The following is a 57,671-nucleotide window of genomic DNA, read 5'->3' as shown; positions in this document are numbered from 1 at the left end:
GGGATCAGAATTGTTACAGCTGTATAATGATTCCTGTAGCGACATAATATCTTTGCAACAAAGTAATATTCAAAAATCTTTGGGGCAGAAAGCAAATGATTTTTGGTCTGAAGCATGGGATACTATATCAGATAGATTGAAAAAACTTCATCATGATCCGTTAGCCGTATTTGAAGAAGATCAGCTTGTACCAATTTATAGAGGTAGCCATCTGGAACATGTTTACTGGACGTTTAGCTACAGTAACTTGATGGATAGTAAAGGAAATAATGCAGGAATTTTGATTATTTTTAAGGAAACTTCAAAATCTAATACAGAATTAAGACATAAGAGAGAGGAAGAAAATTTTCTTTTAAGCCTTACAGATAAATTAACCGGCGTTCGTGAGGTAGAGGATATTTATACTATTTCTTTAAAATCAATTCATAAGCATTTTTGTTTTTATGATACCGGATATATAAAAATTAATAGAAAAGCAGACAACTCAAAAATTTTAAAAAATTTTTCTACCTTGGAGAATGTAATGCCAGCCGTTGATTTTAAAGAAACTTTTTTGAATAAATCTGGTGTTTTAATAAATGAATCCGGTAAAATAAATGAAGGTTATTACATTAAGTTTGAAAAGATTAATACTTCTGAAGAAAATGGTATTGAGACTTATTTCTATGCTATTCTACCTGATGACTTTCAATGGAATCAATTTAAACAAAATACTTTTCGTGATGCCTGCAAACGTGTATCAGATCTGGCAGTAATTGCAGAATCTCAGAATAAACTAATGATCTCAGAATCCCGATACCGTTCCTTATTCGAGAATATTTTGGATGCATTCATGGTTATCGATTTTATCTTTGATAATGCCGGAAATCCCATAAATTATACTTTTGTAACAACTAACCCCGCCTTTGAGATACAAAGCGGATTAAAAAATGTGGTTGGGAAAACAATATTGGAGATCATGCCCGATGTGGAAAATGAATGGATCAAAGCATATGGCTCAGTAGCCATTACGGGAAATCCTATTCAGTTTAACCAGTATAATGAAGGAACCAAAAGATATTACGAGGTATTTGCATCATCTGTAAAAGAACATCCAAGCCAAGTGGTGGTGGTATTTAGAGATGTTACCGAAAAAAAGCGTGAAGATGAGAGAAAGAAAAAATTCCTGAATCTTGCAAGCCATGAATTAAAAACCCCACTGACTTCAATTTATGGTTACCTCCAGATTATTCAGCGGCTTCATAAGGATAAGAAATACGAGATGGCAACATCTATTTTGGAAAAATCTGTAAGCTATGTCAATAGGATGAATACCATGATTAATGGTTTTTTGCATCTTTCCAAAATTGAAGATTCTATCGAGTCTTTTCATCTGGAATTAGTGAATATTACAGAATTAATAAATGAATGTTGTCAGGAGGCTGTTTCCTATCACAATACTCACAAAATTGTTTTTTCACATTCTGACTGTCATTATATAACGGTAGACCGTAAGAGGATAATGATGGTAATTCAAAACTTAATTACTAATGCCGTTCAATATTCACCAAAAGGTTCATGCATTACGATTTCATGTATACAATCAAACGGCCAGGTTACCATCAGCGTCGAAGACGAGGGAATAGGAATTTCTCCTCATGAGATAAAAAATATTTTTAAAAAATTCTACAGAATTGAAGATAATCCTGTTACCGGGGTTTCAGGTTTTGGGCTTGGGCTATATATAAGTTCAGAAATTCTTAAGCAGCACAATAGTGAAATCATTATCAGAAGCAAAACGGGTAAAGGATCAATTTTTCACTTCTCTTTACCTCTTCAGTAAATATAATAGTCATTAAAGCTAACCAGATTTTTAATGACACTATTAAAAGATTTCCCTTAATTAAATTCACTTTTAAATCAATGTCTATTTTATGATTAAAGATGCACTAGATGTTTGCAGCAGTGAGCAGATTCATATTCCAGGATTTATTCAATCTCATGGATATTTAGTAATAATAAATAAAGATAATAATATTATTTACTGCAGCAAGAACTTTATTGAACTCACTGGTAAAGATCAAGATCATTTATTAGGATCATCTGTAACCTCACTAAATTCAATGTTAGGAAAAAATGAGGAAGATAAGTTTATCACTAGTTTAATTTCCTTAGCCTGGCAAGGTCGGGACTTTAAGCCACTCAATCCTTATTTGGTAATTATACATGATAAGAAATACAATATGATCATTTCATTATCTGAGGATTATTACCTCCTAGATTTTGAGCCTGAAGAATCTGACCTTTTTACAGATCCGAGTAATACAGTGGGAGCAAGTCTATCTCAAATGTTGGCCGACAAAAATCTTGAGGCTACATTAGAAAATTCAGTGGCTCAGATCAAGAATATCATCTGTTATGACAGAGTCATGATCTATAAATTTCATAAAGATGGTCATGGAGAAGTCGTTGCTGAAGATAAAAACACTGAGCTGGAACCTTGGCTGGGTCTTCATTATCCAGCTTCTGATATTCCCGAACAAGCTCGTAAGCTTTACATACAAAATTATACCCGGTTGATTAACAATGTCTTTGAAGACACAATTCCCCTTATAAGTAAATTAGATATTCCTGCCGATCTTAGCAATAGTACACTCAGAGCAGTCTCTCCTGTTCATATTCAATATTTGAAAAATATGAATGTTATATCAAGCTTCAGCGTTTCTATAATTGTGGAGGATCAATTGTGGGGCTTGATTGCCTGCCACAATTATTCACCGAGATACATCAACTTTAGACAGCGAGAGACTGCAAAGCTTATAGGTCAGGTTCTTAGCTCTTGTATAGGATTGCGTACTCAAGAAAAGTTACAAAAGGAAAATATGAAAATCCAAAATGCTGTTATGGACATTACCAAAAGCTTAAATGGTGAAAATATTTCAGATTTTATGTTTCATTGTTCTACTGTATTTATGGAGGCATTCAAAGCAAGCGGGATCGCTTTTCTATTTGAAGGAGAAATTAAAACAATCGGAAATGTTCCGTCCTCATCTTCGCTGCTTAAAATTACGGAGCTTATCAACAATAGTTCTGAAGATAAAATTATTTTCTCGGAAAACATACTGAATATTACAACTTATAAAGAAAAAGCTAATTATGCAGGCTTCATGGGGATTCGTCTTACTGAAAATATCAAAGACTGCTTGATTATTTTCCGACCAGAAATTACGCAGACGGTTTTATGGGCAGGAGACCCTACAAAGCTCATACAGTTTGATAATCACGGAAACCCATTTATTTCTCCAAGAAATTCTTTTGAAAAGTGGTCTGAAGAAGTAAAAGGAAAGTCTGAGCCTTGGTCTCCTGCGGAGCAGATGGCTCTTACGGAAATAAGAGATGAAATAAATTTCGCTGTAGGAAGAAAAACAGCCGAACTGAGAATTTTAAATGAAAAGCTCAGAGATGCCTATGCTGAACTTGATTCTTTTGCACACACAATTTCTCACGATCTTAAAATACCTTTAACAACTATTAAGGCATTTGGAGAACTCATTATCAGGAAATCATCTGAGGATGATGTGAAAGCAATGTCGTCAAAAATCGTGGATAATTCTAATCGTCTTCATCTCATGATTAAAACAGTATTAGAGTATTCAAAGGTTGGCCAGAAGGATATCTCAAAAGTTACGATCGATATGACTGCTTTGGTTAATGATATCGCAGAACAGCTTAAATTGAACAGTAAAAACTCTAATTTAGAATTAATCATAAATAATACTCCAGATATTGAAGGAGACCCAATTCTTATTTTTCAGGTATTTCTAAATATCATTGAAAATGCAGTAAAATATTCTCATAAAATAGAGCTTCCTATTGTTTCTGTAGAAGGCATTACTGACAGTAACGAAACCGTTTACATTATTAAAGATAATGGAATAGGAATGGATAAGGATCAGTTGGCAGGAATATTTGGATTATTCAACCGGGTAGGAAAAACAGATGAATATGAAGGGAGTGGAATTGGTCTTGCGACTGTAAAAAAAATTATTACAAGACATGGAGCGCAAATAAAAGTAGACAGCGAAGAAGGCGTAGGAAGCATTTTTACCCTGACATTTCCTAAAACAAAAATAGCGTGAACCTGACCAAAAGCAAACTACTGAAAATTGAAAGAAAATAAAAAGAATCCAAATTAAAAAATATGGATTCTTTTATCGATTAGAATTACCAGATTATTAACTAACGAAAAAAAGCTGTTCAAATTACAGTATTCCAGTATTTTTTGGCTGAAAATTTGTTTTATCTTCTTAAAAGAAAATTATGAAAATACTAAAACTTGCTTTATATGTCATCGCTGCCTTAGCCAGTCTAACTTTAGTTGTGGTGATAATTAGAGAGCTTACTTAAACCTAAATAAGCTGATGGCAAATCTATCCATTATTTTTCACCCATTCCTTTTTCATCTTTGCATATTTCGGATTTTTCTCGGCCTTCCTCCACATTTTATAAAATATATTTGCTGATTCAGCTTTTAAGGGATCCCCCGTACCCTTTTCTAAAGGGTGATAGTTGTCTGAAGCATCATACTTTTTACCCCCTTTATAATTATAATATCTTCTTGAGCGCGTAAATCCCATTTGTAAAAACTTTCTGGCCATGTCTGCTCCTACAAAGTCTTCTTCACTAACGTAATTAAGAAAAAGTTCAAAAATACTGTTTGAACTCTCTTTTGCAATTTCAGGGGTTTTGAATCTCCAAAATTTCCCAATATCAGTTTTGTAAGGCTCGCAAATCAATACACCTTGCTCTCCTTTGCCAACCTTATATAATAGTGGATTTTTTTTATAATCGATATCACTTTTCCAAGCGTAGTCTTTGGAATTAAAATTTAGGTAGCTGGGTAATTTTGAAGACATATGATTTTATTCTAAAATAATATATTTCAGTGATTATTGATACCTTGCCATTCTTAGTTTGTTGAAAATGCAAAAAGATTATTATGTAAGTGATCTTTTTGCATTTTTACAATTATAATATAGGAACTGTAACAAAATCAGAAATTGTTTTTAATAAGTGATCGATATCAAAAGGTTTAAATATAAAACTATTGGCACCCGCCTCAAAAGCTATCTTATCACCATCACGGCTTGCTGAAAGCACCACTACAGGGATATGCTTAATATCCGCATCGTTGCGAATAAGCTTCAATACCTGATCTCCTGATAATAAAGGCATCCAAAGATCCAAAAGAATAAGATCTGGTTTTATTTCTTTAATATGTTTGATAACGTTAACACTATTTATTTCTGTGAAAACTGTAAATCCCTCGTCTTCAAGTAACATTTCTATAGTATACAGAATCCCTGCATCATCATCACAGATTAATATCTTCTTATTTTCCATTTTCAAATTTTAGTATTGGTAATGTAAAGCTGAAGGTTGATCCCTTCCCTATTTCGCTCTCCACCCAAAGGGTTCCTTTATGGTTACTAACGATCTCTTTACTGATATAAAGGCCTATCCCAAGACCTGGAAATTTTTTTTGAATATCACCTACTCTGAAAAAACGATCAAATATCTTAGACTTGTCTTGTGAGCTGATGCCCATTCCATAATCTGTAATGGAAATTTTCACATAATTTCCTACTTTACTTATATATACCTCTATTTTTTCAGAATCGGGAGCATACTTTACAGCATTAGAAATCAAATTATTAATAACCTGTGAAAGTTGAAGCTCATCTCCCATCACAATTGCATCTGTGCTTCCTTCGACACTAATATTATAATGCGGTATGGTGAATACTAAATTATCTATAGTTTCTTTTAAAAAATGATCAACGTTAAAGGGCTCTGTATGCAATTCAATATTTCCTGACTGAATTTTTGAGGTATCCAGCAATTCAGTAATTAAATTATTAAGTTTATCTACGTGTACGGATACCTTCCCAAGAGTATCCAAAAATTTCTCTGTGATTCCTCCCGAGCTCATCCTTTGCAAAAGTTGCACTAAACCTTTTATTGTCGTAAGAGGTGTTTTCAGCTCGTGGCTTGCAATAGATAGAAAATCATCTTTTCTTCTTTCCATTTCCCTCTTTTCACTGATATCTTCAATAGCTAATAAGATTCTGTCTTTATAGCTACCGTCGAATTCGATTCTGTAAGCATTTAACAGCATCAGCCTTTTTCCGATATAGGGGAAAGTATGCTCTACTTCAAAATCGGTTACTGGATTGCTTGTGGGAAGAATTTTAATTAAAAGTTCTTTTAGTGCTGGGATATTCCATTGATTATTTCCCAATTCGTAAAGAATTTTCCCTACTGTTTCTTCTGAAGTAACTTTAAATGTTTTTAGGAAATGATTGTTGGCACTTAAAACTTTAAAATCAGGGCTAAGAACCAGCAGACTTTCTCTGACGGTCTGAATAATACTCGATAGAAATATCTCGCTCTCAACAAGTTCCTTAGTTCTTTGGGCAATTTTACTTTCAACCGACTCTTTCTCTTCTCGAAGGTCATGTTCAATTTTCTTCCGATCTGTAATATCATTCTGCACTCCTATAAAATGAGAGACCTCTCCATTTTCATCTTTTACAGGCGCAATATAAAGTTCGTTCCAAAACAAATCTCCATTTTTACGATAATTTCTTATCTCTACTCTGCATTCTTCTCCTTTCTCGATACTGGTCTTCAGGAGCTGACGCTGCGATTGGGCACGATCTTCTGCCTGAAGAAACCGACAGTTATGCCCGATAATTTCTTCGTGACTATATCCACTTATTTTCTCAAAAGCCTTATTACAATATACTATCGGATTATCCGGCTGTTTATTATCTGTTATAATAATGCCTGAATTGGCTGAATCAAGAGCTTTTAAATATATGTCTAAATTATTCATTTCTTCATTATTTTTAAAGGATTTTATATCAAGTATTTAACCCTTTATTATAATATCAATCTATAAATTTTATCATTCTAATGAGTTTGTAGGTATAGAAAACCAAAAAACACTTCCTTTTTCAGCTTCCGATTCCGCTCCAATCTGTCCACCGTGTTTTTTAATAATTTCAGAGCATATATATAGCCCTAAACCCAATCCTGAATATACCTTTCCTGAGTGATCGGCCCTATAATATCTTTCAAACAAATAAGGTAATATTTCACGATCAATACCTTCTCCGAAGTCTTTTATTTTAACAATAGCGTTATGATTATCCTTCTCTATAATTACATGTAGTTTTCTACTTAAGGGTGCATATTTGATGGCATTATTGATAAGGTTGACAACCACCTGATCTATTCTGCTTTCATCAGCATGCACTATTAATTCTTTATTTCCCAAAAAAATAATTTCATAATCGTCATCTTTTTGAATATTATTGGAACTATTCATTACCATTTGGTAAAGATTAAATTCTGTTTTCTTCAACTCCAGCTGTCCTTCACTTATCCTCGTCACATTAAGTAATTCATCTACCAGAATACTTATTTTCTCCACACTTCGAACCGACTGTTCTATAAGTTTTGTATGTGTAGAAGAATAAGGTTTGTCTTTAATTCGATCCAAAAACTGTATAGATGCTTTCAAGGCAGTAATGGGAGTTTTGAGCTCATGACTTGCAGTACTAAGGAAATCATCTTTTTTTTGTTCAAAAAGTTTCTTCTCAGTAATATCGCCGGCCATCCCAACCATATATTCAGGTTCTCCTGAAGTACTGTATATTGATCTCCCTTGTGCCTGTACCCAATGTAGAGTACCATCTGGCCACCGGATGGGAAATTCCATTTTATACACCGTTTTATTTCGAATAGACTCTTTTACCAAAGTCTTCAAAAGATCAACTTTTTGCGGTAAAACCGTTTTAAAAAGATCGTGATAAGAAAATTCCTGATCAGGTTGGAAACCATAGATCATTTTAAACTGATCATCACTAGACATTTCTCCTGTTTTCAAGTTGATCTGGGTTGCGCCCAAACCTCCCACATCCATTGCTATCTGAAGTCTTGTATTAACTTCATCTACACGACGACGGCCATTTACTTCTTCTGTAACATCATAGGCAACAACCAGTATTGCTTTTTCATTTTCATTTAGTCGATTAATAGGGCGGTAAACCACATTAAAATATCCTTCTGTATTATGAATATTAACTTTTATCTCTTTCCCATAATATGAATCTCCAGAATTCATTACCTTAATAAGAATATCGGAAAATACATTTTCGGTAGAATTATGTAAACTTACTGGTAATGGCAGCCCAATTATCGACCTATCAATTTCCAAAATTCTCAGCAGAGCTTCATTCGCAGCATCAACAATGAGATTATCACCTTTAAAATACCCAATAGCTACAGGTGAATATTCAATCATCGTACGAAAGCGCTCTTCCCTCTCATTAACAATACCAAGAAGTTGTTTCAATTGATTTTGAGATTCAATTAATTCATTATTCGAATATGTCAATTTTTCGTTTATTACCGACAACTCATGAATCATCGCCTTTTCTCTTTCTGCTATCAACGTTTTTTCAGTTACATCATTAGCAATAATTATTATTCTCTTCTGTTTTGTATTATTCTCAGGAAGTAATTTATAGTTTACATCGAAAAAACCTTCCTTAAGCCTCCCTTCTCGGAATACCGGAGCTTTAATAGAATATCCCATGTGTGAGCGCCCTGATCGAAACACTTCTTGTATAATTTTAATATACTCGTGTCCTTCTAATTCAGGCCTTGCCACTAATAATGGTAAGCCCAAGATGGTTTTATCTCTCCCCCATATTTTAAACATCTCATTGTTTGCCTGCTCAATAATCATTTCATCTCCACAATATATTCCAATTGCAATAGGTGCTCTTTCTACTAAAAGTCTAAATCTATTCTCACTTTCTATCAAGGTGGAAATAAGTTCCTTTACTTCTTCCTGCGATTGTTGTAAATTAAGATTGCTTTTAAGAAGATCATTATTGGTATCAGATAATTGCTCATTAATAGCAATATATTCTTCATTCATTGCAGAAAGATCTTCAATAAGCTTTTGCTCTGATATTGATTTTTCGTTGATCGTTTTAACAGCAGCCATCCTATCCGAAACCTCAAAGGCGGTGTGAAGAATGTATCTCATTTTATCATCACTTCCTTTAATAGCCTTGTATTCAAAGTCAAAATAAAACGTCTTGTAGGATCCGTTAACCATAAGATCTGCAGCATAGTTCTTTGCCAGAAAAGTCTGACCGGTTTGCCAAACTTCTTTCAATATTCCCAAAAAGGGTTGCCCATTGAGCCCTGGTAAAGCATCCTGAAAATTTTGCCCGATAATACTACTTGTTTTCCCCCAGAAAGACAACATCACTTCATTAGCATTTAAGATAGTGATATCATCTCCGCAATAGATCGCCGTAGCATTAGGTGAATAGTAAAGAACATTTAACAGTTCATCTGACGTAGATTCTTTGGGTATCTTCATACTTATATAAACTTAGCATATTTATAGCTTATAATAAATGAGTAGAATAACCTCCTGTAATGTAAGTCTATAATTGATTCAAACAGCATCAAAAACACTGCCATAATTTCGTTAATAGAGAACAATAGGTTTATAAATCTATCTATTTATTATAAATTTTGTTAAAGATATAAATCAGATCAAAATTTTTTAATAATTTTTTGCACTTTACATACCACATATATTTACAAAGGAACATAATTTGAATGTTGTGACACAAACAGCTAAATATGCATGATAATGATAAATCCGTAGCTCTCATTGGAGGCGGCCCCTCTTCTTTATTTGTACTCAAACACCTGGTATCTAATAATCTAAAGCTTGATAATATTTACATCTTCGAAAAAACCGAGAAATTGGGTGCAGGAATGCCTTATAGTTTGCTTGGAGCCAATAAAGAACATGTTGCCAACGTTTCAGCCAACGAACTTCCGGAATTGGCCGAAAGTTTTCTCAGCTACATTAAAAGATCAGATACTACCGAATTTTCTGAATTTGTGAAAGATAATACAATAAATGAGTACCAGGTCATTCCTCGGTTATTGTTGGGTAATTATCTCGAAGAGCAGTTTAAACTATATATAAAAGAAGCAATAAAGATGGGTATAAATGTCCATACCCAAAAAAAAACCACGGTTTCTGATATTGAAAAAGATGAGTTCACAGGATCTTACCATATCTTTACCAATGAAGAAATCTGTTATTCTGTTTCTACGGTAATTTTATGTACAGGGCACTCATGGCCGAAGCGGCATGAGGAGATCATTCCCAATTGGTACGATTCTCCCTACCCTCCCTCAAAATTTTGTAAAAAAACAAACTTCCCTGTTGCCATTAGAGGAACTTCGCTTACAGCAATAGATGCAGTAAAATCTATTGCAAGGATGAACGGTGCATTTGTAGAGCAGGATGGGAATATAAGGTATGTATTGAATGAGAGTTCTCCTGACTTTTCTATTGATCTTTTTTCCCTTCGTGGTTTTCTTCCCGCGTTACGTTTCCACAGTGAAGACAATGCGTATTCAAGTGAATGGATTATGTCAACAGAGGAAATTCAGGAATATAAAAAAAACAACCATGGATTTGTTGATCTTGATTATGTATATGACAGAAACTTTAAACAGCCTTTGTCTAAAAAGAACAAAATAGTATATAATCAGATAAAATCTCTTTCTATAGAAGAATTCGTAGAAAAAATGTTAGCCATCAGAAAAGATCTAAATAGTTTTGAATTATTTAAAGCAGAATACACAGAGGCTGAAAAATCGATCAAAAGGCATGAAACCATTGCGTGGAAAGAAACCCTATCTTCCTTTAGCTATGCAATGAATTATCCGGCGAAACATTTTTCAGCAGAAGATATGTTGCGATTAAGAAAGACCCTCCTCCCTTTGATTTCGGTAATTATTGCTGCACTTCCTCAATCATCCTATAAAGAAGTTATTTCCTTATATGAGGCAGGGCTAATCCGTGTTTTAAGTGTTGATGATGAAAGCCGAATCGAACCTCATGAAGATGAAGGTGGTATTTATTATTACAAAGATGAGTATGATAAAAATATTAAAAAACATTACAGAATGTATGTGGATGCAATAGGGCAACAACCTGTAGAATATAACGATATCCCATTTGAGGGATTGAAAAAAAAGAATATGATTAGTTCCGGTTATCTTAAGTTCAAAAGCAAATCTGCAGCGGAGGAGTTGTTAAAAGAAGGAAGAAATGATATTTTAGAATATGATAAAGATCAATATTATCTCAGAGTGAAGGGGCTTAATATAAATGATAACTTTCAGGCATTGGATTACTACGGCCAGGCCATTAAAGATCTTTATATCATGGCAGTTCCTTATATCGCAGGATTAAACCCCGACTACTCTGGCCTGGATTTTTGCGATACTGCTGCTAAAATAATCGCTAACTCCTTGTCTTAAATTATTGAAATTTTAAATCCACAGCAAAAAAATATACCACAATTTACTCTTTTGATACAAGTTGGAATATAGATTGATAATATAAAGATACACAAAAGCGTATTTCATATGCGCTATCACACCACATCAAAATAAAATATTAATGGAAAAGGAAATGAACAGAAGAAATGCTATCGGAAAGATAGCAGCAACCATTGCTATTGCAGCGGTAGCACCTCAAACGTTTGCACAGTCGCAAAAAGTACAAAAAATTAAAAACTCAAGCAGCGAACTTACGGATCCTACTACCAAGTATCCAAGACCTCCCTTCAAAAAACAGTTCCAACCCTTTCCTGGTCTAGCAAGTAAAATGGAGCCTGTTCCTGATCATGGAGAGAAAAGCTATGTAGGTTCTGGCAGGCTCATGGGTAGAAAGGCTTTGATTACGGGTGGAGATTCAGGTATTGGAAGAGCTGCTGCAATTGCCTATGCTCGAGAAGGTGCCGATGTGGCCATTAATTATCTTCCTGAAGAAGAATCCGATGCGCGAGAAGTAATTGAATTGATAAAAAAAGAAGGACGAAATGCTGTAGGCATCCCCGGAGATCTAAGATTCGAAAACTTCTGTAAAGAATTAGTTAAAGAGGCGGTAAAACAATTGGGAGGGCTTGATATTCTTGTAAACAACGCGGGTCACCAGAAGACCCACGAGTCGATCCTAGATATAAGCACAGAGGAATTTGAAAGAACAATGAAAACAAACATTTATGCTCCGTTTTGGATAATTAAGGCTGCACTTCCGCATTTAAAGCCTGGATCTTCTATCATCGGGCTATCTTCTGTGCAGGCTTATGATCCTTCTGAGAATTTGTATGATTACGCACAGACAAAAGCTGCCACTACCAGTTATGTAAAATCATTAGCAAAGCAGCTAGGCCCAAAGGGAATACGTGTAAACGGAGTTGCTCCCGGGCCTGTATGGACAGCTTTAGAAGTAAGCGGAGGACAAACACAAGAAAATATTGTAAAATTCGGAAGTGAAACACCGTTAGGAAGGCCGGGGCAGCCTGCAGAACTAGCTTCAATATTTGTGCAGCTTGCCGCCAATGACGCAAGTTTTGCAACAGGACAAATTTACGGATCCTCTGGAGGAAGTGGTCAACCTTAAAAAAGAATGATGTATGAAGAGCAGCAGCAAAATATGGATATTGTGTACTGCAGGAGTCTTTATTTACTGGAGTCTATCAAATAAAAAAAAGGTAGAAGGTCAGGCTTTCACAGCTCCAGATGGAAATTTTTACAAGAAAGATGAAATTTACCAAACTGCAGATCAAATGCTTTATAAAAATGGCAAACTACTGCGGCAAAAAATTCATCCGAGGTTAACGGTAGATGAAATTAATGAGCAAGAAAATAAACCCAGTGATTCGTTATCTTTTACACCAACAGATCATTTAGATGAACTTGAATTGATGAAATCCTAGTAAACTACTAAAACAGACCATCCTTTGGATGGTCTGTTTATACATTTTATCATTTTTTTAATCAATCAACTATAATGTCTGGTAAAATACTTAATCATCGTTTTGAGAGACGGGAGACTGAATTGATTTTCAGGACTACTGTGAAGCCTTGGTATAACTTAGAATATAATACATTCCCAAATGATACTTTTAAGATAAAGAGCCCTTTGTTCTTCCAATTAATTCAAAGAAATATATATTCCAAAGGATTAATTCATATCCATATACAACATCTTCTAAGGGAATTGTCAGGATACGGAATCCCATAAAATTATCAGGATTATAATTTACAATGGGAGATTCTAGTCCGGTTCCTGTTAAAATACCATTGACCAATAAGAATCCCGGCATTAAAAGCATATAAATAACAGATGCTTTTCCTATTATTCTTGCATTAAGCATAAAATATAGAATAAAAACAGTAACCCCTGTTGTTAAAAATGTCACCATTGTATAAATTTTAGCATGCTGATAAATTCCCAATCCTAAGGATAAAACAATAACAGCAACTGCAAAATATTTCTCCTTTTTATACTGCCAATTAAAATTGAAGAATTTATTAAGGCAGAAATACGTAAAAATACAGGCAAACGGAATACAGAAAAAGAAAAGTATTTCTTCAAATGGTAATCCCAAAATCGTAAGCCCGATAATGTAATCATGATTAAACCACCATACACCTCGAGCTGTGAACCATATGTCCCATATGATAAATGCAAAAGCAACTAAAGCAGCAGATTTAATAAAGGCGCCAAAAAACCGGCTAAATTTAATTTTATGGTGGAAAGAGAATACGAAGCATATGATGATCGTAAAAAAATTAATTAGAAGATAGGTATAATGCTGCATATATTATTTTTTATTCCAATACATTCTAAAATATCTGATGGGTACCCATAAAAAACCAAAACACTCGCCTTCTTCTTTGGTGATATGCTTGTGGTGCTGCTTGTGAGCTCGCCTTATTCCTAAAAGGTAGGGATTATTTGTCTTGGTAAATAATTTAAATCGCTGATGGATAAAAATATCGTGTACAAAAAAATAAGCCATACCGTACAGTGCTATGCCGATAGCAATATAAAACCAGTGATTATAGCCATTTACAGTTCCATAATACATTAAAGCTATAGTTGGCACGGCAAATATTAAGAAAAAGTAATCATTTTTCTCTAAAGAGCCTTCATTACTGTGATCGTGGTGATCTTTATGCAAGCGCCACAAAAATCCGTGCATAATATACTTATGGGTAAGCCACGTTATTCCTTCCATGGTAAAAAAAGTGAGAAGAACAATAAAAAAATTCATACGTATTCATTTAAAATTACATGAAAGATGTTTTATACTCTACATAGCTCGTCATCATTAGAGACATCTTAGTGCTATTGGAAATTCTTATCCTTTCATTTAATATTTTGGAAGCAGGACTTCGCTTAATTTTTTTAAACAATGAAACAAAGTATTTATAGGCAACATACACTCCGAATCTTGAGGATGTAGGGAGTTTCTTTATTCCTTCGAGTGCAATTAAAAATTCTGCTTCTATCTCCTTTTCTATAGAAGTCTTAACCTGATTATCAAAAATTTCCATATTAATACCAGGAAAATAGCTTCTTCCCAAGTGCTGATAATCATTCTTAATGTCTCTCAAAAAATTAATTTTTTGAAAAGCAGATCCTAATTTCATGGCAAACGGTTTTAATTCTTCAAACAATTTCCTGTCACCGTTTACAAAAACCTGCAAACACATTAATCCAACTACTTCAGCAGAACCCAGAATATATTTTTCATATAATTCTGAGTTGTATTCTATCTTTTCGAGATCCATTTCCATACTGCTTAAAAATTGATCAATCAGTGAATGATCAATATTAAAGCGTTTAACCGTTTCTTGGAAAGACTGCATTATGGGATTAAGAGATATGCCTTCATTAAGAGCGCAGTAAGTATCCTCTTTAAATTTTAATAGCAATTTAGTCTTATCATATTCATGAAAACTGTCGACAATTTCATCAGCCAGCCTTACATATCCGTATATTGCATAAATCGGATTTCGTAATGATTTGGATAATGCCATTATACCTAATGAGAAACTTGTGCTATATTGCCTTGTTGTTTCTTTACTTACCTTATAAGAAAGATTGTCAAATATTTTTTTCATTGTCAATTATTTTAATGTGGCTTCCAAAGCAGCTATCTTCCCTGAGATAAGAGCGGGAGGAACTCCCGGTCCGGGAACTGTAAGCTGACCTGTATAGAATAAATTGTTAATCTTCTTGTTTTTTAAAGAGGGTTTTAATACCGCAGTTTGTTTCAATGTATTGGCAAGTCCGTAAGCATTACCTTTATAAGCATTATAGTCATCTTGAAAATCATTAACACAATAACTCCTTTTATACTCTATAAAACTCTTTAGATTGTTAGTATTCGTATGTTTTTCCAATCGTGAGATCATTTCTTCAAAATATTTTTCCCGCATGGCTTCAGAATCCTGTAACCCTGGAGCTAATGGCATTAATAAAAATAAATTCTCAGCACCTTCCGGAGCTACAGAATCATCTGTCTTGGAAGGACAACATGCATAAAATAAAGGGGCTGTAGGCCATTTTTTGATGGTGTATATTTCTTCCGTATGAAGGTCAAGATCATGTTCAAAAAATAACGTATGGTGCTTTAGATTAGGAATTTTTCTGTTAAAACCCAGATAATAGATAAGGCACGACGGTGCAAATACTCTTTTCTCCCAGTAATATTCATCATAATTTCTGAATTTTTTTTCTAAAAGCTGAGATTCTGTATGGTGATAATCAGCGGAAGAAATAACAGTATCAAAATCTAAAAACTGATTATTAACCTCTAATGTTGAGACCTTGCCCTCAACAATATTAATTTTATTAACCGATGCATTACAATGAATTGTGGCTCCCTTTTCCTGAGCAATTCTTTTTATGGCTTCTATTATTTTAGAAAAACCACCCATGGGATACCATGTTCCTAATTTATATCCTCCGTAATTCATTAAACTATAAAGTGCGGGAATATCTTTGGGTGCCGCTCCTAAAAATATTACGGGAAATTCCATGAGCATAATTAACCTAGGATCATTAAAATACTTTCTCACAAAACTCTTAAAATCAGTAAGCAAATCAAGTTTCAAAGCACTTTTAGCAATGGTAAAACTAAAAAATTCAAACCATGAATGGCAGGGTTTGTTAACAAAATTTTTCATTCCTATCTCATACTTGTAACGGGCATCTTTCATAAAAAGATCCAATTGCTCCCCTCCCCCTTTTTCAATTTCTTCAAAAAGGATTTTCATATCGTCATATTCATGAGGAATATTCATAACTGAGTCTGAAAAAACCATTTCAAACTGAGGATTCAATGACACTAATTCATAAAAATCAGAACTTTTATACCCAAAGTCAGAAAAAAAAGATTCTATGATATCCGGCATCCAGTACCAACTGGGTCCCATATCAAATGTATAACCATTATCAGTCTTGAAGTGTCTTGCCCTGCCTCCAATTTCAGAATTTTTCTCAAATACGTGTACATCATGTCCTTGTTTAGCAGCATAAGCCGCTGCAGAAAGACCTGAGAAACCCGAACCTATCACTGCAATTTTCTTTTTCATCCTAATTAGTTGTAAATTTATATTCTCTACTAACAGCATCAATGAGTTCATTACTGTTAATATGTCTTGAATATATGGGATAATGGAAGCGATCCAACTTGTTAAGAATATATATTAAATTCATCTTTTCTTCATATGTAAGATCACCAGCAACGATGTGAGTTGCCTCCCGGATTTTTTTCATATGAAATTCCAATGCACTCAAACCCTTTTCAGTAATCGAAACAATTTTATTTCTTCGATCATCTTTAGAATCTGTAATGGTGATCCACGAATTTTTTAACAAACGAGAAATGATAACAGTACCCGCCGATTTGGTATGAATATTTTTTGTAATAAGATCCATTTTCGTCATTGAACCAAAAGCCTTAAGATTAATTAAATAAATAAAATCATCCTGAGTCGTAAAATCTGAATTTGTTATTGCTGATTTAGAATAGGTTTTAGCATATTTATTAAGATGAACAATTAAAGTACTGATTGCACTTTCTGGACTTCTTCCATTCTCCTTCCCTTCCCAGTAAGGTTCCTCAACTTCTCTTTTCTCTGATTTCCAACTTTCGTAAATCCACTTTTTGAAACCATCGCTATCAGCTGAATACTTTTTGAATTCATTTTCATTTTCAAACTGTTCCAAAAGTCCTATAATCTCTTTTATTATGGAGTAATTCATAATACAAATATTTGGTATAATATTAAACTAAGTATGAAATAAATTAGTTCATTTTAAAACTAATATTACACTAATCCATTTATCATGCCAAAAAAAAAAAAATAATTAAAATCTATTTTTTAACGAAAACAGGCACATTTATTGTAAATTTCATAATACACTAATTAAAATTTTAATATGAATAACGAAAAAACAGTTTCGGTATTGAATGATTTACTGAACATTACAAACGACAGAATTGCAGGATTTTCAAAAGTAGAAGAAAAAGTTTGGGACACCCATTCGGGATTAAGAAGTGATTATGATAATATGGTATCTGAATCTCAAACAATGAAAAACGAGCTTGTAGGTCTTATCAATGAGAGAGGTGGACAGGCAGATAATACGACAAGTACTGCGGGTGCTTTTCATAGAGCTTGGATCGATGTAAAAAATGCAATGGCAATGGACAAAGATGAATCTACTTTGGAAAATGTTGCGTATGGAGAAAGTGCCGCAATAAAAGCTTATCAAGATGCTTTAGATAGTGGCGATCTTTGCCCTGAAAGTTCACGAGTTGTGAGTGATCAACTTCATCATTTGAAATCTTCTTATGCTAAATTTGAATATTTGGAAGACAAAAAATAATAAAATCACTTTAAACAATATATTAATATTAGAGAGCAAAAGCTCTCTTTTATATTTTACACCTTTAAGTAGAATTTGAATTATTATATAGATTTTTTAGATTTGAAAGTTTCATAGTTATAGTTTTATAATTTTGCTGATAAGCATAGGGTTATAACATACAATAGTGTAGTACTGTAGTAATAGTTTAAAAAAAATATGATTAATCAGCGTATGTCTCTTGGTTTCTACGTATCAACTTGATAGATGAAGGCTAGAGTTAGCAAATAAGTATTCATGGCTTAGTTAGTTTATAAATTAGAAAATTAACAAATTATATTGATAACCTCGTGCGAGTTAAGTGAAAACATACAATTTATCAAATAAAACATTTTATAATTTTATCAAAAAAAGTATCTATAACAATAAATCAAGAATCAATCACGCCGAATAAATTAAATTCGTAGTTTTTTATGGTTGCTAAGATGGTTAATTACTTATGCATGTGTTTATTCTCACAGCTATAAATCGGTAAAATTATGAAAACTCTAGAAACAACAAATCCTCATAAAATGAGGATTTGTTAATGAAAAAATATTTGGTGATTTGATGGTCTTTTAAAAATATTCTCAGATTGCTCCGAGAATATAATCCCTTAGTTATGTCTATTTTTTTAATAGCCGCGTTTAGGTATTCAAAAGCAGTGCCAAAAATCAAATTATAATTTAATTTATCTATAATTATCACATTTTTTTAAATCACATTATCATGATATAATAATTAGAATTCCATTTATTTTAAATTTAGAAATTACTGTAAATCTAAATCAATAAGAGATGAGTGATAATGTCAATAATAATCCATTTTCTTTTTTTCTCAGAACTTTCCAATTTCTTTAACATTTTTTTACTAGTGTTCGACATCCCAACATAATAGAGATCGTCTATATACTTTCAATTTTTTACATCAGCTTGTGATGATCTATTTTATCTCATATAAAAATCCGTCCATATTACATCATAATAAAGGCGCAATAACCTCAAGTCTTTTAGGCAAAAGCTGCTTAAAATTCATTTTGATTAATCTCAAATATTTTCTTAAAAGCCGAGAAGTTTCAGTTTAAACTGTATTGCAAAATTATTTTTAAAAGAGGGTGTATTATAATAGCCAAGACGATAGAAAAATCCGAGATTAAATTGAGAGGACAGAAAATTATTCCACTCCAGACCGACTTCATTGTATAGATGATTCAGCTTTTCAAATTGAAACTGATGATCCGCTGCGTTTTTCATGTTACCAATAATTCCACGGTAGATAAAGTCGAAGCTTGACACATTTTTACCGAAACTTTTAAAATACCACGGTATACGGTGGGTAATATATGTGCCAACAAATTTATCACTGAAATATCTACCACCCTCCATCGTGGCAAAACCAAGGTAGGAAGCCAGGTTAAAATTAAAACCTGCTTTACCATTGGCGAGGCCATTCATTGTAAAATTCTTCCAAACAGGAGCATCACCGAAAATAATTCCTCCATAAGCTCTGATTCCCGTGACACCGATTTTTGTTTTAAAATTATGAGCAATTAAGGCATCAAATCTGCTGAACGTCATGTTCCCATTCATTATTTTAAGCCCCTGTTCATAGTTAAAATAAAATTCTGGAAAACTCTGTTCAAACGTATATTTGCCGTTTGGAGTCATCATATTTTTAGAATTAGGAGAATATTTAAGGGTTATGAAGGCAGAAGTGAAATCGAAGCTATTTCCGAGATTTTTGTAGCTGTAGGCGAACTTTGATTCTTCATTCGACTTTTGCGCGGCTAAATTTAACGTTAACCCATTTGTTAAATCGTTTTCATAACTCACTTTGAAACTTTCAAATTGATAAAACACATTGTTGTTGATGGCAATTCCTGAATTCATAAGTTTCATTCTGAAATTCCATAGATTTTCTGAAAACCTTCCTGCAACCATGACATCATTTTCATATTCAAGACGAAAAAACGAATTCTTCTGAAGTGTTGTACGAACATCCATTCCAGCTCCGAATTTTACTCTCTTATCATATATTCCATATGCAAAATAAACATCCGGAGAAATATATTTATTGAAACGGTCGTTCAGTTTTACGCCTGCTCCTAGCCTGAAGTGTTCGTATTTGTTATAACCGACCACTTTAGACAGATCAAAATCAAAAACGCCCAATCTTAAATTACCTTTTAACAGTCCGATAAGTCCCTTTACTTTCTGATCTAATTCATACTTGTTGCTTAGACTGTCGATTTTATCATAGGCTAGTTCTTCACGGGTGCTCAGATCACTCGTCCGGTATTGGTCCATCAGGCTTCCGTCTGAATTTTTAACGGATAAAGTATATCCTTTAAAGTCTTCTGCTTTAAATTCTACCGGGGTATGAATATTGAAATAATCTGCTGTTGCGTACGCATACGTCCCGAATTTTTTTGAGTCATTACGTTCTTTTCCTTTGTTTTCATTATTTTTTCCTGATCCCAGATTAAGATTTAATAATGTATTATTCACCTTCAGTTTATAATCTTCTTTCAGTAAAAACCACTTTTTATCGACAGGAACCCAGACACTGGTAATAGCGCCCTCATTTTGCATTTTGCTATTGCTCTGTATTTTTTTTAGTCCATAGGTCTGTTTATCGACGTACAAATATCCTGAATATTTATTCTGGGTCCTACTGTTGTTATTTCCGACCTGTCTGAATCTGATGATGTAATTTTCTCTACTGTCAATTTCAATAGAATCGGTAAGGAAGAATCTGTATAAATTTCGGTTTTCTTCTTTAATTTCTTTGGGAATCTGGTTTCGGTTAGACCGGAATGCAATTAATTCGTAGATGGGCTCTCTAAGTCCGGAAACCTTATTATCTAAAACATTAATTTTCTCTCCATATTTTTTAGAATAGTTAATCTGAGAGGCTCTCTCCCATAAAAACATTTTGCTCTGTCCGGCCAGACGTTCCAGGTTCAAAGACTCTATGGAATCTTTTTTTTCTTTTTTTCCAAAGTTTTTCTGCGGAAGGCTTTTTAAAGAATCCATCTTTTTGGCAACATATTCCTGGTAATTTACAATACTGTCCTGATCGAGATCCAACGATATTTTTTCGTAGGACATATAGGAATAGGAATCTAAACTTGAGGGCGAATTTTCCGGATAGTATTCGTTAACCTTTTTTAGAATCTCTAGAGCTCTGGGATCGCTTTTATCTGACAAAAAAACCGGTTCTATATTTTTTACGGTGGGATTACTTTTGTTAAGTGCTACTTCCATCACCTCATCTACCAACACATATTCTGAAATATACCCTGGTGCGCTAACCTCCACTTTTTTACAAGATGTGGTAAACATTAAATTTCCTGACTGATCACTATTTCCTATCAGCAGTTTATTACAACTTATACGAGCTTTTTGTACAGGCTTTTGGGTGTCTGCATCGCTAACCATAATTTTCGACTGTGAAAAAAACAGAGATGATAAAAAGCTTAATAAGCAGAGAAGATGATATTTATTCATATCGGTAGAGTAATTTGGGTTCTTATAAAAGAAATTATAATTCTAAATTATGATTTACTAAAGTAAACCTTCAAATAATAAGGAAAACCGGCTGATCAATAATAGCCAAAGAAAAAACAACCTCACGGGGTTGTTTTCCTTTGGTGTATCTTTAATTGTAAGAGACCCGCCATACAATTCCTCCTACATCATCTGCTACAAGTAATGATCCATCTGAGGTCTGAAGCACTCCCACAGGTCTCCCGTATACTTCTCCTTTGGCCTCATTGGCGATAAATCCGCTGAGAAAAGGAGCATAAGATTTTGATGCTTTTCCGTTGGTAAAAGGCACAAACGCTACCTGATATCCCACCAACGAAGAGCGATTCCAAGATCCGTGCTGACCAATAAATGCACCGTTTCTGTATTTCTGAGGATATTGATTTGCAGTGTAAAAGGTAAGCCCCAAGGAGGCGGTATGGCTGCCCAATGAAACATCCGGAACGATTGTTTTTTTTACGAGATCAGGGTTTTCGCCCTTTCTTCGGGGATCTTCATGCTGTCCGAAATATGCGTAAGGCCATCCATAGAATGCATCTTTCTTCACAGAGGTTAAATAATCAGGGACTAATTCATCTCCCAGTTCATCTCTCTCATTAACTACCGTCCACAATTCTCCGGTTACCGGATTCCAGCTCATTCCTACAGGATTTCTGAGACCCGATGCATAAATTTTTTCCTGTGTTCCATCTGGATTAATCTCTAGTATATTGGCTCTTCTCACCTCATTTTCCATCCCGTTCTCCCCGACATTACTGCCGGATCCTACCGATATAAAAATCTTTGATAAATCTTTATTCGCAATCATATTTCTGGTCCAGTGGTTATTGTATCCACCAGCCGGCAGATCGAGAATCTTTTTTCCTTTCCCTGTTATTTTCGTATCCCCAGATTTGTAAGGATAGACCCATACTCCATCTGTATTGGCAACATAAAAACGGTCTTTTACAATCAACATCCCGTAGGGTTGATTAAGATTGTCTAAAAAAACTGTGGATGACTCCGGTATACCGTCTTGGTTACGATCTTTGTACAGAATAATTCTGTTGGCGGAGTCTCCTCCCACTTCAGCTTTACTTTTTCCGCTTATATCGTTTTTAACTTTTTCAGTTGCAGAACGCTCGGAGTTAGACAAAACAACAAAGATATCTCCATTGTCTGCCTGTATCATATTTCTTGGGCTTTTTAGTCCCTCAGCAAATCGGGTAACAGTAAAGCCTGCCGGCGCTTTCGGACTTTTATTTGCTGCCCAGCCTATTACCTTACAAAATTTATTTTTAGCACCTTCTTCATCAGGCGCCGGAAGATTTAATGTATCTATCGATGTTAAAACTTTACTACCTTTTTGTACATTACTGGCATCAAGTTTATTGTCCTTACATGAAAAAAAGGAAAGTATTGCTGCAACAAATAAAAAATTTCTCATAAATTATTGATTTAAATGTAGATTTTCATAATAAATAACAATAACCATTCCTTTAAATCATGTATTAAGGTATACCGTTAAAAATATTTCAAAATCTCTTAATCTATATTACAGAAGATTTCTGATGGCATAATCACTTTTGATATAAAAAATATAAGCATAATACATTTCTTGAGGAGATTGGCTCCGTTTTTGCGAGGACAAGAAAATGAAAACAATTTTTATAGTAGAAGATGAGACAGGCATTCGAGATGCATTGCAATTACTCCTGTCATTTGAAAATTATGATGTACGCTCATTCTCTGATGTTAAAACATTTAATTTAAGAGATAAATCAGCCATTCCTGATCTATTTATTCTTGATGTGAAACTTCCTGACGGTTTAGGAACTGACTTATGTAATAGTATTAAAAAAGACGATTCTACATCGCATATTCCCGTTATAATAATAAGTGCTCATGCGAAATCAGATTTGGTAAAAAAATCCTGTGATGCGGATGAATTTGTGGCGAAACCTTTCGACATCGATGATGTTATTAATAAAATTGAGAATTTAATAAATTCATAATATCTTGTCAATAAAGATATCTTACTAATCTTTTGATAATACATCAAACTGTAAGATACAATATAAACTTTACTGGGTTTCTTTTTTAAAAAACTAATAATCATGTATTTAAGCTCTTATTTAAAATAAGATTTACTCGTCGAGACAGGTAAAAAAATTTTAACAAACAATACAGTAGTCAAATATTAAATCGATCTATGATTTGTAATAAAAAGTTATGGTCAATGGTATTTCAATGTTTACTATTAAAAGTTTAAACTTTCCATATGGAATGAAGTCAAATTTTTACATATAAGTAAAGTGTATTGTTTCTAATACTAAATTGATATAGTTGTAATCTAAATCTACAAAAGTTAAATATATCAATTATGATAATCTATTTATAACTTTTAACATATCAATTCCTTTTCCTAACACAGGTTTGAAAAGATCACCTTTCTCTTTCAGTCGTTCTAATGTATTATAGATATTGAAATCAGTGGGTTTAAGTCCTATTTTAATCTCAGGCCATTCCAAAGGCATAGATACTGGCGCACCGTTTTTCGGACGTAAACTATAGACACTCGCTAATGTCTGACCTCTTCTATTTTGCAAATAATCTAAATATATTTTATGCTTATCTCTTTTTTGAAGACTTCTTTCCAATGTTGTTAAATCAGGTAATTTTTTGTTAACCATCCGCATCAATAGATGTCCAAAATCTTTTACCTGTTCATAAGAATATTTAGCATTCATAGGAATGTAGATATGAATTCCTGAACTTCCGGAAGTTTTCGGATATCCCTCGATTCCGGCTAAATCCAAAACCTCTTTTACAGCTTGAGCAGTTTCTATTACATCTTCAAATGTATTTTTCTCAGAAGGGTCAAGGTCAAGAACCAAATAGTCCGGATTGTCAGCTTTTTGGATTTTACTTGTCCAAATGTTCAATTCTATACAACCAAGATTATTGAGATAAGCCAGGGTTTCTTTATCATTACAGATAATATAATTAATATACTTATCCGAACTTTCTGAAAAAACTTTCTGTGTTTCTATCCACTCTGGTGTCTCTTCTGATGCATCTTTTTGGAAAAAACTCATACCATTGATTCCATTTGGATAACGATTCATAGATTGTGGTCTATTTTTGAGATGGGGCAAAATATATTTTGAAATACTTTGGTAAAAATCTATTACATCACCCTTTGTAACATCATCGTCAGGGAAATAGATTTTATTCTGATTCGTGAATTTCAATTCTTGTTTTCCAATTTTCTTTATCAAATCATCTTTTCCTGCTCTTCTTTTAGGTTCAGATTTTTTCATAATTTCCTTTTTTAATTGATCTTCAGAATTGAATTTTACATCTTTAGGTTCAATATCGTCACGAAGTCTCAAAAAAATCGGATGACGATAAATGTGGTCTTTTGTCAATTCTGTAAACTTGATTTCAGCAACTAATTCTGGTTCTATCCACGTTGCTTTGGTATTGGTTTTTGGTGTGATTTTGAAAACTGATTTTGATATGATAAAAGGCTGCATTTTATCATATATTTCAGAAAGCGACTGATTATTAAAACCGCCTCCCGTATGACCACAAAACACTATTTCGCCATCCAAGTATTTACCCAAAATCAATGCTCCGAATTTTTTTCTTGCGCCTTTTGGTTCGGTAAAGCCACAAATAATGGCTTCATCACTTTTATGGATTTTGATTTTCAGCCATTCTGAGCTTCTTATATTTTCTCTGTAAAGACTTTCGGTTTTCTTAGCGACAATTCCTTCTAATCCTAAATCTTTTGCGGCTTGAAAAAATTCTTTTCCGTTCTCAAGAATATGGTCACTGAATTTTATGACTTCATTTTCTATCAAAGCATCTTTCAATAATTCCTTTCGTTGGAGATAAGACAAACTTTCTGTCGAGTGCCCATTTAACCATAACAAGTCAAAAACCTGAAAAGTCAATGTCATATTAGGATTATCACCGATTTGTTGGAGCCATTGAAAATTAGGTTTTCCTTTATAGTCGTAAGCCACGATTTCACCGTCAAGAACCATATTGTGTTCCTGCATCTTAAGCAAATTCGTTACTTTCTTGAATTTCTGAGAAAAATCAATCCCGTTTCGGGAATATAATCGGATTTCGTCTTTACTCAAATCTGCAATGGCGCGATAACCATCCCATTTGATTTCGAATGCCCAGTCTTTATCATCAAAGGCTTTGTCGGAGACTTTGCAAAGCATTGGCTTAATGAATTCCGAAAGCTTTTTTGCTCCAGAAAGAGCAGGTGCATAATTCTTAAAAGACTTTATTCCTTCGGATGAGTTATTTTTTTTTTACCGTCTTTCTCATTTAGATAAGCGGTTACTTTTGAATTTTTAAGTGTATATTCTTCAGCGTTATAATCTTTATCCACAGCATATTTATCTTTATGCTTGATGAGCAGCCACGCATTATCCTCTTTAGGGTTTTTTATTTTCACCAATGCAAATTCGCCTTTAAGCTTTTTACCATGAAGAATAAATTTTAGTGATTGTTTATGAAGTTCTGCTCTCATTACCAAATCATCACTCTTATCTTTCACTTTTTCAATCGGCTCATAAGTTCCTTCATCCCAAATCTCCACTTCACCGGCTCCATAATTGCCCTTAGGAATAGATCCCTCAAAAGTTCTGTAAGCAAACGGATGGTCTTCTACCATCATCGCCAATCGTTTATCGGAGGGATTCAGCGAAGGGCCTTTGGGAACTGCCCAACTCTTCAAAACGCCTTCCATTTCCAAGCGAAAATCATAATGAAGCCTGGAAGCTGCATGTCTCTGAATAACAAATTTAAGTCTCTTACTACTTTCTTTTTCCTTTCCTTCCGGTTCAGATGTTTCTTTGAAATTCCGTTTTTTATTATAATCTTCGAGTGCCATGACTTATAGATGTTAATGGATGAATGATAATCGATATAAGTTTGCGACGCTGCATATTTTAACTTACAATTAGCTAACTTTTTTCTTTCCTTTCTCTAAACTCGCTTTCAGCATCGCCATCAGGTCAGTTGCTTTTCCTTCCGGCTCTTTTACTTCTGTTAATTTGATTTTTTTACCTTTTGCTTTTTGCTTAATGATCTTCAGAAGATCTGCATTGTAAGTATCTTTATATTGAGAAGGATCAAATTCAGAGGCCAGAGATTTAATCAGCTGTTCCGCCATTTTCAGTTCCGAAGGTTTTGGTGCACTTCCCGAAGGTATTTTTAGATCTTCGAAACTTCGCATTTCTTCCGGATAACGCATTCTATTGACCATTAAAATCTTATCTTCATACGGACGAATTAAACAAAGGATTTCGCGTTCTCTCAAAACGAAGGAGCCCACACCTGCCATTTTCGTTTTCATTAAAGCCTTGAGTAATAATTTATAAGCCGCTTCACCATTTTTCTGCGGTTCGAGAAAGTAAGGGGTCTCAAAAAGCGCCGTATCAACTTCAGATTCTTTAACAAATTGATCAATAGAGAGAATTTTTGATTTCTCTGGGCTTGCAGAGGCAAAATCCTCGTCTTCTAAAATGATGTATTTATCTTCTATTTTATAGCCTTTGACAATATTTTCCCAAACAACTTCTTTACCCGTTTTTTCATTCACTCGCTTAAATCGTATATTGCTTAGATCATTACTATCCAGCATATCTAAATCTAAAGTGCTTGAATCCGTTGCAGAATACAATTTTATAGGAATATTTACTAATCCAAAACCTATAGCTCCGTTCCAAATTGCGCGCATAATTGTGATTTTAAGTTATTGATGTAAAACTATCTTAATCAATTTCTACAATAACTATTCCACAGTTTTCTAGCCATTTGCCATTGGATTAAAATCATTTTGTTTTTTTTCGATAACACTTCGAGAAAGGATCGTTTTGTGAGATTATTTTGAACTGTGTTTTGCAATATGTGCTTCTCAAATTTTATCCATCTCAACAGCATCTTCAAAACTTCTTGTAGCTTCTTCTCCGTAATATTTTAATACAATTTAAAGTAAGCGAGTTTGCCCTTTGTAAGATATGGATGGTACCTTTAGGGAAGAAACCGTTTATGCCGTAGTCTTTTGGCTGGCAAAAGACTTAAAATGAATAAGATGGAAGGCGCAAAAATTAGTAGTACTTCTTTTTACAGGGCAATAAAATCCGGTCTACATTGGTAAAATATATATTAAAGCATACAAAGACGAGGATGCCTGTATTGTTGAAGCCAATCATGAAAGTTTGATTCCAGAAAACCTATTTTATAAAGTGCAAAATGTTTTAAGCGGAAAAACTTTGCCTGAAAGACCTCAAGGTAAAATTATTGCAGCTAATGAATTCCACTAAGAGGATTTTTAAAATGTCCACGATGTGGAGGACATATTTCAGGTAGCGGATCTAAAGGCAAGAAAAATGTTTATTATTACTATCACTGTAATGCTAAGTGCGGCTATAGGCATAGCTCAGACGAAGTTAATTCTGCCTTTGAAAAAGAATTAGTAAAATATGATTACCACGAAAGCATAAATACATTATTAAAAGAAATAATATTAAGCAATTTTAAATACATACAGGAAAATATTGATGGTAAGAAAAAGGAACTTTCCGAACAAATTGTTAATTTAACCAATAGGCTATCTAGCGCTAGAGAAAAGTATCTCGAAGATAGATTAGATTTTGAGGATTATCAGATTATTAAAAATGAAAGTAAGAAAAAAATTGATGAGCTTGAAATGGAACTTCAGAATCAAAGGCTATCACGTAAAAATACAGATATTAGAGCAAAGCTTGATCAAGTTCTAAACATTTTGCCAAACCTTTCTCAACTATACATTAAAGGTGATAATGAGACAAAAAATTCTATATTGTGTTCGATTTTGGCCGAAAAACTTGAATTTCAAGAAAATGCTTTTCGAACACTTAAATTGAATTCCGCACTTACTCAAATAATACTGATTCACAATCAGTTACAAAGTAAAAAAAAGGAAAGAACACTTCTAAAAGTGCTCTTTCCCGCAGAGTGACCGCAGAAGGATTCGAACCCTCACTGTCGGAGCCGAAATCCGAAGTTCTATCCATTAAACTATGCAGCCGGTTTTGGGCTTGAGTGTTGGAGAGTAATTGAGTTTAAAAACTCTTCAACACTCAAATATTAAAACGTAATCTTCACACCTCCCAAAATCTGTGCACCAAGAACTTTATATCCTTTGTACGTTTGGTATTTTGAGCTCAAAAGATTATTTCCGATTGCGAAAATACTGAAATTTTTGTGAAATTTATACTCTGCCGAAAGGTTTACATCTGCATAGCCACCCACTTTATCGTTGGTATTCTCTGTAGACTGGTAGAACACCGGCGCCGGAACTCCCTCAATAGCAAATGAATTCGTTGTTCTGTCGCTGGCAAAAATACCTTTGAAACCTAGTAATAATTTTTTATCTAACATCGTATATTTTGCTCCGATGCTTGCGTTTAACAACGGAACATTGTAGATATTTTCGTAATTTTTAAGATCATATTTCGTAAAACCAATCTCCCCATCGATGATTAAATTAGCTAGAGGGAAATATTGTAAATTTGCTTTAATGTTGCTTACATTTCCATCATCATAAACAGCAGAGAAGGTATTCGCATAGTCGTACGCAGAACGGTTTACAGCATCTCTTTTGAAAAGATCATTTCCTTTAAAGAACATCACATCGCGCATTTTTGCATAGCCTGCAGAAACGTCATACTTGAACATTTCATCGATATCACCTCTTAAACCTACATAAAAATGATATTTTGTTTCCGTTGGCTTCAGATATTGGTCAGAAAGAATAAAAGGATTTTGCTGAAGCAATTCGCTGTACGTATTTAGTTTTAAACCTCCGTCAATACCTCCGTAAAATTTAAATCCGTTGTCAGCAGCAAACTGAAATTCTGCCTGTGGAAACCAATAGGTCTTATTATTCTTTAATTGTTCCGCTAAAATAAGGTTTGAATTTTTAGCATTCAGGAAAGAGAAAGAAGAACCTAACATTAAATAAGAATCACCCTTTCTGAACGTCACTTTAGGCGCTAAATTCATATTGAAAAAAGTCGCTGAATTTTTATTTTCTAAAGCGAAATCTGTTTTTACACTTTCTAATCCAACTCCAAGATCAGTATTCAGATTAATTCCTGATTTCCCAAGTTCTACCGCATGTTTAGAGAAATTAGCCAAGACAGAAACTTGGTTTTCCTGTGCATCAAAATGATCTTTCAAAAATGACGATTTTACTCGTACATCATTTAAAATTTCATTAGAATAAAAATCATAATAACCATTTACTTTAAACTGATTTACTTTTTGCTTTAAATCTACATCAGCAGCTGGTTCTAAAGCATAAATTCCGTAATAGTTATAATTATTTAAACCATATTCGGCATTTACGTTAAATTTTCCTTTATCGCCGTAAGAGTTTAAGAAAGCACCAATAGTGGCATTGCTTTGTTTAGAATCCCACGCATATTCCTTTTTAAGACCTTGAGTCGAAAGGAAATGTACATCGGCACCTACTTCAATTTTATTTTGAAGCGTTTTTGAAATATTGGCATCACCTAAAATTTTGCCATAATTTCCCATTCCAAATTGTACGTAATTATTCTGCGCACTTCCTTCAAATTTCGGAGCCACATCTTCACCCTGAATGGTTGAGGTTTTGAAATCAGAAACCGCAGGAACATCTGTAATTGTATATTTTACAGGGTTTTGAGACTTCTCTTCCGGTGGATAATTCTTAATCGTTTCAACGGAAGTTTTCTTTTTTTCGATCTTTTTTACTTCTGGTTCTCTCTTTTTATTAAGAATCAGTTTTTCTTCTTTGATCTGGGAAAACGCTACCGACGAAAACCCTAAAAATATGATGGATAATAATTGAATTCTTTTGTTCATTACTTTTTGTATTTAAGCATTTGTGTAGAAAATATTATGGTTTTTAAAACTTCACGAATATTTTTTACGTTAATACATTAGTACACTTTTTACTTTTTAATCGACTTCTTAACTTCTTTTGCTTCTGCTACAATTTCAGGGAAATCTTTATAATTTTCGATGATTTGATCGCATGTATAACTTGCCTGATAATTGTCTTTCAATCCGACATAGTTTTTCGCCATCAACACCAATGCTTTTGCACCCCAAAACTCTTCTGAAGCATAATTATTAGCCAGTTTAAAGATCGTTTCGTTTGAAGATTTGAAAGCTTTTCCTTTGTTCTGATAATAGGCTTTTGCGTAAAGAGCTTCTGCTGCTACCGAAGTATTTGAAGACTTTTCAAGAGAAGTATAGGCCGTTTGTGCATCTTTATCTTTTCCTGAATTCATAAGGCTTCTCGCTTTAATCACTTTCGCTGTTTCAATAACAGCCGCAGAATTTTTATTATTTGCGATTACATCATTGGCTAGTTTTTCAGCTTGTGCAAAATTCTTTTCATCAGCATAAATCTTCATCAATTCTACATTTGCATAGTTTTTAATGCTGATGTTTGATGAATTTCTGATGTTCTCAAGATATTTTTTAGCTTCGTTATTATCACCCTGGTTAATATAAATCTGAGCAATACGAGTCTGTGCATCATCCTGATAATCGTTCTGAACGCTTGCTACTTCCTGCAGCACAAGCAACGCCTTGGTTGTATTTTTAGTTTGATAATAGCTTTCTCCAAGCTCGTATTCAGCCTGATAAAGACCTTCACCTGTCGGGTTTTGCGTTAAATATTTCTCATAATAAGAAATCGCATTTTTGTAATCTTTTTTAGCAAAATACTGCTTACCGGTAGAAAGGTTAATCTCATCGATTTCGGCCGCATCTACATTTACTCCTACATTTCTTGCAAAACTTTCATATCCTGCAACATCGCCATTTTTCGTAAAGATTGGTTTTGCCGCCTGCACAATTTTCTCTGCGTATGCTGTATTTTTATACTGCTCACCCAACGTTTTCAATTCAGATAACGCTTTATCATTTTGATTCTGATCGATATAATTCTGCGCTCTGTAGATAGATGCATTTGCTATCAAATCTTTATCAGAAGACGTTTTAATCACTTTTCCGAAGAAGTCGTTTGAATTGGTAAAATCATCCTGAGCCGCGTAAGCCGTTCCGATTTCATATTGAGCATCATCATAATATTCCGATCCCGGATATTTTGATAATAAATTTTTAAGATTGGTAATTTTTGCCTGAGTATCCCCTTTAAATCCTAAAGCCATTGCTTTTTGGTATAAAGTATAATCTGTTGCATCTTCGTTTTTATCGTAGATCGCGATAGCTTCATTCAGATTATTATTGGCATAATTAATATCTGCCAAACGAAGCTCGGCATCATTTTTAAACTCAGTTTTCGGATTGCTTAAATATTGTTTGAAATACGTTTCTGCCTGATCGAATTTTTTAGATTTAAAATAAGCATATCCCAAATCGTAAGGCAATTGTTGTTTTTCAGGGAAGTTTTCGTTCAGCAATTTTTCATAACGGGCAATTGCAGAAGGATAATTTCCTTTTTGGTAATATACCTGCCCTAACCAATACAACGCTCTGTTGTTGAATTCTTTATTAATATTAAATCCTAAACTTCTCAGGAAATACTGCTCTGCTTCGTCATAATTTCCTTTGTTGAATTCTTCCGTTCCCAATAAATAAGAAACTTCCTGATCCACTTTGTCGATATCGGGAGAAGAATTCTGAAGTCTATCGATCGCGTTCAGGGTTTCTTTATAATTTCCTGAATATAAATAGGATTTCACCAAAAGCGATCTCATTTCCGGAGCATTCGCATCATTTTGGTTTTCGTTGATGTATCTTTGAATTACCGTAGACGCACTTTCAAACGGGTTTCCGATGTCGTAGCTCAGTTTAGCATATTGTTCATGCGCCAGTTTTTTAACTTTAGCATCATAATCCATCTGATAAGACGAACGGAATGCCGAAAGCGCTTCCTGCTTTTTATCAACTGCCAAATACGCATTTCCAAGCTGATAATAAGCATTTTGAGCCAATGCAGAATTGCTGTTTAATAGTTGGTTGTAATAAGAAACCGCTTCGTCATATTTTTTAAGCTGAGCCGCAACAAATCCCATCTCGTAAAGATCATTTTCAGAAGGATTTTGCTGAACGCTCAGATAATCTTTCAAATGAGGATATGCAGAAGTATAATCCTTCTTCATGAAATAACTTTCTCCAATAATTTTATGAACCTCTGCTTTATAAGATTCCGAAATACTTTCGTTCAGCAAGGCGTTTCCTTCAGAAATAGCTTTATCATAATCTTTATCATTATAATACATCTGAACATAGTAAGGACGCACCAGTTTAGAATATTTCGGCTGATCTTTTACAGAATCGAAATACTGAAATGCCTTATCATTCTGCCTGTTCGAATAATAAAGATGTCCCAACATATAAGCGATATCTCCTCTCTGAGAATCGTCAGCTGTTTTGTAAGCTTCTTCCAGAGCATCTGTTGCCCCTTTAGAATCGCCCATCATAAATTTAGCATATCCTAACTTTAAGATATACTGAGTATTTTCTTCTTTTGAAAGCTGATATTGGTTTACTTTTTTCAAAGTTTCCAAAGCTTTTTCAAAATCTTTTTTAGCTAAATAATAATCCGCCAACGGTAAATTGGCCTGTGCAAAATACGCTGAGTTCGGATATTCTTTCATGAAAGCAGTTAAACCCTCTTCCGCATGATTTTTCTGAAGAATAACCCCGATCACGTTATCAAAAAACTGCGCCGCCTCTTTTTTCGAGCGCGACAAATTCTGATTATAGAAATATTGTCTTGCATATTCGAATTGAGAAGCATTATATATTTTGGTCTGATAAAGATTTTCTGCCAGATTAAACCTGTAATTTTCCTTTTGGGTAAAGTATTGTGACTGCTGAGCTTCGGATACACCGAAATACAGCACCGCAGTCGCTAGAAGTATTTTTCTTGATTTCATTTAATTTTAAATTTTAAAACGTGTAAGCTGAAAATCAACTAGATATTTAAAATTTCGGGGAATATTTATCCACAATTTGAAAACGAAAATATTGAAAAGATATTGTATACACAAGCGTTTTAACACATTGTTGATAAGTGTATTATTTTTTAAGACTTCTTAACTTTTCCGTAAGATACCTTAAGAAAATCTAAATTATTTCTGAGAAATAATTACATTTGTTTTTTTCAAAATCAAATATAGAATTGAATGAGTCAACTTTTTAGAAGAAAAATCTATTCAGAAACAGATACATCTACCAGTCTGCTAAGGGTTTTGGGTGTTTGGGACATCGTATTTTTTGGTATTGCGGCGATTATTGGTGCTGGAAGTTTTAGTAGTTTGGGAGAAGCCGTTTTCAGAGGCGGCCCCGGTGTTATTTTGCTATATTTGATATGCGGTTTTGCCTGTGGCTTTACGGCACTTTGCTATGCAGAATTTGCGAGTAGAATTCCTACGGCGGGCTCTGCTTATACGTATGCTTACGCCAGTTTTGGTGAATTAATTGCCTGGATCATCGGCTGGGCATTGATCATGGAATATTCTTTCGGGAATATTTATGTTGCCTTTTCATGGTCTGATTATTTTACAAGTTTCCTGCATCGTTTAGGAATGCATATTCCGGATTATCTGACGTGTAGCTACACAGAAGCCAAGAAAGCAATTATGAATGGTTCTGAAAATAAAGAACTGCTTAACGCTTGGAAAACAGCGCCTTTATTAGGTAATTTAAAAATCATTTTTGATCTTCCCGCTTTGGTAATCAACGGATTAATTACATGGCTATGTTATATCGGAGTAAAGGAAAGTAAAAATTTCAACAACTCTTTGGTAATCTTGAAACTAGCAGTTATTGTTTTGGTAGTTTTGGTCGGTTTTTCTTATATCAATACTGAAAACTGGACACCGGTAAGCCTTGAAACAGGAACAGCTTCATTTATGCCTAATGGTTTTGTCGGCGTTATGAGTGCGGTTTCGGGGGTTTTCTTTGCTTACATCGGTTTTGATGCTTTAAGTGTACTTTCAGAAGAAACTAAAGATCCTCAAAAAACATTACCCAAAGGAATGATTATTTCTTTGGTGCTTTGTACGTTTATTTATATTGCATTAACCTTAGTATTAACCGGAATGGTTGATTACAGAAAGTTCGACGGTGTAGGAGATCCTCTTTCTTTCATCTTTGAAAAAGGAAATGCGAATGTTGCATGGATGGAGCTCACCGTATCATTTATTGCCATCGTTGCCATCACCACTGTATTATTGGTTTTCCAGATGGGGCAACCAAGAATCTGGTACGCCATGAGTCGTGATGGATTAATGCCACACAGGTTTCAAACCGTTCATCCGAAATATAAAACGCCCGCTTTCGCCACAATTGTTACAGGTATTGTAGTGGGAATTCCTATCTTATTTACAGACAAGTCTTTCATTCTTGACTTTACGAGTATCGGAACCATTTTCGCATTCGTATTGGTTTGCGCAGGGGTTTTGGTACTTCCGGCAAAGGAAAAGATCAAAGGAAGATTTCACCTTCCATACATTAATGGTAAATTTATTTTCCCTGTTATTTTTATCGGCGGATTAATTGCTTTTTATTATTGGCAACCGGAATTTTTCCAAAATTTAATGGATTGGAAAGATCCTAAAGAAGGAGAATTCAGAGCTTCTATCTTCTTTTTTATCCTGATTAATATTGCAATCTGCGCTTGGGCTTTCATTAAAAATCTATCCTTAATTCCATTAATCGGATTAAGCTCTTGCCTTTATCTTTTAACAGGAATGAGTCATGAAAACTGGTTCTGGTTCGGACTTTGGTTCGCTATCGGATTGGTGATCTACTTTTTCTACGGATACAAAAACAGCAAGCTGAATAAGGCATAAAATATTTAAAATAATTAGCAAAATCGCGAAAAGGCAATGGTATTACAAACCTGCTTTTTCGCGATTTTCTTTTTTATATTTTGGCGAACTTATTGCTTTAGATTTCTTAATTCTAAACTAAAAACGCCATGTCTGAAAGAATAAAAACCTTCAAAGAATTTTATCAGTTTTACCTTACGGAACACAGTAAAACAGGAACACGGATTTTTCATTTTCTAGGAACATTGCTTGTGTTTTGTGTCATCGGATATGTGATCAGTTCAGGCAAAGAAAGGTTTCTTTGGTATATTCCGATTTTCGGGTACGGATTTGCGTGGTTTAGCCATGCTGTGATTGAAAAAAATAAACCCGCAACCTTCAAATATCCTCTTTGGTCTTTGATTTCTGATTTTAAACTGTTCTTTGAATTGTTGATTGGAAAACAAAAGTTTATAACAAGAAAGATTGAGATTGAGGCTGAAGCCGAAATTGAAAAGGAACAAATTAATCATTAGCCTAAACAATAACGGCGGGTTTGCTTTGCAAACCCGCCGTTATTGTTCAAAAGAGATATTTTAAGATCAATTTTTAATGATTTGTTTGAAAATACTCTGACTACCCCGTCTTTTTGCTTTCGCAAAAATCCACCCCTTCAAAGAAGGGGAATCCAACATTGCGTATATTAACTTCAAGCTTCCAGCCTAACTACTTAAACTTCTTTTTAAAGCTAAATTTCAGCATATTCATCAATCCCGGTTCGATAATATCTACTCCAATTCCGAAATTACTATCTGCTACCGTATGATGGGCCGTTCTGAAATCTTCAAACTGCTCTTGCGGAATTTCTATATTTACTAAAGGATTGTATTCAATATAAACCGTTCCGCCGTTTTTAGTGATTTTTTTACGGCTTTTATAATCAAAATAAGGATTGGAAATCGTACTTTCCTGAACCGTATATTTTTCTTCCGTATCTATTTTCTGATCCGTGTGAAGCGATATTTCATACTTTTCACTGTCGAAATTATGCCAGAAAGGTAAATCTTTATGCATAAAATCTCTTGCTCCGGCTTTTACTACGTTTCGATCAAAATACATCAAAAATCGGTTCTTTTGAGGATCTGTAAAATACGGATTATCGATCGTAGATTGGTATTGAATCGTAAACTCATTCAACTTTTTATCGTCGCTTACAACATCAATTGCAGCATCTTTAAACACATTTCTTACATCTGTTCCGCTTCGGTCGTTAGAATAATTCAAACTGTAAAACAGGAAATTATTCCAGCTGTCTACCACTTCCCTTTTATTGGTATTTTTGAAATATCGTCTCATTGCATTGGCGCGGTTTCCACGATAAACAGTTATCAGTTTAAGATGTCCGGTATCTTCTTTAGCCTTAAATTCTACCTTTTCATCAACACAATAATATGGATATTTATAAGCCTTTCTTTCGTATAATTCCTGATCTTTTTTTACTTCCAGATAATGCATAAAATAGGTAAATCCACGATTTTCAAGATACCCGAATTCATCACGAAGCGTTGCATCCACAAAATGATCTTCACCTTTATGATTAATTTTCACGATCACATGATTGAAGGTAAGCAAAGACGGCAGATAATATTTAATATAGAAATCTGTATGAAAATTCACCAAAACGATTGAAGAATCTACTCCAATATAATCCAAAATAGATTTTAACAGCACAGATTTCGCCTTACAATCTCCCTGCTTGGTTTCATACGTTACAGACGGCTCTTGCGGCTTGTGACCATTCATTTCATTGGCATTGAAAATATAATAGATATTATTCTGAACATATTCAATCGCGAACTGAAGTTTTTCATCGGAATCAGTAATCGCATCTAACTTTTCTACTAAATTCGGAGCGTATTCAGGCAAAGCAGCTTTATTGAAAATCTCCTCATACAATGGAGCAATATAATTCGACAAATCTTTCCAGTTGCTTTCCGTAGCAAAATCTATAAAAGGAAAAATTTCACGATTGGCATCAACCGGATTAATATAATCAACCTCATCAATTACAAATCGGTCACCTTTTTTCAGATAATTAATTTCCGGCTGCAAAACATTGCCCTGCTCATCTCGGAAGAATGTTTTCTTGTAAGCAATCAGCTGATCTCGATCATTAATAAAGGTAAACTTAAAATTACCATACGCCCAATAATTATCCGGACTCACCCAAACGTGTTTTGAAAATTCTTTTCTTAAAAAATCTCTTTCAGTAAAAGCTTTTACACGAGAATCTTCTAAAATAAGAACATCATACAATCTGAGATCTTTAATCGTAATATTAATTTTTTTGTTGCTGCTCAAAACTCCGCCTGCACTTTGATTTTCACTGTCGAAAACTTTAATGCTTGTATCGGGAATTTTATCAATTAAAACCCCATCTCTCAACACACTGATTCGGTGAATATTATAGATTTCATTTTCTTCCACCACCACTTCCGAAACGGAGGCTCTTTCAAGATTAGCCGGTTCATTCAGCGTGTACGCCATACAAACGTATTCACTGTTTTCGGTATTGCTGGTGTAGTATTTTTTGTCTAAAAAATAGCAGTAATCCCTTCCTTCATCAATTTGTTTTTTGGCAAATTCAGATTCTTTTATACGATCAATAAGATCCTGATCTTCAATAATTCCCGCCCACGCTTCAGGTTTTTGAATCTTGTAATTTTCAACTTGAATTTGATTATTCATATTTATATTTTACTATTTTAATTTGTTTGGTTAAAAAATTTAGGGCATCCAAATTAATTAAATAAAAACTAAAAAGCAAGAGTAAAACCACTACAAATGCTTAGATAGACTTCGGCACAATAATTGACAGCTATGGATTAAAATCATTTTATGAGAATTATTAAATCAATTTTAATGGGATTTATTCCGGCTGTAGCAATTTTTTCACTTACGCAGTGTACTACCACTTCGGATGCTACATCATCAAACGGAAATGAAAAGACTTTTATTGTAGGTCCGCAAACTGCCGACTGTACAGGAGTGGCTCCCATGAAATGTCTTCAGGTAAAAGAAACTCCGAATGGAGAATGGACTAATTTTTACACCAACATCGATGGCTTCACTTATGAGCCTGGCTATGAATATGTTTTAAAAGTAAAAACTGAAAAAATTGCGAATCCACCAGCAGATGGTTCATCTATAAAATATACTTTGGTAAAACAAGTTTCGAAAACTAAAAAATAATCAACAACAATTAAAATCCTTACACAAATGAAAAGTAAAACTTTAATTTTGACTGGGTTTCTTGCCCTTTCATCACTGGCCGTATCGGCTCAGAAAAAAGCAAAAGCTCCAAAAGCAAAAGCGAATGTAAAAACCTTCATCATCGGGCCACAGAAAAACCCATGTATGAGCATCAATCAGCAAGGTGATTGTTATCAGCTGAAAACATCAAAAACTCAGAAAAACTGGGAAAATTTTTCACAGCCGATTAAAGGTTTCAAATACACACCGGGATATGAATATGAAATTCAGGTGCGTGCAGACAAACCAAAAGAATCTCTGGAAGGCGCTACAGAAGAATATACTTTCGTAAAAACAGTTTCAAAGAAAAAAGCTAAATCATAGCATTCAATAACAAACCCTCTGAAAATTTCAGAGGGTTTTATTTTTTAGCTGTTATGTTCGTGATCTTTCGGAGGTTTCGGATAATTTCCTTTATTCGCCTCTCCTACTGTATTAGCAGTTGTCATTGCGACAACAAGATCGTTTAACATTCCGCTTGCGGCTGTTGGCGAATTCGGTAATAAAACCAAATTACTTCTGTTGCTCGCTCCCACCGAATGTAAGGTATCATAATGTTGTGTCACCACGATTAATGCAGAAGCTTCGTGAGAATTGATATCTACATTATTCAACATTCTTACAGATTCTTCCAAACCTTTGGCGATTTCTCTTCTTTGGTCTGCAATACCCTGTCCTTGTAATTTTTTAGATTCTGCCTCCGCTTTTGCCACTGCAACGATTCTAATTCTTTGTGCTTCAGATTCATATTCTGCAGCCGTTTTTTCTCTTTCAGCAGCATTGATTCTGTTCATGGCATGTTTCACCTGTTCGTCCGGATCAATATCAGTTACCAACGCTTTAATAATATCATAACCATAACTGTTCATTGCTTCCTGAAGCTCACTTTTTACCGCAATCGCCACGTCATCTTTTCTCACAAAAACATCATCAAGCTTTAATTTAGGAACTTCCGCTCTTACCACATCAAAAACGAAAGAAGTGATCTGATTTTCAGGATTCTCCAATCGATAATAAGCATCAGCAACCTGACTCCTAATCACTTGATACTGAACAGACACTTTCATTCTGATAAAAACATTATCCAAAGTTTTAGTATCGATAATTACATCTAATTGTTGAATTCTCAGGTTTAATCTTTTAGCAATTTGATCAATAATTGGAAGTTTAAGATGTAATCCTGAATGTTTTACGGAAGTAAACTTTCCGAAGCGCTCAACAATTGCAGCAGTCTCCTGCTTTACTACAAAAAACGAGGCAAATAAAATAATAAGTCCGAAGAAAATAACCGGAACCAATAAGTATGTCATAGTTTTAATTTTTTAATGTGTCGTAATAATTTCTGTTTTGTTAAAAAACACTTTCCACTTGGTTTGTTTTAAATATAATAAAAATATGTGAGATGAAGACTGATAATAATCAATTCTGTATTGCTGAAAAGAATTATTAAAAGTATTAATTTTAATATCGCTTTCTCTAAAATCAATACAATCATGTGGAATAAAAACAGAATTACGGAATTATTAGGCATTGAATACCCTATTATGCAAGGTCCTTTTGGCGGAGGATTATCGACGGTTGAATTAACGGCAACTGTCAGTAATCTTGGTGGTTTAGGCGGATTTGGAGCGTATACATTATCGCCCCAGGAAATTTATACTGTTCATCAAGAAATACTAAAAAAGACTGATAAACCTTACAATCTCAATCTCTGGGTAAATGACCACGACATTATTGATGAAAAACAGACTCAGAAGCAATATGAAAGGGCAGTTGAAACTTTTAAACCTTATTTTGATATTTTAAATACAGAAGTTCCAGCTTTACCACCATCTTTTGAATCGAGATTTGAGAATCAGCTGCAGGTTGTTTTTGATATTAAACCTAAAGTTTTCAGCTTTATGTTTGGACTTTTAAATCCTACCATTATTGAAGACCTTCACAAACAGGGAACAATTGTCTTTGGAAATGCGACGACTTTAGATGAAGCCATTGCTTTGGAAAACCTTGGCGTGGATGTTATTGTTGCTTCCGGATTTGAAAGTGGCGGCCATCGACCTTCATTTTTGGATCAATCAGAACTTTCGACGACGGGAACTTTCGCTCTAATTCAATTAATTAAAGATAAAGTAAAAATCCCTGTGGCAGCAGCCGGAGGAATTGCCAATGGTCGCGGAATTGCCGGAGCTTTTACCTTAGGAGCCGAAGCCGTACAAATCGGCACCGCATTTTTAGCCACCGAAGAATCTGGAGCCTTGCCTATCCACAAAGAATTCTTATTTTCTGATGCCGCAAAATCTACAACCCTTTCCAGAGCATACACCGGAAGATTAGGACGAGCCATAACCACAGAAATTACCAGAAATGTATTAACTGCAACAGACGATGTTTTACCTTTTCCTTTGCAGACGACTTTTATGAATTCGTTAAAAAAATCGGCTTTAGAACAGCAGAAAAATAATCTCGTAATGTTCTGGTGCGGACAAATCGCTCCTCTTCTGAAACATAAAAAAGCCACAATTTTAATGAAATCATTGATTGAGGAAGCGAATGAGTTGCTTAAATAACTTGCTGGAAGAGGGAGGCTGGAAGCGGGAAGTTTTTGCGAACGTTATAAACTTCAAGCTTCCAGCCCCCATCTTCTTTTCCAAAAGTTCTAAACCGTCATTCCAATATCGATTCCTTTGATTTTTCGGTAAAGATCGGTTGCATAATTATCCGTCATTCCGGAAACGAAATCGATCACTCCAAGAACCTTCTGATAATCGGTTCCTTCATCGTAAACAAATTGTTTTGGAAGTAATTTTAATGCTTTTGTATCGTAAGATTTTCTATTTTCTTTAGACTTTAAAATAGATGGAATAAAATGATCCAGCAATTCGTACATTACGTTATAGCCGGCATTTTCAATTTCTACAACTGCTTTATGATTATAAATTTTTTCGATAGAGAAAGATTCAATATCCTGTAAGGCATTGTTTTCAGATTTATAAATATCCAAAAGCCCTTTATCTAAATTTCCTTCAAGAATCGTATTAAAGTTATTTCTATACAACTCCAACGATTTATTAATTAATGCATTAATTACTTTTGCTCTTAAATAAGAAATTTGTTCATTTTCATTTCCGATAGAATCCAGCTTATCTTTTACTCTTTTGATATCGTCAGTTTCAGATTTTACGAGTTCGAAAAATAAATTTTTACAGTCCGCTGTAGAAACAATGCCCAAACGGTGAGCATCTTCCATATCAATTATATTATAGCAAATATCGTCAGCCGCTTCTACCAACCAAACGAATGGATGTCTTTTGAAAATATACGGTTCTTCGCTTTCTGAAATTAAATTGGTTCCTTTTGCAATTTCTAAGAAAATATCTTTTTCATTTTGAAAAAAACCGAACTTTTTTCTATGAATAATTCCTTTCTTTTTTGCAATCGCTTCACAAGGATATTTTGCAATACTTGCTAATGTAGAGAACGTTAACTGAATTCCTCCCGCATCTTTCCCTTGTTGTTGTTGAGCCAAAACTCTGATGGCATTGGCATTTCCTTCAAAATTTACCAGATCTGCCCATTCTTTTTCGTTGAATTTTGGCTTTAAATCAGACTCATTTCTTTCAAAATAGCTCGCAATCGCATCTTCTCCCGAATGTCCAAAAGCCGGATTTCCCACATCATGACACAAACAAGCTGCCGCGATTACATTTCCTAAATTATGAAGGTAAAAACTTTTGGAATCTTCCGTAAGGTCATTTTTATATTCGTCATGAATAAACTCGCCCATAACACTCCCCAAACTCCTTCCCACAGAAGAAACTTCCAACGAATGCGTTAAACGGTTGTGTACAAAAACACTTCCCGGAAGCGGAAAAACCTGCGTTTTATTCTGCAGTCTTCTGAAAGCCGATGAAAAAATAATTCTGTCAAAATCTCTCTGAAAATCCGTTCTTGAAGCTTTTGTATGTGGATTGTTTCCGGTACGCTGATTGGTGAAAATCTGGTTTAAGTTCATCATTTTTCAAAATTACTTCAAATTTTAGTTTTACGGAATACTATTTGAACTTTTGTGGAAAACTATCTTATGCCTGAAGGTCCAACGATATTATTAATGAAAGAAGATCTACAAAAATTTGTAGGCAAAAAAGTATTGGCCGCTCATGGGAGTTTTAAGATTGACAAAGGGATATTGGAAGGAAAAATTTTAACTAAAATTCGCACTTTTGGTAAACAGACCTATTTGATTTTTGATCATACTGTGATCAGAATTCATTTGCTGATGTTTGGCTCTTATAGTTTATTTGAAAGGAAAGATCAGGCAAATAATTTACGACTGGGACTAACTTTTAAAGATGGCGGAATGTATTTTTATACTTGTAATGTAAAATCTGTTGATCCGGAATTTTTAAACACTATTGATTGGAAAGCCGATGTGATGAGTGATGAATGGAATCCTACAGAAACTGAAAAAAGGTTAAAATCAAATCCTAAAATGATGATTTGTGATGCATTGATGGATCAGGATATTTTTTCAGGGGTGGGAAATATAATCAAGAATGAAGCTTTATTTCGGGCAGGAATTCATCCAGAAAGTATAATTGAAAATTTACCTTCGAAAAAGTTGAAAGAAATAATCGCTGAAGCCAGAAATTACAGTTTCGATTTCAAAAAATGGAAAAAAGCGAATGTTCTGAAAAAGCATTTTAAAGTTTATCATCAGAAAAACTGCCCGAAATGTGGTGCCGAAATTATAAAAAAAGACACCGGAAACGGAAAACGAACCAGTTTTTTCTGTGACAATGATCAGAAACTCTATTAATAAAAATAACCAACTTTTTGAATATTTTAAAATAGCCTATCCTATTGTTTTATGAAATGTAATACTTTTTGTCACTGACAAATGACATAATTTCATCATTTCTGACACCCAAGTCATTCAAATTACTTGAATGGCTTTTTTACATTTAATTCATACAGTAAAAATTTTCGAACCAGAAAATAATTTTTGTTAACAGAAAATTCATTTAAGTGAAAACTCGACGATCACAATTTTGATTTTGTGATGATGTTATGCATGCCATTTTTTCTTTTTTGGATTATCAAGTCTTAAATACAAAAGACCAAAGCTTTATCAGATTAACAAAATTTTACAGATAAGGTAATAAAAATACATATAAATTTTCAAAAATACATTAAATAATTGTAAACAAAATTTAACATTAAAAACACATAAACACAACTTAACACACTGATAAACATCATAATTATTTGCTTTGGCACACGATTTGGAAGTAGTAATATTGCAAATACAAAATCGACAATAAAAAGTCAAATAATTAAATATATAACAATATGATCACTTACATCGGAATTGCAACATTTTTAGTAGTTATTACTTCTTACTTTATGACTGTTAGAAGAGAAGGAAATTAATTGTATTCTCACTAACAAATAGTCGCTTATAGAAGAAATTTATTAATTCGCATTTATGTTTACAACCCCACAGAAGGTTGTTGCTCTTTTACTCAATTGGAGTAAAAGGGCCCAAAACATAAAGTAGGAGATTTACAAACAAGACAAATTTTAATTTTTATAATAGCCGATAGGGTCGAACGAAAGTTCGGCTTTTTTTGTTTTTAGAGGTAAATTCACAGCAATTTTTACTTACTTTCGTTATTATGATTCAGGAAATTCAGATTGTTCAGGATAAAATATTCAATAAATTAAACTTAACAATTTCATACATTACTAAAGATTTGGAATGTGACGAATATTTCGGCTACAATTTTAAGCTTGATCAATTCAATATTAAATTCAGAAAGGCGAAAGTTACTTCCAAGAAAATCGGACAGTTTGTACGCTATGGAAAAGAAATCCCGAAACCAAAGAAACCGAACCTTTTCAATATAACGATGATTTTGATTTTTATATTATTTACACAGAGCACGAAAATAATAAAGGCTTTTTCCTTTTCAGCAAGAAAGCTTTAATTCAACATCAAATTTTAACGACAGAATCGAAAGAAGGAAAACGCGGCTTCAGAGTATATCCAGATTGGGATATTGCAGAAAATAAACAAGCAATAAAAACTCAAAACTGGCAGCAAAAATCATTTATCAACCTTTTTGAAAATAGTTATCTGGAAAAACTCCAAAACATTTTAAATAGTGAAATATAAACAGATATTGCTTTATCTTTGCGTATAAATTTCATTTACTATGAATCTGTACGACCTTATTATTCAGGATAAAGAACAAGTGACGCTCAATGATGTTTTCCTTGAAACAAAAAATAAGGAACAATTTGTACAGCTCATTAAAGAACATACCTACATTAAAGAATTGCAAGAATACGGTCTTCCCGTGAACAATAAAGTACTTCTGCAAGGAAGTTCGGGTTGCGGAAAAACCATGACTGCAAAGGCGATTGCGAATGCTTTGGGTAAAAACATTATTATTTTAAATTTAAGCAACATCGTTTCTTCAAGAATTGGCGAGACTTCACAAAATATCAAAATGATTTTCGATAAAGCGGCGCGTGAAAGATCAGTTCTTTTTCTTGATGAACTCGACCAAATCGGGAAAGCTAGAGGCAGCGACGATAAAGATGTTGGCGAAATGCGAAGATTGGTGAATACATTGATCCAGTTGATCGATTATTATCCTGAAAATGCACTTTTACTTTGCGCGACGAATCACCCTGAAATCATTGATACCGCTTTGTTGAGACGCTTTCAGCTGAAGATTAATTATGAAATGCCTTCGAAGGAATTTTTGGATATTTTTTATGATAATTTATTGTTGAAATTTCCTGAAGATTTAAATAAAATTGAAAGAAAATACGAGATCTCTTTTGCGGAAGCGAAGGATCATGCATTGACTTTGGTGAAAGGAAATGTTATTGGGAAACTGGAAGGGAGATCCGTGGAGATATAACAGTTTTCTTGTATAAAATTAAACCCCTCATATTCAGAATAAAATACCTTTTAAAAATTGAAAGGTATTTTTTATTTCATCAAAAATATCATAAGAGTTCAAATTATTTCAAACACTTATTAATTCACAGTTTTATCATTTAATAATCAACATTTTACATAAACATTTAGGTACATTTTTTGCTACTAAAATATAAGTAAAAAACACACCTAATGAAAAAAGCAATATTTAGCTATTTAACGATAGCAAGTCTTCTTCTCGTCTCCTGCGAAAAGAAATACAACAAGGAATCTGAAGAAAGTGAAAACATCAAGACAACTGTATTGATCACCTGCTCGATCATGGCAGCGACTCTCCTATTCACTTATTTTGCTAAAAGAAAACAACGGAAATAACACGCAAAATCCCTCTCATTACTGAAAGGGATCTTTTGTTGATATGAAGAAATTAAACTGTGTACTGATTTTACTTCACCATCACTTTAAAATTACTGTTCAGATTTTCTCCTGAAACATTCAGAATGTAATTTCCGGATGTTTTGATGTGAGCGATATTTATATTAAAAGTTCCATTTCCGTTACTATTGAACTTTTCTTTCAAAACCACTTTTCCGGTCAGATCAATTAATGTCGCTGTTAAGTTTGATTTTTTATAATCTGGAAGCTTGATGAAAATCTGGTCTTTCGCCGGATTTGGATACACTGAACCCGCATTTTTACTAATGCTAAATTCTTTGTTTTCTAAAACCGCCTGATTATACAAACCATAAACATCCGTTGCGGACAAGGCATAATTATACATTTTTAGTTCATCAATTGCACCTTTGTAAGGAGCAGGAGCATTTGCCGTTGACAAAAATTCAAGCTCGCCGATATTTCCGATAACCAGATCACTTTCTTCACCAATTCCTGTCACTGCGGTTTCATCGCCTTCGGCTACTAAGATCCCATTCCTGTAAATTCTCATTTTGTGAGTCGCAATATCTCTCATAATGACAACATGCACCCAATCTCCCGTAAAATAGTTGGCAATAGGTGATGTAATTTCCTTTTTCGTAACATCATCATCAATAGCATATCGTAGCTGTCCGCCTTTTATTTCTACATTAAAACGCTTACCTGTCGCTCCGGTGTTGGTATTTTTAGTAAATGAACCTTTACATAAAACATATAAACTCGTTGCTGAAGATGACGGAATCATACTTGTCGGAGCTTTCATCCAATACGAAACTGTAAACGAATTGTTATTAAATAAAATCTGATCCTGATGAGGAATGCTTGCGATATAATTATTCGGAGCCGTGGCAAAATCTAGTGCATAATTTTCTTTTCCGGGAACTCTTACGCTGGCATTATCATAGTCCATATTCAATATTCCGTTGTTGGCATAAGATGTTATATCTGCAATTTGCTCTCCCGAAGAAGGCGCTTCCGAAAACGGCCAGTTTCCTACAATACTCGGCGTTAAAGCACGGAAATTCCAGACATCTCCTGTAACACTGCCTAAAGTATTGGAAGCATCAACTCTCCAATAATAGTTGGTGGCTGTACTTAAATTAGTCAGCTGATAAGAAGGTGTAGCCGAATAAGACACCGTTGCAACATTGGTTAAACTCTGAGGATTTGTCCCGAAATACACGTTATAATTTGTTGTATTCGAACTTCCTGTCCATTTTAAAAGCACATTTCCATTGCTTAATTCCACATTATTATTAGCATTTGTCGGAGTTGGATTTGCTGCTTTGGTCGGAGCCGACGGTACAGGCGGTGTCGTTATCGAAGCAGAAGCATACACCGAAGAATCTGTAGAATTGATCGCTTTAACTCTATAATAATACTGAGTATTTGGTGTTAAACCTGCTTCATTATAATTGATAGCATTCGCAGGAAGCGTTGCAATGACATTGAAATTGGTTCCGTTGCTTGATCTTTCCAACACATAATTGGTTTCATTTGTGGCATTATCAACCCAATTAACCGTTAAAGAACTGGAAGCCGGAGTTCCCGAAGTTATGGCATTCGTGAAATTCAAATTCGTAGGCGGAATAACAAAATCAGGAGCTGCCGTGTTAGGCAAACTGTTAATATAAACCTCAATATTAAGATACGGAGCATGTGTTGTGCTTACCGCCAAAGCATCAAAAACATTCGGATTCAATCCGTTAGCAATTTCCCAGACATCAGGCATTCCGTCATTATCTGTATCTAAAGGAGCCGGAGCACCATATACATGTCCCGCGCCGCCATTGGTAAAGCCAAATTGCGATGTTAAATCACTCTGAACATACACATACGTTGCTGCTGTCCCTTTTGATTGTAAATCTGAAATCATTAAATTATCCACCTGATCTCGTCTTGGATAAGAAGCTCCCACTCCCGCAACCACATTATCATATGCCGCCTGAGCTGTCAACACAGGGTTTTGTACCGGATAATCATACGGAACCGACTTTATAGCTGCCATATCTCCCACCGGAAAGCCCGTTAAATCTTGTGGAACCAATGTTCCGTCTAATACTCCGTTTTTATTATTATCAAAATAATTTCCGGAACCATATAAATTGAAATTGGCATTTCCTACACTAAAAGGTGTGGTTACTGAGTTGCTTGTATTGGGACCTCCGATAAAATAATTATTGATGATATTCACAAAAGAGCTTCCCGCTGAATCGCCACCCATAATATAAGCCTCACCCGATTGCGTATGACCGTAAGTATTTCCGTAATTCCCCCAATTGTAAACCACATTATTTACGAATTCGTTGATTCCTTTAACCTTATTGTTTCGGGTTTTATTGCAGATATATAAATTGCCGATCAGACTTATTTTACCGCCTGCCTGTGGCTGCATTAATCCGCCTGCAGAGTGATTATGGCGATGCAATCCTTGCCCTATAATTGAATTTTGAATCGTGATATTATCCGGACTTGTTCCGTTGTTGTCCCAGTTGACAGAAAATACTTCATCGGTTCCCCAGCTGAAGGTCATGTGATCCAAAATGATATTGGCTCCGTTGGAAATCCCTGAAGCATCCTGATTTTGAGAAGTTCCTCCGTAACGGATTCTAAAATATCTCGCAATCGTATTATTGGCTCCCGAAAACGACACGCGAGGCCCCAAAAATACAATTCCTTCTCCCGGAGCCGTTTGTCCTGCAATCGTTGTATTGGGAGCTACAGCCACAATCGACTGTAAATTAACAATTCCTCCTACTTTAAAAATAACAAATCTTCCTGGCTGACTTACCGCGTCACGAAATGAACCTGCACCGCTGTCATTTAAGTTGGTTACCAAATAAATTTGTGGATTAGCTGCACCTCTTGCTCCGGTGGTAAATCTTCCAAATCCGGTAGCTTCCGGAAAGGCTAAGGTCTGCGCGTTAAGCTCCAAAGTGGAAAATGTAGCTCCACAAAACAGCAAAGAAGTAAGCGTTTGTTTAATGAGTAATGATGTATTCATAAGATTAATTTTGTGTTAACTAATCTAAACACAAACGTAAACAGAGGCATCCTGCCCTATCCTGATTACATGCTATAAATCAAATAATTACGATTACAAATCATTACTTTTACACTAAGTGAAAATATTTCAATAGACTGAGAATCATTGGGAAAATGAGCACCTTTTTTATATTTATTTTAAGCCTTCAATTTAATCTTTCTCTAAATTTTAAATGGATTTGAATGGATTTTAATAAATCAACTGTGGAAGATTTTTTATATTTGGTTAGAGTTTGGATTGACAGAAAGAGGTCGATTTGAAAGTTAGCCGTAATTTTAAAACTACAATTCTTTATATGAATTTTAACGGATTATTTCTTTTTCAAGATGATAAAAAATTTTTATATCTAAATGATTTAGAAATTTACTTTGCTAATCTTCAGCATTTGTACGAAAATCTTGAGCAAAATGACGTTCAATTCTTGAACTTTTCATTTATTGCTTTATGTTCGAGTACATTGGAAGCAGCACTAAATCAAATTGCATTTGAATACTATCTAAATAAGTTTGGGCCCATTGAATACAAAAGCTATTTTGAAAGTATAATAAATTTAAGTTTTAAAAATAAACTTTATTTATTACCCACTATCGTATCTGATTTTAAGTTAAAGTTCAACAAAAACTCTTATACACTTAAAAAATTGGAGGAATTAATTATTACTAGAAATAAACAACTTCACAAAAAGCCATATATACAACAAGTTGAAGATGATTTGGAAAAACTACAAAATGGAGATGAATTTACATTCATATTGAAGGATAATTTGTTTACAGTTGATAAGAAAAATTGCAAGCATTATAATAATGCAATTGAAAACTTTAAAAACTACTTTGTTATTCCTTTTAATGAGGGGAAATTACAGGAAAATGAAATTTTAACTAAAATATAAAACTACGGCTAAAATTGTATTGGCAAAATTTAGGGTTCAATCTTAAATTGTAATATTACTTTTCTCGTTAAATCAATTCTCATTTTTCCAACACAAAAAAACTCCCTCTCATTCGAAAGGGAGTTTCTATATTTAAAAAACTTTTAATTACATATAAGCTTCAATCGGCTCACAAGTACAAACCAAGTTTCTGTCTCCGTAAGCTTCATCAACTCTTGAAACAGAAGCAAAGAATTTGTGATCTCTTACCCACTCCAGCGGATAAGCTGCCTTTTCTCTGCTGTAAGGTTTATCCCAAGAATCCGAGATTACCAATTGCTCTGTGTGAGGTGCATTTTTCAATACGTTATTAGCAGCATCAGCTTCACCGTTTGCAATCTCGTCAATTTCATGTTTAATTGCAATTAAAGCTTCTGCAAAACGATCGATTTCTGCTTTGCTTTCAGATTCAGTTGGTTCAATCATTAATGTTCCTGCAACCGGGAAAGAAACTGTTGGCGCGTGGAAACCATAATCCATCAATCTTTTCGCAACATCAGCCACTTCAATTCCTAAAGATTTAAACTGTCTGAAATCTACGATACATTCGTGAGCTACTTTTCCATTTTCGTTTGAATACAAAATTGGGAAATGTTCTGCTAAAATTTCTTTCAAATAATTAGCATTTAAAATCGCGTGTTCAGTTGCTTTTTTCAACCCTGAAGTTCCCAGCATTTTAATGTAAGCGTAAGAAATATTTAAGATCAATCCAGAACCGTAAGGCGCTGCAGAAATACCTTCGATAGATTCTTTAGAACCTACTTTGATATTGGCATTCGTAGGAAGGAATGGAACCAGGTGTTTCGCCACACAAATAGGGCCAACTCCAGGACCTCCACCTCCGTGAGGAATCGCAAAAGTTTTGTGAAGATTTAAGTGACAAACGTCTGCTCCGATGTTTCCAGGACTTGTATATCCTACCTGAGCGTTCATGTTGGCACCATCCATATAAACTTGTCCGCCGTGTTCGTGAATTAAGTTTGTAATTTCGATAATGTTGGCATCAAAAAATCCGTAAGTTGACGGATACGTGATCATTACACAAGATAAGTTAGCAGAATGCTGTTCTGTTTTCGCTTTAAGATCTTCAAAATCAATTTCTCCGTTCTCAAGGTTTTTTACAACAACGATTTTCATGCCCGCCATTGCAGCAGAAGCCGGATTGGTTCCGTGTGCAGACTGAGGAATCAATACTACATTTCTGTGACCTTCGCCTCTTGAAATGTGATATTCTCTGATCACCATTAATCCTGCATATTCTCCCTGAGCTCCAGAATTTGGCTGAAGAGAAGTTCCTGCGAAACCTGTGATTTCCGCTAAATCTTTCTCCAATTCACGGATCATTTCCTGATAACCTCCCGCTTGGACAACCGGTACAAAAGGGTGAATTGCTCCCCAGTTATCCCAAGAAAGCGGCAACATTTGCGTTGCAGCGTTCAGTTTCATCGTACAAGAACCCAGAGAAATCATTGAGTGTGTTAATGATAAATCTTTTCTTTCCAGACGCTTGATGTAACGCATCAATTCTGTTTCCGTATGATATTTGTTGAATACGCTTTCTGTAAGAATTTCGTCTTTTCTTAAATTCTCCTCAGGAATGCTGTATCCTTCTTTAATTTCTAATTTGAAAGTTTGCTTGTCTTTAAACTGAGCAAAAGAAGCCATTAAATAATTCAACTTATCCAATGTTGTACTTTCGTTGATCGCAATACTTACAACGCCTTCTGTGAAGTAGTTTAAGTTTAGTTTGTGATCAAGCATCATTCTTACTAACCTTGCTTTTTCATCTTCAGCCATTGTGATTTTTACCGTATCAAAGATCGGCTCTTCCACAATTTGATATCCTAAAGCTTTCAAACCACCTTTCAAAGCATTAGCTTTAAAGTGAATCTGATCAGCGATATAATTTAATCCTTTTGGACCGTGATAAACAGCATACATTCCCGCCATTACAGCCAAAAGAACCTGAGCTGTACAAATGTTTGAAGTCGCTCTTTCTCTTTTAATGTGCTGCTCTCTCGTTTGCAAAGCCATTCTCAACGCACGTCTTCCGTACATATCCTGAGAAACCCCGATAATTCTTCCCGGAATATCTCTTTTATACTCTTCTCTACAAGAGAAAAATGCCGCGTGAGGACCTCCATAACCCAATGGAATACCAAATCTCTGCGTAGTTCCTACAGCACAGTCAGCGCCCATAGAAGCAGGAGATTTTAACTTAACCAAAGCCATAGGATCACAAGCAACAGCTACCTGAAGATCTAATTTTTTGTATTCTACGATATCTTCTGTATAATCTAAAACGATTCCGTTTTTACCAGGATATTGTAGTAAAACTCCGTAATAAGAAGCATCTAGCTCATGTGTTTTGTGATCTCCTTCTACGATCTCGATTTCTAAACCTTCTGCTTTTGTTTTTAAAACAGAAACGGTTTGAGGTAAAACTAGATCAGAAACGAAAAACTTATTCGCTCCTGCTTTTTTCTGATCTTTCGTTCTGTTGTTGAAGAACATGTGCATTGCCTCTGCAGCAGCCGTCGATTCGTCCAATAACGACGCATTTGCCAGTGCAAAACCTGTAAGATCACACACAACAGTCTGGAAATTCAAAAGAGCTTCCAATCTTCCCTGTGCGATTTCCGCCTGATAAGGTGTATAAGCCGTGTACCAACTAGGATTTTCAAAGATATTTCTCTGAATAGCCGATGGCAACAGCGTATTGTGATATCCAAAACCGATGTAGCTTGTATAATCAGTATTCTTAGATGCCAATTCTTTCGAATGGTTCATCATTTCGTATTCTGAAAGCGGTTCTGAGATTTCAAGATCTTTTTCTAAACGGATAGAAGAAGGGATGGTTTGAGAAATTAACTCTTCGATACTTGAAACGCCAACTTTCTCCAACATCGCCTGTTTATCGGCTTCATTTAAGGAAATGTGACGGCTCACAAACTGTTCTGTATTCATTTTTTATATTAGATTTTGTTTGTAAAAAAAGATTGGTAAAATTACAATAATTTACAAAATTGCGCAACATCTGAAAATTACAGAAAATGCAAAACAAGTGACTTATCGATTTTAAAACGAAGCAGTTTTACCATTTTTTTTGAATAAAATTGAATTTAATTTTCAACAACGTATTTCTAGATTTTATCATAATAATCAAATTAAATAACGAATATTTTTCTTTAAAATTTCAAATTAAATCAATCATTTTTTCGACAAAATACAGTTTGATAAAAATAATCAATGAGACTCATTTAAAAATAATTGATTAGCTTTAATTTTTAAAATAAAACACTGAAAAGCAAATGATTAAACTTTTAAACCTAAACTTTAATTAATTTTAATTTTATTTTAATAAATAGCAAAAAATAGAAATATTTTTAATTAAAATTTTAAAAATAAGATTAAACGTTTATTCAATATCAAATAACCAAAACTCAAATTAAGTATGAAAATGTAAAAAAGAATTAAAGCAACAAAAAAAACACAACTTTTACGATGAAAAAAAACACAACAAGGCATTTTGCCTCCTTTATTATTGCTTTTATATTCAATATAGAAGCATCCGGACAAATTACTTTAACCAAAAGTAAAGCTGAAGACCAAAATGAATGGGAACTGTATTTAAAAGGTTTCGTACAAACAGATTTTACGGTCGATTTTCAGGACATGAAATCTATTGAAGGTTTTGCAGCACAATCAATTACCGTACCCCAAAGAAACATGGCGCGAAGCAATTTCAGTGTAAAGCAATCGCAAATCGGACTTGGAATTAAACAAAGAGACCCAAAAGGCGACGATAATTTCTCTGCTTATGTTGAAATTGACCTTTATGGACCAGACGGAACTACGGCCCCCAGATTCCGACAGGGATATATTAAATGGAAAAACTGGACAGCCGGACAAACGTGGAGTAACTTTTCCGATCCTGAAATTTTTCCTAATATTTTCGATTTCATAGGACCTGACGGATTATTATTTAACAGAAGAATGCAGGTACGATATTCAAAAAAAATATCACCAAAAGAAAATTTATCGTTCTCTTTGGAAGATCCAAATACGCCGAGCATTTCACTGCCTGTAGATTCTTTAAACTGGAAAAAAAGGTCGGTTATTCCTACTTTTACAGCGATGTATCGATATGGCGACGACAGAGATTATATAAAAGGAGGGCTTCTTTTTTCACCTATCAGCTACGATATGAAACATACTATGGATGATCCTTACAAAACCAAAACGATGTTGGGTTGGGGAGCAATGATTTCAGGAAAAAGATATATTACCGACACCAACAGTTTCAGATTTCAAACATCGTACGGAAAAGGGTATGCGACCAATAACAGTGATCTGAACGGCGAAAAGTATGATGCCATACCAAATCCTGCCAATAGAAATTTGCTAGAAACTTTAGCTTTATTCAATATGGTTGGTATGTATGAGCATTGGTGGAATCAGGAATGGAGTTCGGTAGCTTCAGTAAGTTATTCCAGAGTCGGACATAAGGATTTTGCTCCTAAAGATATGGCTAAAAACTTTCAGAATATTAGCTTGAATCTGGTTTTTCAACCTTTAAAAAAACTAAGAATGGGCGTTGAAGGAAATTATGGAAGACTGAGAAATTTTCAGGATCAGAAAGCGGAAGCATGGAGAATTCAGTCGTCTATTGCTTTAAGTTTCTAAAATAATTCTGGTATTTTGAGAGGGATAAACCTTTATTAATCAGCACTTATATATTTTATGATTTTTTATTATCTATATTTATTCTAAATTAATATATTTGCAACATGAATATGATTGTCCCTTTCAAAGTTCCGGCTTTGACTCCTGCTTTTTCTGTGAATACTGAAGAAATATATTGTGGCGATAAGAAATCTTGCTGCAAGAAATTTAAAAAAGGAAAAAGATGTAAAAAATGCCCGGGAAGAAAAAAGATGGCTTAGTTTCCGAAGCTTTTTATTAGAAAATAAATTGCAATAATTATGATCATTACAGCTGCCACTATTCTGAATATTTTAGGCTGACCATGCGGATTTACAACTGTTTTCGGTTGTGATTTGAATAATTCTTCCGCTTTATCTTTGAATTTTTCTGTGTTATTTTCAAAGACTTCAGTTATTGTAATTCCCTGAACGACTGTTTTGTGCAACAGTGAATTGGTCGCATGAAGCAAGATTTGGAATTTCCCGTCTTTAAATTCCGTTATTTTAAATATTCTTTCGCCGTAAGGTTTTTCTAGTCCGAACGGTAAAACTTTCACAACATCAGCATTTTGCGTTTGCCAATTAATGATGATCTCCTCCCCTTTTTTCGCATGAATTTTATTTGTCGTAAAAGTCTTTATAGAAGGCGGAATATTATATCTGAAACTTTTCTGATGACTTTCTAAATTCTGATCGTAAGAATGTCTTCTGCTTTTATCGTTCAATGTCTCATACGCTTCTTGGATTTCACGAAAACGATCGGCAAAGAAATCGTCGTTTTCATTTTTATCCGGGTGATATTTTAAAGACAGTTTTCTATAAGCTTTTTTGATGTCTTCTTCTGAAGCATCGTGAGAAATCCCGAGAAAATAGTAGTAATCTTTCATTGAACTATGCAAAAATAAGGATTTTTTGTCATTGCGAGCAAAGCGAAGTAATCTCTTTTTTAACCTTAATTTTCACTATTCTAAACTTTTTTTTAACGCAAAGTCCACAAAGTTACTTTAAAATGTTTGAGGATAATTTTCGTTCGTAAAGGCGTTTCACTCAGCAAAGGGTGAAAGTTTTATATTTATGTTTTATAAAAAGTTAAGTTCTATAAATATTATGAAAATTTCCCTTCTTTGAAGAGGTGAATTTTTGCAAAGCAAAAGACGAGGTAGCTTTATACGTAATAAATTCAATAACTATAATACTAAGTTTATAAAACTACCCCGTCAAAAATTTCTTTAAAATTTTCGTCACCCCTCCAATGGAGGGGATTTGTAAGTGATGATGATGTCTAAGAAAGAATAAGGTCGGGAAGCTTCGCTTCCCGACCTTATTCAAACAATTTTCAATTTAGTTACTTTCTATTTTATGCTTCGCAAGATGAGTTTTTACCACAACATCTTGATGCAAATTCTTTTTTAAACTTTCCTTTCAGTTCCTGATATTGCTCCTCGTTCATTTCCCTGATCTTATCTGCCAATCCGAAAGGTGATTTTTCTTTGATATCATATTCTTCAAAAATACCTTTTACAAATCTTTTTCTTTCGATAGCTTTTTTAGCGATCATCGCAACTCCGGCAACGGCTAATGCTCCTAGAGCACCTTTTAATACTGAATTTTTCATTTTTTCAAAATTTTAAATTTTACTACTTTGTTTTTTATATAGACGAATGAATCTTAATTTTACTTTACTACTTCTAAAATTTAATTATTCGTTTGTTCTTTTATTTCTGTTGAAAAATCCGCTTTCGCATCTGTTTCTCCAGACTTCCTTGAATTTTTCTCTTTCTTCAGGAGATAAATTCATCATTTTTTCTCTCATTTTTCTTTCCTTGAAATCTTTCATTCCTTTTCCAAAATGAAAACCTCCGAAAAGAATTTTACAAAGGATCAAAATTCCCATCGCCTGCCAATATGTTATCGATTTCACTCCTAAAATTTCAGGAAGAAGACAATTCCAAAGAGACATAACGATCCATGTAACTCCCAGAAAAATCAGTGGCGGACAAAGAATTAAAAAAATCCAACCTTTTTTATGTTTATAATCCATGATATATTTTTAACTATTTAAATCTTCGTATAATTTTCTCAATCTGTTTCTCAAATGCTTTACAGCATAGTTTTTTCGACTGATAATGGTTTTGATGTTTTCGCCCTGTTCATCAGCGATTTCCTGGAGGGTTTTATCGTTGAGCTCGTTTTCAACATATACAAGTCTTTGTTTTTCAGGTAACTCATCCAATGCTTCAAAAAGTTTTTTCCAGATTTCATCCTGAAACATTTTCACTTCCGGACCTGCGCTTTCATCTAGCAACAAAATATCTTTGATAGAAAAGCTTCCGTCTTCATCTTCATACACGAAATCTTCTAAATTCTCGGTTTTCTTTTTACGGTATTTGTCGGTGATTTTATTTGCCGTTACTCTGTACAACCAGCCGCCCACATTTACAATCTCAGACAAATTGGTAAGACTACTGAACTGGTACCACACCTCCTGCAGAATATCTTCCGCATCTTCCGTATTTTTCACTTTCGGGCGAATGTACGACATCAGCTTTCCTCCGTACTTTGAAACGGTTTGTGAGATGATATTTTCTTTCTCCTTCTGTGGCATTGTTATTTTTTCGACAACCTCCATATTGCTATGACGATTGAAATTTTTGTTTTACTTTAATAAATTTAAAATATTTTTCGGAATTTTCAATTTTTCTTTTATCCATCAGGATTTTTCCAATTTATTTTAAGAAGCTTTTTCCTGCTATCCACTCTATCTTTTTTGTTACGGGCTTCGCTTCGCTGCGCCCGCAACCAAAAAGGATGTCGTTACAATGGTAAGTTTGCAAATAGAAAAAAATAGATATAGATTAGTTAAAAAAATTAACCTAAAGGAAAAGCAGCAGGATAAAGAAAGACGTTTCGTTAATACCAAGATATCGCCCCTGATTTTATTCCCCTGCTGCTGTTTTCTTCCAAATCCGGATAGAACGTTGTTTGGAGATAACTTTTACCATGTTGGATCAGAAGAAAACCTCTATAATAAAAAAGATTT

The 57,671-nt window shown here is 34.2% G+C and carries 44 protein-coding genes, 1 tRNA gene and 1 pseudogene (1 of these 46 running past the window's edge); 19 read left to right on the top strand and 27 right to left on the bottom strand.

Annotation, left to right across the window (positions count from 1 at the left end):
* Both ABEG63_RS12515 and ABEG63_RS12510 read left to right on the top strand, forming a co-directional pair.
* A protein-coding gene (locus tag ABEG63_RS12515; RefSeq protein ID WP_346585191.1) for a PAS domain-containing sensor histidine kinase crosses the window boundary here: on the top strand, positions 1–1,822 show its 3' portion. 167 nt of this gene lie to the left of the window's left edge; the window shows 1,822 of its 1,989 coding nt (coding positions 168–1,989); its start codon lies off the left edge, out of view; its stop codon occupies positions 1,820–1,822.
* A gap of 91 nt (positions 1,823–1,913) precedes the next feature.
* The gene (locus ABEG63_RS12510; RefSeq protein WP_346585189.1) at positions 1,914–4,118 is read left to right on the top strand and encodes an ATP-binding protein; all 2,205 of its coding nucleotides are present in this window, start codon (positions 1,914–1,916) and stop codon (positions 4,116–4,118) included.
* 291 nt (positions 4,119–4,409) lie between these two features.
* Here ABEG63_RS12510 and ABEG63_RS12505 read toward each other — a convergent pair whose 3' ends face one another.
* From ABEG63_RS12505 to ABEG63_RS12490, 4 genes are all read right to left on the bottom strand, one after another.
* Positions 4,410–4,895, bottom strand: a complete 486-nt coding sequence (locus ABEG63_RS12505) for a DUF4385 domain-containing protein (protein ID WP_346585187.1) — start codon at positions 4,893–4,895, stop codon at positions 4,410–4,412.
* 112 nt (positions 4,896–5,007) lie between these two features.
* Positions 5,008–5,382, bottom strand: coding sequence for a response regulator (locus tag ABEG63_RS12500; RefSeq protein ID WP_267402667.1), 375 nt, complete (start codon positions 5,380–5,382; stop codon positions 5,008–5,010).
* Entirely contained in the window at positions 5,372–6,877 is a 1,506-nt protein-coding gene (locus tag ABEG63_RS12495; protein WP_267402666.1) for a PAS domain-containing protein, read from the bottom strand. Before ABEG63_RS12495 ends, ABEG63_RS12500 begins: the two co-directional genes overlap by 11 nt.
* A 72-nt stretch (positions 6,878–6,949) precedes the next feature.
* Positions 6,950–9,445: an ATP-binding protein gene (locus ABEG63_RS12490; RefSeq protein ID WP_346585185.1), complete on the bottom strand. Its 2,496-nt coding sequence runs from the start codon at positions 9,443–9,445 to the stop codon at positions 6,950–6,952.
* Positions 9,446–9,714: 269 nt separating this feature from the next.
* On the opposite strand from ABEG63_RS12490, the gene ABEG63_RS12485 reads away from it, so the two are divergent.
* The 3 genes from ABEG63_RS12485 to ABEG63_RS12475 all read left to right on the top strand — a co-directional run bounded on the left by ABEG63_RS12485 (position 9,715) and on the right by ABEG63_RS12475 (position 12,881).
* The gene (locus ABEG63_RS12485) at positions 9,715–11,418 is read left to right on the top strand and encodes an FAD/NAD(P)-binding protein (protein WP_346585184.1); all 1,704 of its coding nucleotides are present in this window, start codon (positions 9,715–9,717) and stop codon (positions 11,416–11,418) included.
* Positions 11,419–11,560: 142 nt separating this feature from the next.
* The gene (locus ABEG63_RS12480; RefSeq protein WP_267402663.1) at positions 11,561–12,565 is read left to right on the top strand and encodes an SDR family oxidoreductase; all 1,005 of its coding nucleotides are present in this window, start codon (positions 11,561–11,563) and stop codon (positions 12,563–12,565) included.
* 13 nt (positions 12,566–12,578) lie between these two features.
* On the top strand, positions 12,579–12,881 hold the full coding sequence (locus ABEG63_RS12475; protein WP_346585183.1) for a hypothetical protein: 303 nt from the start codon (positions 12,579–12,581) through the stop codon (positions 12,879–12,881).
* A gap of 189 nt (positions 12,882–13,070) precedes the next feature.
* On the opposite strand, the gene ABEG63_RS12470 is transcribed toward ABEG63_RS12475, so the two are convergent.
* From ABEG63_RS12470 to ABEG63_RS12450, 5 genes are read right to left on the bottom strand one after another with little or no spacing between them, the layout of a single operon-like run.
* A complete protein-coding gene (locus tag ABEG63_RS12470) occupies positions 13,071–13,769 on the bottom strand; it encodes a lycopene cyclase domain-containing protein (protein WP_346585181.1) in 699 nt (232 codons plus the stop codon).
* Between the two features lie 3 nt (positions 13,770–13,772).
* Positions 13,773–14,225, bottom strand: a complete 453-nt coding sequence (locus tag ABEG63_RS12465; protein ID WP_267402660.1) for a sterol desaturase family protein — start codon at positions 14,223–14,225, stop codon at positions 13,773–13,775.
* 16 nt (positions 14,226–14,241) lie between these two features.
* Positions 14,242–15,078, bottom strand: a complete 837-nt coding sequence (locus ABEG63_RS12460) for a phytoene/squalene synthase family protein (RefSeq protein ID WP_346585179.1) — start codon at positions 15,076–15,078, stop codon at positions 14,242–14,244.
* A gap of 6 nt (positions 15,079–15,084) precedes the next feature.
* A complete protein-coding gene (crtI, locus tag ABEG63_RS12455) occupies positions 15,085–16,554 on the bottom strand; it encodes a phytoene desaturase family protein (protein WP_346585177.1) in 1,470 nt (489 codons plus the stop codon).
* Between the two features lies 1 nt (position 16,555).
* Complete coding sequence (locus ABEG63_RS12450) at positions 16,556–17,227, bottom strand: MarR family transcriptional regulator (protein WP_346585175.1); 672 nt, start codon at positions 17,225–17,227, stop codon at positions 16,556–16,558.
* A gap of 177 nt (positions 17,228–17,404) precedes the next feature.
* Here ABEG63_RS12450 and ABEG63_RS12445 point away from each other — a divergent pair, with 177 nt between their 5' ends.
* Positions 17,405–17,854 (top strand): PA2169 family four-helix-bundle protein, encoded by a 450-nt coding sequence (locus ABEG63_RS12445; RefSeq protein ID WP_346585173.1) that lies wholly within the window; start codon positions 17,405–17,407, stop codon positions 17,852–17,854.
* 1,076 nt (positions 17,855–18,930) lie between these two features.
* Here the strand turns inward: ABEG63_RS12445 and ABEG63_RS12440 are convergent.
* Together ABEG63_RS12440 and ABEG63_RS12435 are read right to left on the bottom strand one after the other, a co-directional pair.
* Entirely contained in the window at positions 18,931–21,312 is a 2,382-nt protein-coding gene (locus ABEG63_RS12440; protein WP_346585172.1) for a DUF5686 family protein, read from the bottom strand.
* Positions 21,313–21,532: 220 nt separating this feature from the next.
* Entirely contained in the window at positions 21,533–22,846 is a 1,314-nt protein-coding gene (locus tag ABEG63_RS12435) for a sorbosone dehydrogenase family protein (RefSeq protein WP_346585171.1), read from the bottom strand.
* 208 nt (positions 22,847–23,054) lie between these two features.
* Between ABEG63_RS12435 and ABEG63_RS12430 the strand changes: the two genes are divergently transcribed.
* Positions 23,055–23,414, top strand: coding sequence for a response regulator (locus ABEG63_RS12430; protein WP_267402653.1), 360 nt, complete (start codon positions 23,055–23,057; stop codon positions 23,412–23,414).
* Positions 23,415–23,780: 366 nt separating this feature from the next.
* Here ABEG63_RS12430 and ligD read toward each other — a convergent pair whose 3' ends face one another.
* From ligD to ABEG63_RS12400, 6 genes are all read right to left on the bottom strand, one after another.
* Positions 23,781–25,640 carry a DNA ligase D gene (ligD, locus tag ABEG63_RS12425; protein WP_346585169.1) on the bottom strand — a complete coding sequence of 620 codons (1,860 nt, stop codon included), beginning with the start codon at positions 25,638–25,640 and terminating at the stop codon, positions 23,781–23,783.
* A 65-nt stretch (positions 25,641–25,705) separates the two neighbouring features.
* Positions 25,706–26,317, bottom strand: a complete 612-nt coding sequence (locus ABEG63_RS12420) for a DNA polymerase ligase N-terminal domain-containing protein (RefSeq protein ID WP_346585167.1) — start codon at positions 26,315–26,317, stop codon at positions 25,706–25,708.
* A gap of 69 nt (positions 26,318–26,386) precedes the next feature.
* Complete coding sequence (locus tag ABEG63_RS12415; RefSeq protein ID WP_346585166.1) at positions 26,387–27,166, bottom strand: Ku protein; 780 nt, start codon at positions 27,164–27,166, stop codon at positions 26,387–26,389.
* A 1,260-nt stretch (positions 27,167–28,426) separates the two neighbouring features.
* A tRNA-Arg gene (locus ABEG63_RS12410) sits at positions 28,427–28,498 on the bottom strand.
* 59 nt (positions 28,499–28,557) lie between these two features.
* Positions 28,558–30,321 (bottom strand): TonB-dependent receptor, encoded by a 1,764-nt coding sequence (locus ABEG63_RS12405; RefSeq protein ID WP_346585164.1) that lies wholly within the window; start codon positions 30,319–30,321, stop codon positions 28,558–28,560.
* Between the two features lie 89 nt (positions 30,322–30,410).
* On the bottom strand, positions 30,411–33,374 hold the full coding sequence (locus ABEG63_RS12400; RefSeq protein WP_346585163.1) for a tetratricopeptide repeat protein: 2,964 nt from the start codon (positions 33,372–33,374) through the stop codon (positions 30,411–30,413).
* 249 nt (positions 33,375–33,623) lie between these two features.
* Between ABEG63_RS12400 and ABEG63_RS12395 the strand changes: the two genes are divergently transcribed.
* Together ABEG63_RS12395 and ABEG63_RS12390 are read left to right on the top strand one after the other, a co-directional pair.
* Positions 33,624–35,294: an amino acid permease gene (locus ABEG63_RS12395; protein ID WP_346585161.1), complete on the top strand. Its 1,671-nt coding sequence runs from the start codon at positions 33,624–33,626 to the stop codon at positions 35,292–35,294.
* A gap of 128 nt (positions 35,295–35,422) precedes the next feature.
* The gene (locus ABEG63_RS12390; RefSeq protein ID WP_346585159.1) at positions 35,423–35,788 is read left to right on the top strand and encodes a DUF962 domain-containing protein; all 366 of its coding nucleotides are present in this window, start codon (positions 35,423–35,425) and stop codon (positions 35,786–35,788) included.
* 190 nt (positions 35,789–35,978) lie between these two features.
* Here the strand turns inward: ABEG63_RS12390 and ABEG63_RS12385 are convergent, their stop codons facing one another.
* Positions 35,979–38,000 carry a hypothetical protein gene (locus ABEG63_RS12385; protein WP_346585157.1) on the bottom strand — a complete coding sequence of 674 codons (2,022 nt, stop codon included), beginning with the start codon at positions 37,998–38,000 and terminating at the stop codon, positions 35,979–35,981.
* A gap of 150 nt (positions 38,001–38,150) precedes the next feature.
* On the opposite strand from ABEG63_RS12385, the gene ABEG63_RS12380 reads away from it, so the two are divergent.
* Both ABEG63_RS12380 and ABEG63_RS12375 read left to right on the top strand, forming a co-directional pair.
* Positions 38,151–38,504 (top strand): DUF4377 domain-containing protein, encoded by a 354-nt coding sequence (locus tag ABEG63_RS12380; protein ID WP_312390952.1) that lies wholly within the window; start codon positions 38,151–38,153, stop codon positions 38,502–38,504.
* Between the two features lie 27 nt (positions 38,505–38,531).
* A complete protein-coding gene (locus tag ABEG63_RS12375) occupies positions 38,532–38,888 on the top strand; it encodes a DUF4377 domain-containing protein (protein ID WP_267402643.1) in 357 nt (118 codons plus the stop codon).
* A 44-nt stretch (positions 38,889–38,932) separates the two neighbouring features.
* Here the strand turns inward: ABEG63_RS12375 and ABEG63_RS12370 are convergent, their stop codons facing one another.
* The gene (locus ABEG63_RS12370; RefSeq protein ID WP_267402642.1) at positions 38,933–39,874 is read right to left on the bottom strand and encodes an SPFH domain-containing protein; all 942 of its coding nucleotides are present in this window, start codon (positions 39,872–39,874) and stop codon (positions 38,933–38,935) included.
* 183 nt (positions 39,875–40,057) lie between these two features.
* Between ABEG63_RS12370 and ABEG63_RS12365 the strand changes: the two genes are divergently transcribed.
* Positions 40,058–41,131 (top strand): nitronate monooxygenase, encoded by a 1,074-nt coding sequence (locus tag ABEG63_RS12365; RefSeq protein ID WP_346585154.1) that lies wholly within the window; start codon positions 40,058–40,060, stop codon positions 41,129–41,131.
* 89 nt (positions 41,132–41,220) lie between these two features.
* On the opposite strand, the gene ABEG63_RS12360 is transcribed toward ABEG63_RS12365, so the two are convergent.
* Complete coding sequence (locus ABEG63_RS12360; RefSeq protein WP_346585344.1) at positions 41,221–42,576, bottom strand: deoxyguanosinetriphosphate triphosphohydrolase; 1,356 nt, start codon at positions 42,574–42,576, stop codon at positions 41,221–41,223.
* Between the two features lie 54 nt (positions 42,577–42,630).
* On the opposite strand from ABEG63_RS12360, the gene ABEG63_RS12355 reads away from it, so the two are divergent.
* From ABEG63_RS12355 to ABEG63_RS12340, 4 genes and pseudogenes are all read left to right on the top strand, one after another.
* Positions 42,631–43,380 carry a DNA-formamidopyrimidine glycosylase family protein gene (locus ABEG63_RS12355; RefSeq protein ID WP_346585152.1) on the top strand — a complete coding sequence of 250 codons (750 nt, stop codon included), beginning with the start codon at positions 42,631–42,633 and terminating at the stop codon, positions 43,378–43,380.
* 859 nt (positions 43,381–44,239) lie between these two features.
* A pseudogene (locus ABEG63_RS12350) lies at positions 44,240–44,482 on the top strand (MepB family protein); the annotation flags it as partial.
* Positions 44,374–44,739, top strand: coding sequence for a MepB family protein (locus ABEG63_RS12345; RefSeq protein ID WP_346585343.1), 366 nt, complete (start codon positions 44,374–44,376; stop codon positions 44,737–44,739). The pseudogene ABEG63_RS12350 and the gene ABEG63_RS12345, both read left to right, overlap by 109 nt.
* Before the next feature lie 40 nt (positions 44,740–44,779).
* Positions 44,780–45,496: an ATP-binding protein gene (locus ABEG63_RS12340; protein WP_346585150.1), complete on the top strand. Its 717-nt coding sequence runs from the start codon at positions 44,780–44,782 to the stop codon at positions 45,494–45,496.
* A 232-nt stretch (positions 45,497–45,728) separates the two neighbouring features.
* Here the strand turns inward: ABEG63_RS12340 and ABEG63_RS12335 are convergent, their stop codons facing one another.
* Both ABEG63_RS12335 and ABEG63_RS12330 read right to left on the bottom strand, forming a co-directional pair.
* Positions 45,729–45,860: a hypothetical protein gene (locus ABEG63_RS12335; RefSeq protein ID WP_346585148.1), complete on the bottom strand. Its 132-nt coding sequence runs from the start codon at positions 45,858–45,860 to the stop codon at positions 45,729–45,731.
* 101 nt (positions 45,861–45,961) lie between these two features.
* Positions 45,962–48,955: a LamG-like jellyroll fold domain-containing protein gene (locus ABEG63_RS12330; RefSeq protein WP_346585146.1), complete on the bottom strand. Its 2,994-nt coding sequence runs from the start codon at positions 48,953–48,955 to the stop codon at positions 45,962–45,964.
* A gap of 337 nt (positions 48,956–49,292) precedes the next feature.
* Between ABEG63_RS12330 and ABEG63_RS12325 the strand changes: the two genes are divergently transcribed.
* On the top strand, positions 49,293–49,886 hold the full coding sequence (locus ABEG63_RS12325) for a hypothetical protein (protein ID WP_346585144.1): 594 nt from the start codon (positions 49,293–49,295) through the stop codon (positions 49,884–49,886).
* 147 nt (positions 49,887–50,033) lie between these two features.
* On the opposite strand, the gene gcvP is transcribed toward ABEG63_RS12325, so the two are convergent.
* Positions 50,034–52,892: an aminomethyl-transferring glycine dehydrogenase gene (gcvP, locus tag ABEG63_RS12320; RefSeq protein WP_346585143.1), complete on the bottom strand. Its 2,859-nt coding sequence runs from the start codon at positions 52,890–52,892 to the stop codon at positions 50,034–50,036.
* 537 nt (positions 52,893–53,429) lie between these two features.
* Here gcvP and ABEG63_RS12315 point away from each other — a divergent pair.
* Both ABEG63_RS12315 and ABEG63_RS12310 read left to right on the top strand, forming a co-directional pair.
* On the top strand, positions 53,430–54,611 hold the full coding sequence (locus tag ABEG63_RS12315; RefSeq protein WP_346585141.1) for a DcaP family trimeric outer membrane transporter: 1,182 nt from the start codon (positions 53,430–53,432) through the stop codon (positions 54,609–54,611).
* Positions 54,612–54,715: 104 nt separating this feature from the next.
* Positions 54,716–54,871 carry a hypothetical protein gene (locus ABEG63_RS12310; RefSeq protein ID WP_346585140.1) on the top strand — a complete coding sequence of 52 codons (156 nt, stop codon included), beginning with the start codon at positions 54,716–54,718 and terminating at the stop codon, positions 54,869–54,871.
* Here the strand turns inward: ABEG63_RS12310 and ABEG63_RS12305 are convergent.
* The 4 genes from ABEG63_RS12305 to ABEG63_RS12290 all read right to left on the bottom strand — a co-directional run bounded on the left by ABEG63_RS12305 (position 54,868) and on the right by ABEG63_RS12290 (position 57,260).
* Complete coding sequence (locus ABEG63_RS12305) at positions 54,868–55,518, bottom strand: J domain-containing protein (protein WP_346585138.1); 651 nt, start codon at positions 55,516–55,518, stop codon at positions 54,868–54,870. The genes ABEG63_RS12310 and ABEG63_RS12305 overlap by 4 nt on opposite strands.
* A 470-nt stretch (positions 55,519–55,988) precedes the next feature.
* Positions 55,989–56,246: a hypothetical protein gene (locus ABEG63_RS12300; protein WP_326984065.1), complete on the bottom strand. Its 258-nt coding sequence runs from the start codon at positions 56,244–56,246 to the stop codon at positions 55,989–55,991.
* 84 nt (positions 56,247–56,330) lie between these two features.
* On the bottom strand, positions 56,331–56,672 hold the full coding sequence (locus ABEG63_RS12295) for a hypothetical protein (protein ID WP_267402628.1): 342 nt from the start codon (positions 56,670–56,672) through the stop codon (positions 56,331–56,333).
* Between the two features lie 9 nt (positions 56,673–56,681).
* A complete protein-coding gene (locus ABEG63_RS12290) occupies positions 56,682–57,260 on the bottom strand; it encodes a sigma-70 family RNA polymerase sigma factor (protein WP_326984067.1) in 579 nt (192 codons plus the stop codon).
* Between the last annotated feature and the right edge of the window lie 411 nt (positions 57,261–57,671).

This window comes from Chryseobacterium sp. C39-AII1 (genome assembly GCF_039672645.1).
GTDB lineage: Bacteria > Bacteroidota > Bacteroidia > Flavobacteriales > Weeksellaceae > Chryseobacterium.
This window is presented reverse-complemented; position numbering and strand designations above follow the sequence as displayed.

Coding starts and splice junctions, on each gene's coding strand:
- ABEG63_RS12510 (WP_346585189.1), top strand. CDS start 1,914: ATGATTAAAGATGCACTAGATGTTTGCAGCAGTGAGCAGATTCATATT.
- ABEG63_RS12505 (WP_346585187.1), bottom strand. CDS start 4,895: ATGTCTTCAAAATTACCCAGCTACCTAAATTTTAATTCCAAAGACTAC.
- ABEG63_RS12500 (WP_267402667.1), bottom strand. CDS start 5,382: ATGGAAAATAAGAAGATATTAATCTGTGATGATGATGCAGGGATTCTG.
- ABEG63_RS12495 (WP_267402666.1), bottom strand. CDS start 6,877: ATGAATAATTTAGACATATATTTAAAAGCTCTTGATTCAGCCAATTCA.
- ABEG63_RS12490 (WP_346585185.1), bottom strand. CDS start 9,445: ATGAAGATACCCAAAGAATCTACGTCAGATGAACTGTTAAATGTTCTT.
- ABEG63_RS12485 (WP_346585184.1), top strand. CDS start 9,715: ATGCATGATAATGATAAATCCGTAGCTCTCATTGGAGGCGGCCCCTCT.
- ABEG63_RS12480 (WP_267402663.1), top strand. CDS start 11,561: ATGGAAAAGGAAATGAACAGAAGAAATGCTATCGGAAAGATAGCAGCA.
- ABEG63_RS12475 (WP_346585183.1), top strand. CDS start 12,579: ATGAAGAGCAGCAGCAAAATATGGATATTGTGTACTGCAGGAGTCTTT.
- ABEG63_RS12470 (WP_346585181.1), bottom strand. CDS start 13,769: ATGCAGCATTATACCTATCTTCTAATTAATTTTTTTACGATCATCATA.
- ABEG63_RS12465 (WP_267402660.1), bottom strand. CDS start 14,225: ATGAATTTTTTTATTGTTCTTCTCACTTTTTTTACCATGGAAGGAATA.
- ABEG63_RS12460 (WP_346585179.1), bottom strand. CDS start 15,078: ATGAAAAAAATATTTGACAATCTTTCTTATAAGGTAAGTAAAGAAACA.
- crtI (WP_346585177.1), bottom strand. CDS start 16,554: ATGAAAAAGAAAATTGCAGTGATAGGTTCGGGTTTCTCAGGTCTTTCT.
- ABEG63_RS12450 (WP_346585175.1), bottom strand. CDS start 17,227: ATGAATTACTCCATAATAAAAGAGATTATAGGACTTTTGGAACAGTTT.
- ABEG63_RS12445 (WP_346585173.1), top strand. CDS start 17,405: ATGAATAACGAAAAAACAGTTTCGGTATTGAATGATTTACTGAACATT.
- ABEG63_RS12440 (WP_346585172.1), bottom strand. CDS start 21,312: ATGGTTAGCGATGCAGACACCCAAAAGCCTGTACAAAAAGCTCGTATA.
- ABEG63_RS12435 (WP_346585171.1), bottom strand. CDS start 22,846: ATGAGAAATTTTTTATTTGTTGCAGCAATACTTTCCTTTTTTTCATGT.
- ABEG63_RS12430 (WP_267402653.1), top strand. CDS start 23,055: ATGAAAACAATTTTTATAGTAGAAGATGAGACAGGCATTCGAGATGCA.
- ligD (WP_346585169.1), bottom strand. CDS start 25,640: ATGCTTTGCAAAGTCTCCGACAAAGCCTTTGATGATAAAGACTGGGCA.
- ABEG63_RS12420 (WP_346585167.1), bottom strand. CDS start 26,317: ATGGCACTCGAAGATTATAATAAAAAACGGAATTTCAAAGAAACATCT.
- ABEG63_RS12415 (WP_346585166.1), bottom strand. CDS start 27,166: ATGCGCGCAATTTGGAACGGAGCTATAGGTTTTGGATTAGTAAATATT.
- ABEG63_RS12405 (WP_346585164.1), bottom strand. CDS start 30,321: ATGAACAAAAGAATTCAATTATTATCCATCATATTTTTAGGGTTTTCG.
- ABEG63_RS12400 (WP_346585163.1), bottom strand. CDS start 33,374: ATGAAATCAAGAAAAATACTTCTAGCGACTGCGGTGCTGTATTTCGGT.
- ABEG63_RS12395 (WP_346585161.1), top strand. CDS start 33,624: ATGAGTCAACTTTTTAGAAGAAAAATCTATTCAGAAACAGATACATCT.
- ABEG63_RS12390 (WP_346585159.1), top strand. CDS start 35,423: ATGTCTGAAAGAATAAAAACCTTCAAAGAATTTTATCAGTTTTACCTT.
- ABEG63_RS12385 (WP_346585157.1), bottom strand. CDS start 38,000: ATGAATAATCAAATTCAAGTTGAAAATTACAAGATTCAAAAACCTGAA.
- ABEG63_RS12380 (WP_312390952.1), top strand. CDS start 38,151: ATGAGAATTATTAAATCAATTTTAATGGGATTTATTCCGGCTGTAGCA.
- ABEG63_RS12375 (WP_267402643.1), top strand. CDS start 38,532: ATGAAAAGTAAAACTTTAATTTTGACTGGGTTTCTTGCCCTTTCATCA.
- ABEG63_RS12370 (WP_267402642.1), bottom strand. CDS start 39,874: ATGACATACTTATTGGTTCCGGTTATTTTCTTCGGACTTATTATTTTA.
- ABEG63_RS12365 (WP_346585154.1), top strand. CDS start 40,058: ATGTGGAATAAAAACAGAATTACGGAATTATTAGGCATTGAATACCCT.
- ABEG63_RS12360 (WP_346585344.1), bottom strand. CDS start 42,576: ATGAACTTAAACCAGATTTTCACCAATCAGCGTACCGGAAACAATCCA.
- ABEG63_RS12340 (WP_346585150.1), top strand. CDS start 44,780: ATGAATCTGTACGACCTTATTATTCAGGATAAAGAACAAGTGACGCTC.
- ABEG63_RS12330 (WP_346585146.1), bottom strand. CDS start 48,955: ATGAATACATCATTACTCATTAAACAAACGCTTACTTCTTTGCTGTTT.
- ABEG63_RS12325 (WP_346585144.1), top strand. CDS start 49,293: ATGAATTTTAACGGATTATTTCTTTTTCAAGATGATAAAAAATTTTTA.
- gcvP (WP_346585143.1), bottom strand. CDS start 52,892: ATGAATACAGAACAGTTTGTGAGCCGTCACATTTCCTTAAATGAAGCC.
- ABEG63_RS12315 (WP_346585141.1), top strand. CDS start 53,430: ATGAAAAAAAACACAACAAGGCATTTTGCCTCCTTTATTATTGCTTTT.
- ABEG63_RS12310 (WP_346585140.1), top strand. CDS start 54,716: ATGAATATGATTGTCCCTTTCAAAGTTCCGGCTTTGACTCCTGCTTTT.
- ABEG63_RS12305 (WP_346585138.1), bottom strand. CDS start 55,518: ATGAAAGATTACTACTATTTTCTCGGGATTTCTCACGATGCTTCAGAA.
- ABEG63_RS12300 (WP_326984065.1), bottom strand. CDS start 56,246: ATGAAAAATTCAGTATTAAAAGGTGCTCTAGGAGCATTAGCCGTTGCC.
- ABEG63_RS12295 (WP_267402628.1), bottom strand. CDS start 56,672: ATGGATTATAAACATAAAAAAGGTTGGATTTTTTTAATTCTTTGTCCG.
- ABEG63_RS12290 (WP_326984067.1), bottom strand. CDS start 57,260: ATGGAGGTTGTCGAAAAAATAACAATGCCACAGAAGGAGAAAGAAAAT.